The organism is Psychrobacter sp. 78a-MNA-CIBAN-0178, assembly GCF_040309625.1.
In the GTDB taxonomy this organism is placed as follows: domain Bacteria; phylum Pseudomonadota; class Gammaproteobacteria; order Pseudomonadales; family Moraxellaceae; genus Psychrobacter; species Psychrobacter okhotskensis.
Genome location: NZ_JBEOOZ010000008.1, coordinates 57,672 through 115,111 on the forward strand (window position 1 = coordinate 57,672; position 57,440 = coordinate 115,111).

General features: G+C 43.5%; 47 protein-coding genes (1 of these 47 only partly in view). 31 read left to right on the forward strand and 16 right to left on the reverse strand.

Annotated features, from left to right (window positions below):
• The 4 genes from AAEY80_RS06900 to AAEY80_RS06915 all read right to left on the reverse strand — a co-directional run.
• On the reverse strand, nt 1-942 hold the 5' portion of the coding sequence (locus AAEY80_RS06900) for a ribonuclease D (protein WP_101212110.1). The gene continues 381 nt to the left of window position 1, outside the view; the window shows 942 of its 1,323 coding nt (coding positions 1-942); its start codon is at nt 940-942; its stop codon lies beyond the left edge, outside the window.
• A 189-nt stretch (nt 943-1,131) separates the two neighbouring features.
• Nucleotides 1,132-1,725: a recombination mediator RecR gene (gene recR / locus AAEY80_RS06905; protein WP_025651277.1), complete on the reverse strand. Its 594-nt coding sequence runs from the start codon at nt 1,723-1,725 to the stop codon at nt 1,132-1,134.
• Nucleotides 1,726-1,877: 152 nt separating this feature from the next.
• The gene (locus AAEY80_RS06910) at nt 1,878-2,207 is read right to left on the reverse strand and encodes a YbaB/EbfC family nucleoid-associated protein (protein ID WP_025651278.1); all 330 of its coding nucleotides are present in this window, start codon (nt 2,205-2,207) and stop codon (nt 1,878-1,880) included.
• Nucleotides 2,208-2,315: 108 nt separating this feature from the next.
• The gene (locus AAEY80_RS06915) at nt 2,316-3,605 is read right to left on the reverse strand and encodes an O-succinylhomoserine sulfhydrylase (RefSeq protein WP_025651279.1); all 1,290 of its coding nucleotides are present in this window, start codon (nt 3,603-3,605) and stop codon (nt 2,316-2,318) included.
• Between the two features lie 421 nt (nt 3,606-4,026).
• Here AAEY80_RS06915 and AAEY80_RS06920 point away from each other — a divergent pair, with 421 nt between their 5' ends.
• The 3 genes from AAEY80_RS06920 to dusA all read left to right on the forward strand — a co-directional run bounded on the left by AAEY80_RS06920 (nt 4,027) and on the right by dusA (nt 8,270).
• A complete protein-coding gene (locus AAEY80_RS06920; RefSeq protein WP_201566585.1) occupies nt 4,027-5,679 on the forward strand; it encodes a phospholipase D family protein in 1,653 nt (550 codons plus the stop codon).
• A gap of 218 nt (nt 5,680-5,897) precedes the next feature.
• Entirely contained in the window at nt 5,898-7,199 is a 1,302-nt protein-coding gene (locus AAEY80_RS06925; protein ID WP_101212107.1) for an MFS transporter, read from the forward strand.
• A 99-nt stretch (nt 7,200-7,298) separates the two neighbouring features.
• Nucleotides 7,299-8,270, forward strand: a complete 972-nt coding sequence (gene dusA, locus AAEY80_RS06930; RefSeq protein ID WP_201566587.1) for a tRNA dihydrouridine(20/20a) synthase DusA — start codon at nt 7,299-7,301, stop codon at nt 8,268-8,270.
• 39 nt (nt 8,271-8,309) lie between these two features.
• On the opposite strand, the gene AAEY80_RS06935 is transcribed toward dusA, so the two are convergent.
• The 4 genes from AAEY80_RS06935 to AAEY80_RS06950 form a co-directional block, all read right to left on the reverse strand.
• The gene (locus tag AAEY80_RS06935) at nt 8,310-9,101 is read right to left on the reverse strand and encodes a CPBP family intramembrane glutamic endopeptidase (protein ID WP_201566590.1); all 792 of its coding nucleotides are present in this window, start codon (nt 9,099-9,101) and stop codon (nt 8,310-8,312) included.
• Nucleotides 9,102-9,204: 103 nt separating this feature from the next.
• Entirely contained in the window at nt 9,205-10,092 is an 888-nt protein-coding gene (locus AAEY80_RS06940) for an alpha/beta fold hydrolase (RefSeq protein ID WP_025651284.1), read from the reverse strand.
• Between the two features lie 440 nt (nt 10,093-10,532).
• On the reverse strand, nt 10,533-11,588 hold the full coding sequence (gene sppA / locus AAEY80_RS06945) for a signal peptide peptidase SppA (RefSeq protein ID WP_025651285.1): 1,056 nt from the start codon (nt 11,586-11,588) through the stop codon (nt 10,533-10,535).
• A gap of 199 nt (nt 11,589-11,787) precedes the next feature.
• The gene (locus AAEY80_RS06950; RefSeq protein ID WP_350588099.1) at nt 11,788-14,832 is read right to left on the reverse strand and encodes a ComEC/Rec2 family competence protein; all 3,045 of its coding nucleotides are present in this window, start codon (nt 14,830-14,832) and stop codon (nt 11,788-11,790) included.
• 472 nt (nt 14,833-15,304) lie between these two features.
• On the opposite strand from AAEY80_RS06950, the gene AAEY80_RS06955 reads away from it, so the two are divergent.
• Nucleotides 15,305-15,880 (forward strand): DUF2062 domain-containing protein, encoded by a 576-nt coding sequence (locus AAEY80_RS06955; protein WP_025651287.1) that lies wholly within the window; start codon nt 15,305-15,307, stop codon nt 15,878-15,880.
• A gap of 34 nt (nt 15,881-15,914) precedes the next feature.
• On the opposite strand, the gene AAEY80_RS06960 is transcribed toward AAEY80_RS06955, so the two are convergent.
• The 3 genes from AAEY80_RS06960 to AAEY80_RS06970 all read right to left on the reverse strand — a co-directional run bounded on the left by AAEY80_RS06960 (nt 15,915) and on the right by AAEY80_RS06970 (nt 18,557).
• The gene (locus AAEY80_RS06960; protein ID WP_025651288.1) at nt 15,915-16,223 is read right to left on the reverse strand and encodes a hypothetical protein; all 309 of its coding nucleotides are present in this window, start codon (nt 16,221-16,223) and stop codon (nt 15,915-15,917) included.
• 268 nt (nt 16,224-16,491) lie between these two features.
• A complete protein-coding gene (gene lolD, locus AAEY80_RS06965) occupies nt 16,492-17,172 on the reverse strand; it encodes a lipoprotein-releasing ABC transporter ATP-binding protein LolD (protein ID WP_025651289.1) in 681 nt (226 codons plus the stop codon).
• Nucleotides 17,173-17,321: 149 nt separating this feature from the next.
• Nucleotides 17,322-18,557 (reverse strand): lipoprotein-releasing ABC transporter permease subunit, encoded by a 1,236-nt coding sequence (locus AAEY80_RS06970; RefSeq protein ID WP_025651290.1) that lies wholly within the window; start codon nt 18,555-18,557, stop codon nt 17,322-17,324.
• Between the two features lie 448 nt (nt 18,558-19,005).
• Between AAEY80_RS06970 and AAEY80_RS06975 the strand changes: the two genes are divergently transcribed.
• A complete protein-coding gene (locus AAEY80_RS06975; protein ID WP_025651292.1) occupies nt 19,006-19,986 on the forward strand; it encodes a hypothetical protein in 981 nt (326 codons plus the stop codon).
• A gap of 209 nt (nt 19,987-20,195) precedes the next feature.
• On the opposite strand, the gene AAEY80_RS06980 is transcribed toward AAEY80_RS06975, so the two are convergent.
• The gene (locus tag AAEY80_RS06980; protein WP_025651293.1) at nt 20,196-20,585 is read right to left on the reverse strand and encodes an SCP2 sterol-binding domain-containing protein; all 390 of its coding nucleotides are present in this window, start codon (nt 20,583-20,585) and stop codon (nt 20,196-20,198) included.
• 869 nt (nt 20,586-21,454) lie between these two features.
• Between AAEY80_RS06980 and ccoN the strand changes: the two genes are divergently transcribed.
• From ccoN to AAEY80_RS07010, 6 genes are all read left to right on the forward strand, one after another.
• Nucleotides 21,455-22,933, forward strand: a complete 1,479-nt coding sequence (gene ccoN, locus AAEY80_RS06985) for a cytochrome-c oxidase, cbb3-type subunit I (protein WP_025651294.1) — start codon at nt 21,455-21,457, stop codon at nt 22,931-22,933.
• A 9-nt stretch (nt 22,934-22,942) separates the two neighbouring features.
• Nucleotides 22,943-23,581 carry a cytochrome-c oxidase, cbb3-type subunit II gene (ccoO, locus tag AAEY80_RS06990; RefSeq protein ID WP_025651295.1) on the forward strand — a complete coding sequence of 213 codons (639 nt, stop codon included), beginning with the start codon at nt 22,943-22,945 and terminating at the stop codon, nt 23,579-23,581.
• Nucleotides 23,581-23,763, forward strand: coding sequence for a CcoQ/FixQ family Cbb3-type cytochrome c oxidase assembly chaperone (locus tag AAEY80_RS06995; protein ID WP_010199605.1), 183 nt, complete (start codon nt 23,581-23,583; stop codon nt 23,761-23,763). Before ccoO ends, AAEY80_RS06995 begins: the two co-directional genes overlap by 1 nt.
• Complete coding sequence (gene ccoP, locus AAEY80_RS07000; protein ID WP_025651296.1) at nt 23,760-24,899, forward strand: cytochrome-c oxidase, cbb3-type subunit III; 1,140 nt, start codon at nt 23,760-23,762, stop codon at nt 24,897-24,899. Before AAEY80_RS06995 ends, ccoP begins: the two co-directional genes overlap by 4 nt.
• Nucleotides 24,900-25,406: 507 nt before the next feature.
• On the forward strand, nt 25,407-26,816 hold the full coding sequence (gene ccoG / locus AAEY80_RS07005) for a cytochrome c oxidase accessory protein CcoG (protein WP_350588100.1): 1,410 nt from the start codon (nt 25,407-25,409) through the stop codon (nt 26,814-26,816).
• A gap of 193 nt (nt 26,817-27,009) precedes the next feature.
• A complete protein-coding gene (locus tag AAEY80_RS07010; protein ID WP_350588101.1) occupies nt 27,010-27,591 on the forward strand; it encodes a FixH family protein in 582 nt (193 codons plus the stop codon).
• A gap of 125 nt (nt 27,592-27,716) precedes the next feature.
• Here the strand turns inward: AAEY80_RS07010 and ttcA are convergent, their stop codons facing one another.
• Nucleotides 27,717-28,820 carry a tRNA 2-thiocytidine(32) synthetase TtcA gene (ttcA, locus tag AAEY80_RS07015; protein WP_407074178.1) on the reverse strand — a complete coding sequence of 368 codons (1,104 nt, stop codon included), beginning with the start codon at nt 28,818-28,820 and terminating at the stop codon, nt 27,717-27,719.
• 487 nt (nt 28,821-29,307) lie between these two features.
• On the opposite strand from ttcA, the gene queC reads away from it, so the two are divergent.
• The 12 genes from queC to AAEY80_RS07075 all read left to right on the forward strand — a co-directional run bounded on the left by queC (nt 29,308) and on the right by AAEY80_RS07075 (nt 43,508).
• Nucleotides 29,308-30,024: a 7-cyano-7-deazaguanine synthase QueC gene (gene queC, locus AAEY80_RS07020; RefSeq protein WP_201566633.1), complete on the forward strand. Its 717-nt coding sequence runs from the start codon at nt 29,308-29,310 to the stop codon at nt 30,022-30,024.
• 513 nt (nt 30,025-30,537) lie between these two features.
• Nucleotides 30,538-30,867, forward strand: a complete 330-nt coding sequence (locus tag AAEY80_RS07025) for a hypothetical protein (protein ID WP_025651003.1) — start codon at nt 30,538-30,540, stop codon at nt 30,865-30,867.
• A gap of 158 nt (nt 30,868-31,025) precedes the next feature.
• Nucleotides 31,026-31,523: a peroxiredoxin gene (locus AAEY80_RS07030; protein WP_350588102.1), complete on the forward strand. Its 498-nt coding sequence runs from the start codon at nt 31,026-31,028 to the stop codon at nt 31,521-31,523.
• Between the two features lie 130 nt (nt 31,524-31,653).
• The gene (locus AAEY80_RS07035) at nt 31,654-33,150 is read left to right on the forward strand and encodes a dihydrolipoyl dehydrogenase (RefSeq protein WP_350588103.1); all 1,497 of its coding nucleotides are present in this window, start codon (nt 31,654-31,656) and stop codon (nt 33,148-33,150) included.
• Nucleotides 33,151-33,266: 116 nt separating this feature from the next.
• Entirely contained in the window at nt 33,267-34,454 is a 1,188-nt protein-coding gene (locus tag AAEY80_RS07040; RefSeq protein WP_025651000.1) for a mechanosensitive ion channel family protein, read from the forward strand.
• A gap of 253 nt (nt 34,455-34,707) precedes the next feature.
• Complete coding sequence (locus AAEY80_RS07045; RefSeq protein ID WP_025650999.1) at nt 34,708-35,235, forward strand: peroxiredoxin; 528 nt, start codon at nt 34,708-34,710, stop codon at nt 35,233-35,235.
• Nucleotides 35,236-35,919: 684 nt separating this feature from the next.
• Nucleotides 35,920-38,259: a bifunctional 23S rRNA (guanine(2069)-N(7))-methyltransferase RlmK/23S rRNA (guanine(2445)-N(2))-methyltransferase RlmL gene (gene rlmKL / locus AAEY80_RS07050; protein WP_201566599.1), complete on the forward strand. Its 2,340-nt coding sequence runs from the start codon at nt 35,920-35,922 to the stop codon at nt 38,257-38,259.
• 526 nt (nt 38,260-38,785) lie between these two features.
• A complete protein-coding gene (locus AAEY80_RS07055) occupies nt 38,786-39,361 on the forward strand; it encodes a TerD family protein (RefSeq protein ID WP_025650997.1) in 576 nt (191 codons plus the stop codon).
• Nucleotides 39,362-39,660: 299 nt separating this feature from the next.
• On the forward strand, nt 39,661-40,728 hold the full coding sequence (locus AAEY80_RS07060) for a DUF475 domain-containing protein (RefSeq protein WP_101210979.1): 1,068 nt from the start codon (nt 39,661-39,663) through the stop codon (nt 40,726-40,728).
• Between the two features lie 457 nt (nt 40,729-41,185).
• Entirely contained in the window at nt 41,186-41,761 is a 576-nt protein-coding gene (locus tag AAEY80_RS07065) for a TerD family protein (protein ID WP_025650995.1), read from the forward strand.
• 196 nt (nt 41,762-41,957) lie between these two features.
• Nucleotides 41,958-42,710, forward strand: a complete 753-nt coding sequence (locus AAEY80_RS07070; RefSeq protein ID WP_025650993.1) for a TIGR00266 family protein — start codon at nt 41,958-41,960, stop codon at nt 42,708-42,710.
• A gap of 189 nt (nt 42,711-42,899) precedes the next feature.
• Nucleotides 42,900-43,508 carry a TerD family protein gene (locus AAEY80_RS07075; protein ID WP_025650992.1) on the forward strand — a complete coding sequence of 203 codons (609 nt, stop codon included), beginning with the start codon at nt 42,900-42,902 and terminating at the stop codon, nt 43,506-43,508.
• Nucleotides 43,509-43,636: 128 nt separating this feature from the next.
• On the opposite strand, the gene AAEY80_RS07080 is transcribed toward AAEY80_RS07075, so the two are convergent.
• Nucleotides 43,637-44,911 (reverse strand): TerD family protein, encoded by a 1,275-nt coding sequence (locus AAEY80_RS07080; RefSeq protein WP_101210981.1) that lies wholly within the window; start codon nt 44,909-44,911, stop codon nt 43,637-43,639.
• A gap of 436 nt (nt 44,912-45,347) precedes the next feature.
• Between AAEY80_RS07080 and AAEY80_RS07085 the strand changes: the two genes are divergently transcribed.
• From AAEY80_RS07085 to AAEY80_RS07115, 7 genes are all read left to right on the forward strand, one after another.
• Nucleotides 45,348-46,499: an ATP-grasp domain-containing protein gene (locus tag AAEY80_RS07085; RefSeq protein WP_350588104.1), complete on the forward strand. Its 1,152-nt coding sequence runs from the start codon at nt 45,348-45,350 to the stop codon at nt 46,497-46,499.
• A gap of 63 nt (nt 46,500-46,562) precedes the next feature.
• Nucleotides 46,563-47,795 (forward strand): S1 family peptidase, encoded by a 1,233-nt coding sequence (locus AAEY80_RS07090; protein WP_350588105.1) that lies wholly within the window; start codon nt 46,563-46,565, stop codon nt 47,793-47,795.
• A gap of 81 nt (nt 47,796-47,876) precedes the next feature.
• A complete protein-coding gene (locus AAEY80_RS07095; protein ID WP_101210983.1) occupies nt 47,877-49,241 on the forward strand; it encodes an NYN domain-containing protein in 1,365 nt (454 codons plus the stop codon).
• Nucleotides 49,242-49,269: 28 nt separating this feature from the next.
• Nucleotides 49,270-50,535 (forward strand): phosphoribosyltransferase domain-containing protein, encoded by a 1,266-nt coding sequence (locus AAEY80_RS07100; protein ID WP_201577987.1) that lies wholly within the window; start codon nt 49,270-49,272, stop codon nt 50,533-50,535.
• 53 nt (nt 50,536-50,588) lie between these two features.
• Complete coding sequence (locus tag AAEY80_RS07105; RefSeq protein ID WP_201566609.1) at nt 50,589-51,407, forward strand: HAD hydrolase family protein; 819 nt, start codon at nt 50,589-50,591, stop codon at nt 51,405-51,407.
• 78 nt (nt 51,408-51,485) lie between these two features.
• Complete coding sequence (locus AAEY80_RS07110; protein WP_350588106.1) at nt 51,486-52,685, forward strand: cysteine protease StiP domain-containing protein; 1,200 nt, start codon at nt 51,486-51,488, stop codon at nt 52,683-52,685.
• Between the two features lie 84 nt (nt 52,686-52,769).
• Nucleotides 52,770-53,870: an HpcH/HpaI aldolase/citrate lyase family protein gene (locus AAEY80_RS07115; protein WP_025650984.1), complete on the forward strand. Its 1,101-nt coding sequence runs from the start codon at nt 52,770-52,772 to the stop codon at nt 53,868-53,870.
• 366 nt (nt 53,871-54,236) lie between these two features.
• Here the strand turns inward: AAEY80_RS07115 and AAEY80_RS07120 are convergent, their stop codons facing one another.
• Nucleotides 54,237-55,052, reverse strand: coding sequence for an alpha/beta fold hydrolase (locus AAEY80_RS07120; RefSeq protein WP_101211511.1), 816 nt, complete (start codon nt 55,050-55,052; stop codon nt 54,237-54,239).
• Nucleotides 55,053-55,404: 352 nt separating this feature from the next.
• On the opposite strand from AAEY80_RS07120, the gene AAEY80_RS07125 reads away from it, so the two are divergent.
• The gene (locus AAEY80_RS07125; protein WP_201566613.1) at nt 55,405-56,202 is read left to right on the forward strand and encodes an enoyl-CoA hydratase/isomerase family protein; all 798 of its coding nucleotides are present in this window, start codon (nt 55,405-55,407) and stop codon (nt 56,200-56,202) included.
• 124 nt (nt 56,203-56,326) lie between these two features.
• Here the strand turns inward: AAEY80_RS07125 and AAEY80_RS07130 are convergent, their stop codons facing one another.
• Nucleotides 56,327-56,770, reverse strand: coding sequence for a PACE efflux transporter (locus AAEY80_RS07130; protein WP_201566615.1), 444 nt, complete (start codon nt 56,768-56,770; stop codon nt 56,327-56,329).
• Nucleotides 56,771-57,440: the final 670 nt, after the last annotated feature.

Below are 57,440 nucleotides of genomic sequence, written 5' to 3' on the forward strand. Positions count from 1 at the left end.
CAACTCGCGCATGCTGGTTGGCTTTTCAGTGATAATCTCGCGTACGGCTTGTTTCTTAATCACAAAAGTGCGCGGCTGATTGGTCGAACGCGCCAGCTCTTCTCGCCAAGTCGCCACCGCTTTTAATATCGCCATTTGCTGCGAGTTATAGCGATAATCAGCCATCGTTAAGTACATCGCTTCGTCCTCAACATGCTGAGCGTCGTACAAATCGCTGGCATAAAGCTGACAATCCGCCCAGACATATTCAAACAGTCCTTGCTTTTTTAGCTCGTATTCGAGGCTCAAATAAAGCGCTGGCAAGAAGCGTACGTCATCAATCGCATATTGCTCTTGCTCATCTGAGAGCGGACGCTGTAGCCAGTCCGACTGACTTTGTTCTTTATCGATATGCATATCTAACTGATCATCGAGCGCTTGCTGATAGCCCATTTGCAACTGTCCCGTCAAATAAGACAACGCAATTTGCGTATCAAAAATATTGGTCAATGGCGGGCAACCAGACAACAGATAAAAAATCCCCAAATCTTCACCACAAGCATGCCAAATCGCTACGTCAACTTCGCTAAGCGCTTGCCAAAAATCAGCCAACTGCAATTGCGGCGCATCCAATAAATATACATGATTGCCGGTATTTAGCTGTACCAATGCCAAGCGTGGATAATAAGTATCGCGCTTGATAAACTCGGTATCTAACGCCACTCGCCCGCAAGTCGCCAATGCATCGATGACTTCAGCCAAACCATCTTGCTCACGCACCCACGTGATGGCAACTTCATCCGCAATATCCAATAATGCATCGATATTTGGTTCAGGCGGCACAGCTGTTGACGCTATATCAGTATTAATTGATTGCTTTGATGCATCGTCAGTAGCAGCAGTGTTGTCTGCACGGTTTGATTGGGTAGAAGCGGTTGAAGCTAATGAAGCATTGTTGGACACGGGCAGATACCTGCATAAATAGGAGAAAATAAAACGCCAAACTGCGTCTTAATAAAAGATAACAATAGTAGCAATTAAGCAATTAAGCAATTAAGCAATTAAGCAATTAAGCAATTATAACAAGTTCATAAAATAAAATGGGCAAGATTTGGGTTTTATAGAGAACTTATGAAATTGCTATAGAAAATACTATAAGAAGGAACGATTTTGCATCGCTTGTCCAAGGGTCATACTATCAAGGTACTCCAGCTCGCCACCCATCGGGACACCTTGTGCCAAACGCGTCACTTTATTGACATGACGGCCGACGGCTTCGCTGATAAAGTGGGCGGTGGTCTGCCCTTCGACAGTCGTACCCGTTGCCAAGATCAACTCTTCAACAGGCTCTTGCTTAACCCGCCAGACCAGTTGATCGATATTTAAATCATCAGCGCTAATACCATCAATCGGTGATAAATGACCGCCTAAAACAAAGTAGCGACCACGATAACCTGCCGTTTGCTCGATAGCCATCACATCTGCTGCGGTTTCGACCACGCATAATAGGCCATCATCACGCCTTGGGTCTTGGCATAGTGGACAAACGGCCTCGTCACTAAAACTGTGACAGCGCTCGCACTCAACGATATCACGCATCGCCTCATCAAGCGCTTGCGCCAGTGCCATGCCTTGTGGACGTTTTTTGGTGAGCAGATGCAGCGCCATACGTTGGGCACTTTTTTGACCCACACCCGGCAAAATGCGCAGTTGTTTGACCAGTTGATCAAATTTGGCTGTCAGCAAAGTAACTTCCTTTATTTAACTTAATTTATAAACCGTAGCTATAAAAATGGGGTCGTATCGTGTCGATAACAACCCCATTTTTGTCTTCAATATGCAGTATTTGGCACCTAAAAACTTAACCTTTACAAACTTAGTAGTTAAAAGGCAGTTGCTTAGAACATACCTTGCATACCTGGTGGCAGACCCATACCTGAGGTCGCGCCTGCCATCGTTTCTTCGTACAGCTCATCCGCTTGACGCACCGCGTCATTGATAGCCGCAGCGATTAAGTCTTCGATCATATCCGGCTCATCTTCAAGCAAGCTTGGATCGATGGTCAAACGCTTAACCACATGTCGACCCGTCATAGTGACTTTTACCAAACCACTGCCCGCTTCAGCTTGCACTTCTTTATTGGCCAGCTCTTTTTTAGCATTTTCAACGTTTGCTTCGACTTTCTTTTGCATCGTTTGTGCTTGTTGCATCAATGCTTGGATATTCATAGTTGCCTCTTTGTCTTTATAGTAATGAGTAATATAGTAATGAGTAATTTTTATTAACGTAGATCATAACGTAAATTTTATGCGTTAACGGTGATTATACCGTTATCTTTACAAACTGTCTAAACCACGCGCCAAATCTTTAATGATGTCTTCTACATCTTCCAAGCCGACCGACAGACGAATAAGGCCGTCTTTGACGCCTGCTTCTGCTCGTGCTTCAGGCGTCAGGCGAAAATGGGTAGTGGTCGCCGGATGGGTAATCGTGGTTTTGGCGTCGCCCAAATTATTGGTGATAGAGACCATTTGCGTGGAATCTATCACATGCCATGCAGCGGCTTTTGAATCCTGACTATTTGAATCAGTGCTAGCAGATGGTTTGACTTCAAAACCCATAATAGCACCATAGCCGCCTTTCATATGATGTTGACGCGTCGCCAGTTCATGCGCAGGATGATCGCTCAAACCTGAAAAGTGCACCGTGCTGACATTGGGATGATTGACCAAAAAATCCGCCACTTGATTGGCATTGTTGCAGTGCGCTTGCATACGCAATTTCAGCGTCTCAAGCCCCTTAGTAAAGACCCACGCGTTGAACGGGCTCATGCTGATACCGCCTGAGCGCACCACGGTAAAGGCCTCTTGCATCAGCGCATCGCTACCGACCAAGGCACCGCCCAATACACGACCTTGCCCGTCTAAATACTTGGTCGCAGAATGTATCACCACATCGGCACCCAAGTCGAGTGGACGCTGCAGCGCTGGCGTGGCAAAGCAATTATCCACCACCAATAAGATATCGTTGGCCTTGCATAGCTTGCTTAAATAGTCGATATCACAAATCTGCGCCAATGGATTACTAGGACTCTCACAATAAATAACCTTGGTATTTGGCTGTACAGCCTTAGCCCACGCGTCATTATCGAAGCAATCGACATAGCTGACTTCCACACCGAACTTTGCCATATAATTATTAAATAGACCAATGGATGAGCCAAACAATTGATTGGCAGCAAGCAGATGATCGCCTGCTTTTAAATACGCCAAGCACATGGTCAAAATCGCCCCCATGCCTGAGGCTGTCGCCACCGCACGCTCACCATTTTCAAGCGCTGCCAAACGACGTTCAAAGGTACGCACGCTTGGATTGGTGTGGCGTGAGTAAACGTTGCCCGTCTTGTCACCATTAAAATGCGCTGCCGCGTCCGCCGCCGACTCATAAACATAGGAGCTGGTGGTAAAGATAGCCTCTGAATGCTCGCCTTCATCGGTGCGATGTTGCCCTGCACGCACAGCGATGGTCTGCATGCCATAATCAAGGTCTAAATTGAGCGCGTCACTGCGCCAGTTAGGATCTAATTTATTTAAATGGTTATCATCATGCGCTTGCGACTGACTCATAAATCTTCCGTTACTCTTGTTGGTAGTAAAATAATTCTTAGTAAAATGGTTGAGCATAAAATGACGGCTTATTCTCTAATTATCGACACCATTCATCAGCGTTATCATATCATGTCAACTTATTCCAAACATCTGGTTTCAGAGCACTACTAAATATTATTTTTGAATACGCTTTCGCAGAATACTAAAACCCGAAATTAGAGTTAAATGCGAGCTTAGTCAAGCGCTTAAGCCAAAAAATAACGTATTTATAATAGGCAGATAAGACAACAACTGCTAAGCTTAGCGACTATTTAAGCTTGGCCTAGGACGTTATTTTTATAAGCGTCATCATCAGTGCTATTATTTTATAAAAATGAACATATTCATTAAAATTTTAGCAGCATTCCAATAAAGCAAGGTTCATTAGGGTTAATCAGTTATGTCGATGCTAAGTATAGAACCAAGCAATTTATCGCTCAGTCTAACACTCGGATTAACCTTAGGTCTTAGTGGCTGCCAGAGTTTGCCTGAGAAGCCACATTTGCCTGAGAGCCAAGCGTTATCAGCGCGTGTTAATGCTTTATATCAGCAAGACAGCAAACCTAAAAACAATGACAGTGCTAACAATAAGAATAGTGGCGGTGAAAATACGGATCTGGTCGCGGCCATTAGTGAACAGAACAACGTTCACCCTGATTTGTCCGGCTATCATCCGATTGTGACTGGCGCCAATGCTTTTGCTTCGCGCAGTATCCTGACCGGTATGGCCACGCGCAATATCGATGTGCAATATTATATTTGGCATGATGATCAGGCCGGTCAGCTACTTTTAAAAGACTTATGGGAAGCAGCTGAGCGCGGCGTTATCGTGCGCTTATTGCTCGATGATTTTAATAATAACGCCAAGTTTGATCAGCGTTTATTACGTTTTGCCAGCCACCCAAACATCGCGGTGCGCATTATCAATCCGTTAATGCATCGTAAATTTCAGACCTTAAATTTTGTCACGGGCTTACCGCGTATCAATCGGCGTATGCACAATAAGAGCATGACCTTTGATAAGCAAATTACCATTATTGGCGGTCGAAATATCGGTGATGAATACTTAAGTAACAATCAAAACAGCCAATTTGCGGATTTAGATGTATTACTGATCGGCAAAGTAGTGGCCGATATCGATAATAGCTTTGCTAGCTACTGGTCCTCGCCCATCTCATTTGACATCGAAACGCTGGTAACCGCTGATAAAGGGACAAGTAAAGATTTCTTAGCGTCGTTAGACAAGCTCGATCAAGATGAAAAAAATAATACTCGCAGTAGTTTGGCTGTTTATAAGACCGCCATCGAAGACTCCTCTATCGATACTGATTTAATCAATAAGCAGGTGCCCTTTCGCTGGACGGATATGCAGTTTTTGAGTGATGATGTCGGCAAACTGACCAAAACCGTTCCTGCCAATACCAATTTGGTACATCAGCTGCGTACCTTGCTGGGCACGCCCACCAAGCGCTTGACTATTATTTCATCCTACTTCGTACCAACCAAAGATGGCGTTAAGACGCTGGTACAATTGGCCGAAGCAGGTATTGAAATCAAAATTTTGACCAATTCATTTGATGCAACCGATGTGACGGCGGTGCATTCTGGCTACAGTCAATGGCGTCCCAATTTGCTGCGCTCAGGGGTGAAAATCTACGAGCTTAAGTCCACCGCTGCGGAAGAAAAACGCGAAAACAAACTGTGGAAAGCTCGCAGCCAATCCTCAACCAGCTTACATGCCAAAACCTTTGCTGTGGATGATTATCAGGTGTTTATTGGCTCATACAATGTCGATCCGCGCTCTGCCAATATCAATACCGAAATGGGCGTCATTATTAATGATGAAGAACTGGCAAGCCAGCTACACGGTGCACTCAGCGATGATTTGTTAAATCAGGCGTATGAAGTCAAGTTGCTGGAGAGCGGTGCTTTACAGTGGCATACCATGGAAAATGGTAAAAAAGTGATTTACGATACAGAGCCGCGCGTTGATATGGGTGACCACGTTTGGCTGACCATCATGTCATGGCTGCCAATCGATTGGCTGCTATAGATTATAGGTTCCTTTTAACCAAATTTATAGCGTACTGAATGTCTGTCACTTATTTTAAGAGTCAGTGGCTCATTAGCCTTCGTATTCAAAAAGCCTTATTTTTATTATGCCGGCAAATCATTATCTATCTATATTGATTTGCCGGTTTTTATTATGGTCGGTTATCTAGATGATGACCGTCTTAACAATCAGTTTACTGTGTGGATGCGTGATCTATTATGCCGTCTCGTTCTCAATATGCTTTGATGTCTGCTAAAGACAAAAATATCGTGATGCTTATCAGCTTTAGCAGCGCGGTGACATTTTTTGACTTTTTGATTTATCTGTACATCGCAGATATCGTCTCGCTTGCTTTTTTTCCGGCTAGTACCAGTCCTACCGTCGCCAAGCTACAAGGGCTTGGCCTCTTTACGGTCGGTTATTTGGCACGGCCACTTGGCGGCATTATTTTTGGTCGTTATGGGGATATCAAAGGTCGAAAGCCCATATTACTTATAAGCTTGCTCGTCACTGCTGCCAGTTTATTAGCGATGGCATGTCTGCCGACGTATGCGCAGTGGGGCTTGGTTGCGCCCGCTTTATTTATTTTACTCAGGCTGGTACAGGGGATGGCTTATGGCCTATATGTACCTTTAGCATGGGTTTTTGTGGCGGAACATGTGCCGCGGCAGTATCTTTCTGTAGGTTGTAGCTATGTAACTGCCAGTTTCTTCGTCGGTGTATTATTTTCTAATGCCTTTTTTAGTTGGCTTACCGGAGCAATGACCCCTGAGCAGTTGACGGATTATGGCTGGCGGCTGCCATTTTTTATCGCCTCAATACTGAGCTTTTTGCCGTTACTTGCGTGGCGATTGATTGGTGAATCACCGTTTTTTATCGCGATGGAAAAATCGAAACCCAAGAGCTATTTTGCCAAGCCGCTTACCCTGCTCTTTAAAAATCACAAACATTCAGTATTTGTCGGCATGATGCTGACGTTGATTATTTCTAGCATTACGACTGTCGTCATTCTTTTATTACCAGAGTTAATCGAATTACGCTTTACTTTAGATACTGATTTGTTTGGATTTTCGCACAGTTTGGGTATTGTTTTTATGATTTTTGGCTGCATATTTTATGGCTTAGTGTCTAATCATGAGAATTTTGGCAAAATTTTGGTTGTTGGTTCTGCCTTGTTAATCGCTCAAATGCTTGCTTTCTTTTATCACTTGCAAGCAGGCGGCGACTATATCTTGATTATGTATGCGCTACTGGGCTTCTGTGCTGGCATTGTCGGTATGGTACCGGCTATTCTTGTGCAACTGTTTCCAACCAATGTGCGCCTTACCGGAATGGCTTTTTGTTATAATATCACCTATGGCATCGTGGGCGTACTTATACCTTTTGGGCTGGGCTATGCCACGTTATTTATCAGTTTTTCACCCGCTCTCTATATCGCCTTTATCGGCTTTATTGGCATTATCATGGGACTGTATTTTTACAACTTACCCCAGTTCAAAAGAATTGATCAGGTGGTCTAGCAAGGGCGTATTGAATATTCGCCCATTGTGCTTACGACACCTGTTGTCTCTATGCAAAACACTCACACTCAAAGAATAAAATATTAAGGCTTATTATCCATGGTTGATATGACCAATAAACGACTCTCAGTTGCCCCCATGATCGATTGGACGACGACGGATTATCGTTATTTTGCGCGACTTTTTAATCCGCACGTCTACTTATATACTGAAATGATCAGTACAGGGGCGCTGATACATGGTAATCGAGCACGGCATTTACGCTTTGACGCGCTCGAGCAGCCTATCGTGCTGCAACTTGGCGGTGCAGATATTGATGAGATGACCCAGTGTGCCGAGTTCGCGCAACAGCATGGTTATGATGAGGTTAATATCAATGTTGGTTGCCCATCGGATCGCGTCCAACATAATAAAATTGGCGCTTGTCTCATGGCCGAGCCAAATATTGTCGCTGACTTGGTCAAACACATGCAAACGGCGGTCGATATCCCAGTAACCGTCAAGCATCGTATTGGTATAGATGATTTTGATAGCTATGAGTTTATGGCAGATTTTGTGCAGACGGTCGCTGCTGCTGGTTGTACGCGCTTTATCGTCCACGCTCGCACCGCATGGCTACAAGGTCTTAGCCCCAAGCAAAATCGCGAAATTCCACCATTACGTTACGATGATGTCTACCGCCTCAAACAAGACTTCCCAGACCTTGATGTCGAGATAAACGGTGGTATCGAGACCGTCGCAGATATTCAAGCGCACTTGCAGCATATAGACGGTGTGATGATTGGCCGCGCCTTTTATCATAACCCTTATCTGCTAGCAGAAGCCAATAGCTTATGGGGTGAGCCTGCACCTAAGCGCTCAGATATATTGGCGCAGCTTTATCCTTATCTAGAAGAGCAACTGGCCAAAGGTGAAGCGCTGCCAACGATGACTCGGCATTATTTAGGATTATTTCAAGGGCTGACGGGAGCTCGCAAATGGCGACAGGCATTGAGTGGCAAACCTAAACTGACGATAGATGACGTTAAACAAGCAGCCGCTGAAGTCTTGGCATTAAACCCTGATGCATAGCTCTTTTTGATTAAGCAAATTCTCTTAAGAAAATTTTGATTAAGCGGTTTGCGCTAAATACTGCCCCATCGCTGCGCCATTATTGACAATGTGAAGCAGCATGGGCAGTAGCAGCGAGCCAGATTTGATACGGGCATAGCAAAATATCAATGCCAGCACCACGATAGTGCTGATTTCATAAACGCCATACTGCAAGTGAATCACCGCAAATATTACACTGGTGACGATACTAGCAATGATCGCCCCGCGCAGCTCTTGACTTGGTGAGGCGACGAATTGCTCAGTAATGGCCGACCATAGGATGCCGCGAAAGACCAGCTCTTCGTATAATGGCGCGACTATCACCATCGCAAATACTAGCAGCCACACTGAGCTGACGGACTGATATAACGGATCGACAAACACCAGTGGCGATTTATCAAGCCAGTAAGTCAGCGCCTGACTGCCAATCATAAATATCAATAATATACCTAGCATCCCAACGCCAACCGCGACTGAAAATGGATTAAGCGCAAGATAGCGCTGCCAATTACCGCCTTTTAACCGAATCAACATAACGATGAGGGCGACCAGCAATACACCGCCAATCATAATGGACACACTCACGACCGTGCCATTACTGCTGCCATAGAAAAACACATCAGCCACGTTTGCGCTTTTAATAGCCGGCAGCAGCAGCTTGCCTGCGACATAGACTCCTAGCAGTTGACTGATAAAGAATGCGACGATCATACCTATGGTCAGTAAAAACACTTCCAAGCGTGAAAATAACGGCGAACGCTTAGGCGAGTTTATCAGCCGTTGCTTGGCAGCACTAAAATGATTTGGCATAAAATGGTGACTCAGTGATATAGAGTATCAATGCTGACGACAACTTTATATTAGGACTAGGACACGCCCTAATCTGAGCAGTCAAATAAGTAGCGCGCATGATTTATTTTGGTAGTTGTTGCTTGATTAAGTCCAATACTTGCCGTGACACAGACTCTGGATACTCAAGCGGGAACATATGACCACCCGTATGGGTCGTATAAGGAATACCAAGTCGTGATTTTATTTGCTGCGGGAAACGGCGCTTTAAAAACAAGCTTTCTTCCCCAATAATGAGGGTAACTGGCGGCTTTGGGGCGCGGTTTGGCGTTAGCCAATACCATGAGGGATTGGTTCGAAAGACATCTACCTCAACGGACTTTGGAATCGCTAAGGTCACTTTGCCATCCGCACGCTCATGTAAACCGTGCTCAATGTAACCCTGAAAGCTACGCTCATCAAAGTTTTTAAAAAAACCTTTGTGACGCATTTTATCGTAGGCATCTTCGCGGCTATCCCAAACATCGCGGCGGTGCTTAGATACCCCAGCTGGAGATAGCTTATCCATCAAGCGGTTGTTCATCAATGGTAGCCTATCAGCCGTCTTTGCCAAATGCCAAAAAAAGCTGACTTTACCATAAATCCAAGGGGGATCCATTAATACTGCTTGAGCAAAGTGCTGAGGCTCACGGTACAATGCCTGCATGGTACACATAGCGCCCAGCGAATGTCCAACGGCCACGACTTGCGCGACACCATGCTTCTCACAAGTACTTTTCACACTATCGATAATTTGCTGAGTCAGACTGCGCCAGTGATCATCAACTGGATAGTCAGGATTAGTACCTAACATCGCAATATATTCGATCGTAAAAAACTCACTAAGACCTGCAAAAAATGCTTCATAAACCGCGCTTGGCATACCATTGGCATGGGCAAAATGTATCACGGGCTTCCTTGTTTTTTTAGAGACGGGTAGCGCTGCAAAAGTTTGCAAATTGATGTCACTCATAACAAGCTCTCATTGATTTTTATCATTATGGGATATTAAGGCGTGTATTTTATGGTCATTTTCAAAATGAACACATTCTCAAAATAAAGATACGCCCTAAATAGTAGTTACTTTAATAGTAAGAATGCCTTTAATAGTCGCTGTGCCATTAATAGTCATCAAAGATTATAGCATTCAAAAAATGAGCATGGCGAAAGAAAACCAGACCAATTACTGACGTAAATAAAGCACTGCTTGGTTAAAGCAATTTTGATCAACCAAAGGTATTGTTGGCCTCGGTATTTTTTGGACTTGGTATTTTGTGGACTTAATGTTTTTCGAATACGCTATTCCGTTGGAATGCCCATTATCCATAAATTTGTACTGACCAATAATTAAGGCTGAGCATAATAATACGCTCAGCCTTAATTATTGGTCACAGTAAACCTAACACCATAGGCTTAGCGCATTTCTGCATTACCATCGGTTTGTGGCAAAACATCAAGCTTGACGCTTGAGCCGATACCCGCGCCCAACTTAACTGCAAAGCGATCCATAAATAAACTGAACGGATCGGTTGGGGTATAATTGACGACATTATCGAGCTTTAACTGCTTTTCTAAGCTAGAAATACTGCCTTTTTTATCAGCGAGACCTAAGGCAATCGATTGCTCACCAGTCCAGAACAATCCTGAGAACAGTTTATTCTCTTCTGGGTTTTTTAGACGAGCGCCGCGTCCTTCTTTTACCGCATTGATAAAGTGCTTATGAGTATTGGCCAGCACTTTTTCGACATGCTTTTCTTCATAATCGGTAAGCGGGCGCGATAAGCTTAAGATGTCTTTATATTCACCAGCAGTGATAGTGCGATCTTCAACACCGACTTTATCCATCAAGCCTTCGACATTGTAGCTTGGCATAATCACGCCAATAGAACCAACCAAACTTGATGGGTTCACATAAATCTCGTCTGCCGCTGAGGCAATATAATAAGCACCAGAAGCGCCGATATCACCGATCACCGCATAGAGTTTTTTATCTGGATACTCTTGGCGTAGATCCCTCATTGTCTGCCAAATCTCATCAGACTGTACAGGTGAGCCACCAGGTGAGTTGATATCTAGCGCCACTGCTTTTGAGTTATTATTTTCAAAAGCACGCGTCAATGCTTCGTTGACATCATAAGCATTGGCGACATCACCACTACTGATAGTGCCTTGCAACTCAACCACGGCCAAATGTGGCTTGCTGGTATCCATACCGTCAAGAGCTGATGGCGCTTTACTGCTACAGCCACGGCCAAGGGTCAAAAATATCAATAGGATATAACCAAAGGTCAAGAGTTTGAAAAAGATACCCCAGCGGCGCGCACGGCGTTGCTCTACCACACTAGCGAGCAAGGTATTTTCAATCAAGCGCCATTCTTGTCCGCTCGGCTGGCTTGACTGCGGCATCGGCGCTGGCTGATTTGCCGAATTGTCAGGACGTTTGTTAGGGTCTGGTGGCCAGTTGGGCATATAACTTCCTAAGTCAGAAACAATCTAAAACGATAAAAGAGATGATATAGAAAATGAGGTCAGTAAGAAATCAAATTTTCTCACTGTCTCGGTCATCTATATTAATAGGTTACTAAGTATGGTGCCATTTTGGTTGTGGTTCAATAGTGTAACCGTGAAATATCACCCTATTATAACGCTGCTAGGATGAGGACAATTTTTATGGAGTGGTCTCAAAAGCTAATGCTGCTTCTAAGGCGTTATCATCATAGGTTATTGCTTCACTTATTTGCTGACGGCTGATGACCTCAGTCGTTATTTGCGAGGTACTGTGTCCAAGCCAAGTAACATGACTGTCGGTTCTATTATCCTCAAACGACTCAGCTTGGCAGATCAATGCCCACAGTTGCCAAAGACGCTTATGAGTATCCGCATTAACAATAATACGTGATGGCAGTGACTGATCTTGCGCAGTAAGGTGTTGATTGTCTGTTTGCGTACTTTTTGATATAGAAGGTATTGCCTTTATCATTTGCGCGCTAGCAAGCGGTGAATTTAGGGGATCGGCTGCATTATACTGCCGTATATTAATAGGTAACTTGCTATCAATGACAAGCGTGCACTCCCACACACTGGCATCGTCTATCTCACTCCAGCCCGTGATAGCCTCTAATGATAAAGCGCCGTTGGCGAGCTGCCATGAGTCACCTTGCTCACAGCCTTTCGGGCTGATATACGTTTTGTTAGTGATCTGAGCTGAATCATCAGCTTGGCTTGCTTTTCTATAAAACTTCTCTCGATCGAACCATCGATTACTGCGCCCTGCCTGCCAATACTGGCTAATCGGTAGGCGTTGACTTATTTGAGCAACCGTCATCGGCAACAGCTCAGAGGCATTAGGTTTAAATGTATTGCTTGCCTCATGAGTCGTGAGCGTATCCGTCAGTCCTGTACTGGCTGTCTGCACTATGAGCCCTTCTAAACGTTTAATCGACAAGGTGCGCAACTGCTGTTCTAGTGTTGCGGACAGCTTCTCTGCCGTCAAATTACTTGGCATGGTACGCGTAGCATTAGGCCTATGGTCTGCCAAAAATAACCAACTCACGCTATCCTTTGCTGACTGCGCCTTATTATACTTGCCTCCAATGCCCCCAACCTCATTCATTATAGGATATTGCAGCACAGCAGCGCTTATATAGCGATCTCCAGTGGGCAAGACATATAAAGTTGGTGACGTAGATAATGACTGCTGGTTGGCATATACCGTCATCATTAATAGCGTTAAAGGCGGTAGTGCCAGCCAACGACTGATAAACCCACGCGGTAATAACCAAGGCAATATTGCCAGCAATACCATCAGTAATATCGCCATATTTACTGGCGTATACAACCACGCCTCTGACAGCGCTGGTAATGAAGTCAGCCACCTAATCAAATCATGTAAGCTAGCGACAATGGTACTGACCAGCGCCCAAATACTATCGGCAAGTGCAGGCCATAATAAATAACAAAGCCCTGCTAATAGATTGAGCGGTACGATAACCCAGCCAAATAAACCAATCGCAAATAAATTAATGACCAATCCCCATAGCGAGGCTTTGCCAAACAACAGCAAGGTAATGGGCAGCAGGGCGATAAATAGCCAGCATTGCAGTTTAAAGACACGCTTGCCTGTGAGCCATGCCTTTCTAAGTAAAATACGGCTATATTTACTATCACCATGAGAGAAAGGTATATCTGATTGCGATAATGCTGAGTTGTTTTGCGCCTGTGAGCCACTATCGTACTTTAGCAAGAGCGCCACAGCGATAAAAGACAGCCAATAACCAGCCTGCCACAGCACATAAGGATCAAGCCATGCCATCAAGACTGCTAGCGCTAACAATACTCGCATCGTACTAATCGGTAGTAAGGTTAATCGTACCAGACCTATCGCCAGTAACATCCATGCGGTTCGCGCTGCCGGCACATCAAAGCCAGTAAATAGCGCATAAATAAAAGCGGCACTGATCATCACCCACCAGCGCACTTGCCAGCGTGGTATGCGACGATATAGGGCTGGATACAGACGATTGAACGATAATACAACTGCTCCTGCCAGCATAATCGCTAAAAACAACACATGAGTGCCAGAGATAGCCAGCAAATGTGAAATACCAGCCAACTGATACAGATCCTTGGTATCACGATTGATCAAGCTGCGATCACCTGTGAGCAAACTTAAAGTGACCGCTTTTGCTTGCTGCGCAGCGGTAGTTTGTCCCACCCAATCTTGATAAAAATGCTGCCGCAATTGCCAACGCCCTTGGTCAATCCGAGTACGAAAACGCTTAAGATAGGAATGAGAATTAGCGTCCAGTGCAGACGACTCATCGAGCGCAAAAGGCAAGGTGCTAGTCGCCACTATATTGGCTACCCCATCGATATGACGACCTCGTAACCAGCGATAACTGTCAAAACCAGAAGGGTTATTAATCGCTTGCTCAGAGGTAGCAAGCGCTGCGAGTGTTAGCGTCATAAATAACTGATCACCCGGCTGCAGCTGGTTTACGTCAATCATCTGCGAGCTTTTAGAGCCGCTTTTTGGATAAGCATTGAGTAGCACGCGGTATTTGATGTCGTTAGCAATGTTTTCAGCTTTTTCGTTCAAATCAGCGCCAGCTAAACTATTATTGCTTAGGCTATTATCAATATTTGTAACATAATCGGCCGCAATGCTATCTAATTCCTGAGCCGTTAGCTCAGAGATCAATGGCGACATATGACTAATGGTAGCGATTTGTCGATAGCCGCTATTGGTGACGTCATCATAAACGCTATCGCTAATACCCTCGATAGTAACCAACGCTTGCACACGTATAGGCTCAATAATTTTTGTTGCTTCTGCCCGCTGGTAACCCATCAAAGCTTGTAATGCACTACCAATCACTAACCCTATTGCCAGTATCATTATCAGCGAATAATTGATCATTCGAATGGGGAGTTTAGAGGGAGAAGAACCGTATGGAGAGGTATTTTGAGGAACAGAAGGCTGAGAGAAGTCGCCTTGAGAAGAAAGCTTATGGACGTCCACTGAGCTTATAGACAGAGCTTGACGCTGGTTAATAGCTATCAAAATAATAGCGACGATGACTAATAGTAGCGGTAACAACGTAGTGGCGCCGCTCATAGCTATTAACGAGTTAAATGGTATCGCCATACTATCTGCGACTGCCAAAACCCCCATCATAGCGATAATCACTAAACTGCCAAGTAACCAGTACACCAGCGCTCCTTGCTTGATGAGCTGAACGTTTAAATACGACCAATTTTGCTTGAGTGTTGCCAGTCAAAAACGGGCGGGAATCTATAGCTTCACGCTAGCAATAAAGACTGTCGTTAGAGCGTGTACTCATGTTGGAAATAGTGATAAAAATGAGATAAATGGTAACAAAATAAGAAAAGTAGCGCGGATAATATCAGGATATTGTCCAGCTATTTAACGCCATTTGGCAAGATTTGGCCATTTTTTAACCCTTTAGTCGCTACCATTCAGATCGAGGCCACGCCCTCGTCCAGCAATAGCATTTATTTTTTTATTACCCTATACTCACGGGACATATTGCAATACTGATTATTCAATACCATTACTTTGTTTTTCTGATACTATTCCTACCCGTATTTTATTCCTAATATCTCTTTATATCAGCCCATCAATGTGATTGAACCAGCGGTTGATAACGATTAAAGGCGATGCTGTGTCCCAAAAACGTCTTAAAAACTTGCTGCCCACACCAGAGAAAATTCTAGAAAGCCGCATTTTAAAATTATTTGCACCGCATTTGGCTGATCCGCGCTTATGGCATTTTAACCGGCACAGCTTAAATAAAGCGGTCTATATCGGCGTGCTCAGTGCATTTTTTCCGCTACCCGGACAGATGTTATTAGCATTAATTGGCTCGCTAATTTTTCGTGCCAATGTCCCTATGGCGCTTGGTTTAACTTGGATTACCAACCCTGTCACTAGCCTACCTATCTTTTACGCTGGTTACTACATCGGTGCCAAAATTCTTGACGTGCCGATGATCAGTTTACGGCTTATTGGCAGAATGATTGCTGACTTTAGCTTATGGGCACTATCTGATGGTGCCAACCCCTTTATCACATATCAAGGCACTGTATCGTTAACCGCATTCTGTGTGGGTATCACTATCCTTGCCGTCATTACTAGCATCGTTTGTGGCTTGGCATTTAAGGCAATTTGGCGTTATAAAACCGTCACCAGCTGGCAAAAACGCCAACACAAACCTATCGACAAGACACCTAAACGCTGATGGATGCTTTCAATACAGCGCTTAGGCATTTTGATCAATCGTCTTCTTTCTCTTTCTCTATTGCCGCAATGACATTGTCTGTAAATCTGCTATCCATCTCAAATATATCGATCACTTGTTCATCTTTGAGCAGCGTATAGCGTTTGCCAGTGGCGCTGTCTTGTGCTTTTAGATCGTAATCAACGCCCGCAAGCGTAATAGCATCAAAAACTGGGGTAAGCAGTTCAATCTGCGCCTGCCTATCAATGGTGTCAAATAGGGTTGGATCCATATAGGGTTTTAATGGTTCATTGCCCTCTTCCGCACTGCCGAAAGCAGCGATTGGATCTTCATCTTCGTTCATTGTATTTATCCTTGTAACGTGAGACAGGACTACTGTCGTCAATGTTATATAAATCGACTACATTAGGGCGTGTCCTCATTTTAAAAATGGTCATGAAAATAAGATAAATTGCCGTCAAACGAGGAAAATAGCGCAAATAATATCGAGATATTAATCAGCTATTTGACAATATTTGGCAAAATTTAGCCATTTTTAGTCCATTTAGATACAAGCGTTTGAATTGAGGACACGCTCTAGGCAAATGGTACGGTTAAACAGTTTCGACGCATTAATACTGTTCCCAATGACCATTACGTAGCAACATTTGGCGATCTGCCAGCGCCGCCAAGTTACGGTCATGGGTCACCATCAATAGTGCTGTTTGCATGGTACTTTGCAGCTCTGATAACAAGCCAAAAACACTTTGTGCATTGTCATAATCCAAGTTGCCTGTTGGCTCATCTGCCAATATGAGCGAGGGTTTGGTGACGAGGGCACGGGCAATGGCCACGCGTTGACGCTCACCGCCTGACAGCTCGCCTGGCCTGTGCGCCAAACGATGCTCCAGACCAACGCTTTTTAGGATGGCAATCGCTTGGTCTCTTGCCTCAGTCGTCGATACTTTAGGGCGCAGCAGCAGTGGCATCGCGACGTTTTCAATCGCTGTAAACTCTGCTAACAGATGATGAAATTGATAAATAAACCCTAGGTGCTTGTTACGCATCGCCCCGCGTTCAGTCTCATTCATGCTGTTTAACAACTGACCATGCAGCCAGACTTCACCACTGGTTGGCGTATCCAATCCGCCCAGCAAGTGTAGCAAGGTGCTTTTTCCTGAGCCACTGGTGCCAACGATAGCGATGCGCTCGCCAGCATTGACGGTCAAATCCAAGCCTGTCAATACTTGGGTACTAACCGCGCCTTCATCATATATCTTATTGATATTGGTCGCCTTTAAAATGGCAGACATAGCACTTCCTTTATTTTATTGATACCGATATTCATGATTTTTTAATTTGGCTAACACTTATCACCTGCAGCATAGTTGCTTAAAACGAGGCTATTCTCACTTTAATGGCTTCTCATTTTAATGATAACTACGCCTCGCTTGAGTATCAATTACTCATAACGCAACGTTTGCGCAGGTTGAATTTTAGCCGCTCGGCGCGCTGGATAAATAGTGGCCAAAAAGCTCAATACAAATGACGCACCAGTGATCAATATCACATCCGTTAAGCGCAGCTGTGATGGTAGATAATTAACGAAGTAAGCATCGAAGAGATTGAGACCGAAGGCTTGATTAATGAAGCCTAAGATATCGCTCACTGTCAACGCAAATATCACACCCAAAATCGTACCTGCAATCGTACCAATAAAGCCGATGACCACGCCTTGTACCATAAAGACCTGTGTAATCAGACGAGGAGATGCCCCAAAAGTCTTTAGAATCGCAATATCAGCTTTTTTATCGGTGACCAGCATGACCAGACTTGAGACAATATTAAATGCTGCCACTAGGATGATTAAGAACAGTAGCAACCCGACCATGGCTTTTTCCATTTGGATCGCCCCAAATAGATTGCCGTGCGTTTGCGTCCAGTCATTCGGATAGAGGCGATCAGGAGCAATCGCAGCCGCTTTTTGGGCAGCAATGGGCGCGGTAAAGATATCGTTTAGCTTCATACGGATACCTTGAGCGCCATCGGGGAGGCGGAGCAACTTACCGGCATCACTCATCGGGATAAAGGCCATGAGGCTGTCCACTTCTGGGCTGATACTGAAAATACCCGTCAAGGTAAAACGCTTAAAGCGCGGTATCACACCAGCCGGTGATGGCGATGCTTCTGGCAACACCAAAGTCACCTTATCACCGATGCTCAAGCCCAACGATTGCACCATCTCTTCACCCAGCACAATACTGAAATCACCCGCTTGTAGAGTATCGATACTGCCTTCAGTCATGTGATCGTTAATGATCGAGACGTTTTTTTCGTACTGAGGATCGACACCAGTGACCATGATACCTGCCACTTGACCATTCGAGGTCAGCATGCCTTGCAGCTGAATAAAGGGCGCGACGGCAGCGACTTCTGGATCTTCTTTAATACGATCAGCCAATTGCTCCCAATCACCAATCACCTCGGTTGAGATAACGGTTGCTTGCGGCACCATGCCCAAAATACGGGTCTTTAACTCACGGTCAAAACCATTCATCACCGACAAAACCGTAATCAATACGGCAACCCCAAGGGTCAAACCTATCATCGAGATCAGCGATATAAAGGAGATAAAGCCATTACTACGCTCTGCTCGGGTGTATCGTAAGCCGATAAATAACGCTAAAGGACGAAACATATTCAAACTCTTTATCTTATCTACGTGCGACTTTTATATGCGCCAAAACGAGCAGCGACAAACGCCCTATAGAGTGCGCCTGCCATACCAACATATAAATTGAACACAAAAATAGGGTTTAAAACAGGCCAAATTTGGCCATCAAAAGGGAGCTAGTTTGACACAATTTGGCGGATATGTGCCAGTCATTAGCAAAAACTGCGCGTATTTTTTGCCAAAAAACCGGGTTTTGTTATTATTTTTTATGAGGGGCTTGCTATTACTTGCGTCTATACCTATATATTGTATGCTAAGGACAATTGTCAATAACCCCTCCTTGTTGTTTGCTGACCCTATACTGCCGACATTGCTAGCTATCTTAGACCAATGATTATAAATATTGGATGCTAGATGAGCAATGTCAGCGTTAGGTCCAAACCTCATCGCTGACTTAAGTTTGAGTATTTTCATGACCATTAATTATCAATATAAAAACATCCAATCTCCTACCAAAATCACCTTATCTGACGAGCAAGCTGCCGGTCATGCCGATCATTGGCGTATTTTAACCGATGATATGAGTCATGATGTGCCAGAGTGGCTGCAAAAGATGATCGAAAAGGCGGCCATGCCGAAAGGTCTCAACCCCAACGTCAGCGCCAAAGACAGTTGCTTGTTGCTATCTGAAGACCAACCTTGCCACATCAACCAAGTGCTGGCGATGAAAGACGGTAAGCCCGAATGCTTTATCAACGCCTATCCATGTGTCGACAGTCCTTATGGGCTACATTGCAAAATCGAGCGTATCATTGCCAACGACAACTCACACGACGCAGTACTGCGTTTGCGCACGGCTGACGGCAGTATTATTTATGCCTTTGACCAGCTTTATACCGCCAACCGTCATTTGTATCAACGCGATACGTCTTACTTCGTGAATTTTAGTGCTTGGGCACATGAAATCAAGCTAAGCGAGCAGCACGAAGTTATTATGGTAGAAGATCAAGAAGCCATTCGCTACCATCGTGCCTTTAACGATATCGTCGCCGCCAATGATGGTCAAATACCGGATGATCTACAAGAGCAAATCAAAGAGTGGAAGCCTGAGACCAAAGAACAAATGGCGCCAGTCGAGATTAACCTAGGTCATATGTGTGCTTATTTGTTCGGTGATACTCTGGGACAAGAAGACGAGGCATGGTGCCAAGGTCAAGTACTTGGCAAGCAAGAAACCCTCTTTAATGGCAAGCCCATTATCTTGTTTGATGTGGTAATACTACGTGAACAAGACGCCGATCCATTCGTGGTGCGTATTGGTGCGCTCAATACGACAGAGACTGCTTCTATTAACGTACATGACTATGTACAAGCGAATGTCTGGCTACAGGCAGCGATGTATAAAGAAAACCAAAAGTCACAAGATGCGACGGCGGCATCAAAAGCCAGCTAAACATTCAAGAAACTTAAGTCGTTTAATTAATTTAAATAGTCTAAGTAAGCAGCATCGCTAGGCATTCATTGCGACAATTACTTCTTCTTACTCATATTATCATTCGTAAAAAAGCTCCTAATATAAAATTAGGAGCTTTTTTGTGCTTTGCTTAGACAATATCGATAAAAAAAATCAATTGAAAAAGTGAAAGATATAGACTTAAGCCGTTAAGCCATCGTCGTCATAGATTTGACACGTTTGTACAATTCTTTTTGCTCAGCACTTGGACGTGCCGTTTGTACCGCCATCAATTGTGACATATCGCCTTCAACGCGAATTTTACCACTCATAAATGCGCCCATGATTTCGTTGGTATCAAAGTCGGTAATGATTGATTGCAAGATACTACGGTCAAGCAATAATGTGGTGGTCGCATTATCATTTAAGCCGCGATGCAATAGGCCATCAGCAAAGTTGGCTTCGATATCTCCATCGGTGTCAGACACTTTTAGGTTGATAACCATATTAGCCAGCGCGGGTGGCAAATTTAGCTCACCAGCTTCGCTACCTAACTTCTCAACGTCATCAAACCATGCATCTGTCAAAAAAACTGCCATATTATTGTCCTTAATGAATAGGGTGCTAGGCTAACCGTATCAATTACTGCTTACTGCCGCCCAATCGTATTCAAATGATTAAAATCGTTATTGTGTCATCGTTATTATAACAATGCGTAGGAAACTACTGTCGATACTTTTCAATCTCATTATAAGGGGCGATTTACCGATAAGTAAAACCTATTTATAAGGCTAATGTTGCCATTGTTACAAAAACTTCTCTATATTTTGTACTTATACCCTATGATTCATAGGATTCTGCCCTCTAGAATAGTCTTAAAATTGGGTATAAAATAGGCTGATAGCGTAGCAATAATAAGTTGCCTACGCAGATTTTTACCAAAGAGTTTGTATTTTGCCGCATAGTTCTGATGATATTTAATTAGGATTGCGTTACAATACCCTTAAACAGAGTCGGGAGTTTTAACTAAACATTACGTTAACCTGTTTTTTTGTCAGCCACCGCTAGCATACATCAATGGTCCATGCTGTTTTACGACCAGATGGATATCAGTGTCTATCTTCGTTATTGCTGTTGTTTTCAGTAATAATTAAGATAAATCCTTAATATCACTAGATGTTTGATGCTTCTATACGGTGTCACTCCTTATTTACCTTAACGAGTTATTAACAATCCTACTATCAACTGGCTGTAAGCGCTGCATGTTCCTAGCGCTACCCTCTTCCTCTTTGCATCAACTGATACTGAGTGGAAGCTTAGCTTGATAGTTAATAACCTTAAGATAATAATTGAGTCAAGAGACAGCATGTACCGCGATGACTATCTGCCTGCACCAGTATGGTTGCTGCAGATAATGCGGAGAGTTAGTTAATTCTGTTGATAATTCGGGCTGTAAAGGAATCATCCAATGAGTTTACAAAACACAGCAGTCGCCCCAGTTGACCGTGAGTATGAAATTACCATCGTAAGATTTTTTACGATAATGGCCGTGGTATGGGGCATCGTCGGCATGAGCCTTGGCGTGTTCATTGCTTCACAGTTGGCATGGCCAGCGCTTAACTTTGACATCCCATGGCTGACATTTAGTCGTTTAAGACCGCTACATACCAATGCAGTGATTTTTGCTTTCGGTGGCTCTGCCCTGTTCGCAACGTCTTACTATATTGTTCAGCGCACCTGTAAGACAAGGCTATTTGCCCCTTATTTGGCTTGGTTTACCTTTTGGGGTTGGCAAGCGGTTATCGTCTCTGCCGTTATCACCCTTCCTCTAGGCTTGACCTCGACTAAGGAATACGCTGAGCTTGAGTGGCCAATCGATATTTTGATTGCTCTGGTATGGATATCTTATGCCATTGTTTTCTTCGGGACACTCATCAAACGCAAAACCTCACATATTTATGTGGCCAACTGGTTCTTTGCCGCTTTTATTATTACGATTGCATTACTACATATCGTAAACAGCATGGCGATTCCGGTTAGCGCGTTCAAATCTTATTCGCTATTTGGCGGTGCAACTGATGCGATGGTGCAATGGTGGTACGGACATAACGCGGTAGGTTTTTACTTGACGGCAGCCTTCCTTGGGATGATGTATTACTTCGTTCCAGTACAGATTGGTCGTCCTATTTATTCGTATCGTTTGTCTATCGTTCACTTTTGGGCATTGATTGCATCTTATATGTGGGCTGGTGGTCACCATTTGCATTATTCAGCGCTTCCTGATTGGACGCAGTCATTAGCAATGGTATTCTCAATCATCTTATTTGCACCCTCTTGGGGTGGTATGATTAACGGTGTATTGACGCTATCTGGTAGTTGGGATAAGTTACGTACCGATCCAATCATTCGCTTTATGATCGTAGCATTGTCATTCTACGCAATGTCGACGTTCGAAGGCCCAATGATGTCTATTAAAACCGTTAATGCGCTATCGCATAATACGGATTGGACAGTCGGTCACGTACACTCAGGCGCGCTTGGTTGGGTAGGTATGATTACCATTGGTTCGCTATATGTACTATTACCACGTATTTATAACAAACCAAAAATGTACTCTATCAGCTTAATCACCACCCATTTCTGGCTAGCGACTGCAGGTACTATCTTTTACATCGTATCAATGTGGATCTCAGGTATTGGTCAAGGCATGATGTGGTTGGCTACTAATCCAGATGGTACTTTGGTATACAGCTTCGTTGATACAGTTGAGTTCTCGCATTTCCCATATATCGGGCGTGCTTTTGGTGGATTCTTGTATGTGTCAGGTATGTTTGTGATGGCTTATAACTGCTATAAAACACTCAAGATGCCAGAAGGTAAGCCTGTAGATGTCGCTGATCCAACGGATCATGAACCTAGTGTCGATACCTCGACAGCTAACGTATAAGGAGCGATCATGGCTGGTACACCGCATGAAATTATTGAAAAAAATACAGGCCTGTTGGTCATCGGTATCGTTATTGCGATTAGTTTTGCAACACTCGTTGAAATCGTACCGCTGATTTATGATAACAAGGGTCCAGAAGACGGTGGTGTGAACGCGCCGCTACCTGCTATGGAGCCATGGACTGCGCTTGAATTCGAAGGTCGTGATATTTATATTCGTGAAGGTTGTCACGTTTGTCACACGCAGATGGTTCGCCCACTACGTGCTGAGGTTGAACGTTATGGACCTTATTCACGCGCTGCTGAATCTACGTGGGATCACCCATTCTTATGGGGCTCAAAACGTACTGGACCAGATCTAGCACGTGTTGGTGGACGCTATTCAGAAGACTGGCAAAAGCAGCATCTTATTGCGCCACGTTCATTAGTTCCTGAGTCTGTGATGCCTGGTTTCCCGTGGCTTGCGACCAATGAGGTGAATGGTACAAACGTTCAAACTAAGATGCGTCTATTCCGTGATCGCTTTGGTGTACCTTACACTGAAGAAGATATCGAAGGTGCTCCTGATGCGGTGCTTGGTGCCACTGAGCTTGATGCTTTGGTCGCCTATCTCCAACAGTTGGGTACTGCAATGGAAGGACAGCGCTAATGGGTATTGGTGAATTACAAACAATTGCGACCGTTTCTGCCTTTGTTGCCTTTGTAGGCGTTGCATGGTGGGCGTATTCGCCAAAAAACAAAAAACGCTTCGAAGAAGATGCACAACTTGCGCTTGATGACGAGGATATAAAGTCTCTGTCTGAAGAGCAGCGCAATAAGGATAAACGATGACATTTTTTTGGAGTTCTTGGATCACTGTATTTAGTTTTGCTTGTTGGCTATTTATTCTTGGCGTCCTTTTGATGGTTCTAAAGTACAAGCCAGAAGTAGAAGAAGACGGTACAACAGGCCATGAATACGATGGCATCCGAGAATACGACAAACCCCTGCCCAAGTGGTGGTTAGTGATATTTTTTGGCTCAATCGTCTGGGGCATCGCTTACTGGGTGTTTTTCCCAGCCATGTTCCCTAAGCATTGGGACGGTATTACCACAGTAGAAGTCGATGGCGAAACGGTACCTTGGACCTCGCACAATGAGCTAAACAGTGAACTTGAACAGAACAACAAAGTATTTACGGATAACTTTGAAAAAAGTATTTTGGTTAAAGCAAACGCTGCCGGAGCTGCTCAAACGCTAGGTACACTCAATGATTTGCAAGCAACAATGCGCCGTAGTGAAACACCACCTGCAGATTTGCAAACGCAGATCGATGGAAAAATTGCAGAGCTTGCGCCTTATGTTGAAAAGCTCTCTGAAAACCCAAATGCGTTGAAAGTTGGTAGCCGTTTGTTCTTACAGAACTGCTCGGTATGCCATGGTTCTAATGCGAAAGGTGCAACGGGTTATCCGAACTTGACTGATAACGACTGGCTGTACGGTGGTGAAGCACAAAACATCTTGACGACGCTACACAATGGCCGCGTTGGTGGTATGCCAGCATGGCGCGATCAGATCGGTGAAGATGGCGTGCGTGCAGCGTCAGAGTATGTACTATCACTATCTGCTAACAACGGTAGCAAAGATAACGGCAAGCTCGATCAAACTTTGGTCGCTCAAGGCAGTGCAATCTTTCAGCAAAATTGTGCCTTGTGCCATGATAAAGATGGTAAAGGAATGATCTCAGCAGGTGCACCTAACTTGACTGATAATATCTGGCTGTATGGCGGCGATCGCGAAACGGTACGAAATACACTACGTTATGGTCGTGCTGGTGTTATGCCGCAGTGGGAAACCAAGCTAGGTAATGAGCGTATCATGCTACTTGCTGCTTATATTTACTCTTTATCAGACAAGCCCGCTAAAGCCGCTCAAGCGCTACCAGTTACTGCTACTGCGCCGAACGAAGCAGCAGCTACTGTTAACTAAGATTGATTTAGTCATTCTTGATACGATAAATGGATAAGATAGAAAAAAGGGAGGACTGTTATTGCAGTTCTCCCTTTTGTTTGGCTGTTGTGCTAAAGGTGTTGAGTTAATGACCTCATTATCCTTGTCATGATATTCGCTTTATTTGGCCAATGACTTGCACTTGCACCTCTATGCCGACCAGTTTATTTTATATCACTACATGACATTTATTATTCTTATATAATGATTGTGTTTTAACATTATCACCCCATTTATAGTAGGGAGAATGTTAAAATAGCAAAACTTAAACACCACTTATCTGTCGCTATTTTTAGTATGAGTGGTTCAATCGTAATTGGCTATTTACAATCGCTCATTTGGTAGCAGGGTTCGCTGTTTTTTACAGTGATTATCCTACTCAGCTACTTACTGACATTGATAACATCGCACATTCCAACATCTTTTTATTATAGGTGTTTGTTCATCATGCCAGCAGACTGATTCTTTTTTTAAAGAGGCACGTTTATGTCAGCACAACAATCTAATAAAATCCCCGTACAGCAGGTCGATCTTGATGCGACCAAGCAACGCGTGCACCCGAGGTTTGTCACAGGTTTTTATCAAAATATCCGCGTCGTTAGTATGTATGCCTTTTTGGCGCTGTTTTTGTTACTGCCGTGGCTGCGCTATAATGATAGACAAGCAATATGGTTTGATGTGCCCTCGCAGCATTACTATATTTTTGGCATGACGTTTTTGACCCAAGATTTTTATTTTATTGCAGCATTTGCCATTATTGCCGCGTTTACGCTGTTTATGGTGACGGTATATGCAGGACGCGTTTGGTGTGGTTACGCCTGTCCTCAAACGATATGGACCCATCTATACCAATATGTTGAAAAATGGGTAATTGGCGATCGCAATAAGCGTATGAAGTTTGATAAATCGCCGATGAGTGCGAGCAAAGTCTTCAAACGCACTGTCGTCTATTCAATTTGGTTTTTGCTTTCTGTGATTACAGCAGCGACCTTTGTTAGTTATGTAGCTGGGACAGATTCTCTATATCATAGCTGGCAGTCAATAGGAATGATTCCTTTCCCTGACTGGCCAACGTGGGTATGGGTCTCAATGTTTATCTTTACCTTTGCTACTTATGCCAATGCAGGCTATATGCGTGAGCAGATGTGTGTACAGATTTGTCCCTATGGCCGCTTTCAAAGTGTGATGTTTGATAAAGACACATTAATCGTATCTTATGATTATGAACGCGGTGAGCCGCGCGGTGCCCGTAAAAAAGGCACAAACCCAGAGCACTTAGGCGACTGCATTGAATGCACCATGTGTGTGCAGGTCTGCCCTACTGGTATCGATATTCGTGATGGCCTGCAAGTCGGCTGTATTCAGTGTGCGGCTTGTATCGATGCCTGTAACGAAGTGATGGACAAGGTCGGCTATCCGCGTGGCCTGATTCGTTATACGACCGAACGTCAGCTAGCAGAAAAAGAGCCAAGCCGCGTACTGCGCCCACGACTATTTGCTTATTTGACATTATTAGCCGTACTATGTGGCGGTGTGATATATGCGTTAACCGATCGCGTGCCGCTAGAGATTGATATACGTCGTGATCGTAACCAGTTATCATCTATCAATACCCAAGGCATGATCGAAAACAGCTATATCGTCAAGCTAACCAACAAAACCCAAGAGCCTCACAGTTATAAAATAACGCTCGCCCCGCAAGAGGGTCTGAGTTTAGAGCTGCGCTTCAACGATGTACCCTTAGAAGCAGGCGAAAGCTTCGATATGCCTGTCAGTATTTATGGTGATCCTGATGTGATTGAATTTGGTCAAACGCCAGTGACGTTAAATGTGACCAGTGAAGACGGTAAGTACAATGTCAGTAAGCAAAACGTCTTTACGACTCAAGGTCAGTAATTCATCACTGAACTGATTATTTAGTTTCCTTTATGTCATTCGGTAGTCAGCGACTTTGAGAGTCAAAGACTATCGAATAAATGTTTTACCATTAAACTGGTAGCGCTTAGCCGCCAAATTATCCGTTGATACCATTTGTAGATGTCTAATGAACAGCTATCTATTGATTGCGTATCTGATGCATAGGTATTTTATGTCTACTCCAGCACCGAACTTTAAACATCAAGATACTCAGCCATGGTACAAGAATTACATGGTCGTTATCTTTGTGATTGGCATGCCTGCTGCGGTCGTGATCGCTTGTATTTGGTTTGTTTATTACTCTTACCAGATCCGTGATAGCGTGGTACGTGACGACTGGTATATGGATGGCAAAACGCTCTATCATGATGTCTCTCGTGACAAGCTCACGTATGATTTAGACTTGCATGGACAAATGCAATTTGCCGATAATGGCAATATTGTGTTTTATTTAAATTATCCTGAACAGAGCCTGCAGTCAGGTAAGTTGCTTAATGGCACACCAATTACTTATCCAGATACCTTGGATTTATCGATTTCGCATGCCACCGACATTAAAAAAGATCGTGATGTGGTGCTACAGCATCAAGAAGGCAATAAATACACTGCCAAAGCAGATATTGATCCGGTAAAAGCCAAGTATTATTTGCAAGTGAGTAATGAAGGCAAAGACGATTGGCGTATGCAAGATGTGGCGAAATTACCACGTTCAGAGGTTAGTTTTGACCCGCTACCAGTTTTTGCTAAAAGTTAATGCTGTTAATAGCATCCAGACATAAAAAAACCAGCCACTCGTCAGAGATCGGCTGGTTTTTTTGAGCTATTTAGTATTCTACTAATTAATAGGTACTATTTAATCTCGTACTAACTTATAAACTACTAAATCACTGGGTTAATCGTTGGAATTTTCTGCGCTTTGCGCTCGTTTTGCGCGGCTTTATCCGTCTCTGTAGAATAAGGCTTGTCACTAGCGAACTTAGGATTGAACGTTTGCGTCCTTGGCGATACAGGTAAACCAATCTCAGCCAAACTATCTGTCTGCCCGGCTTGAATATTGTCGCCTTCAAATAAACGCTCATCGTTATCACGGTCGAGACTTAAGTGTTCAAAATCGAATAACTCACGGTCTGCTAATTGTGAAGGAGCAACGTTTTGCATGGCCTTAAAGATAGAGGCCAAACGCTGCGGATGAGCATTATCCCATTCGCGTAGCATGTCATTAATAATAGCGCGCTGTAGATTGGTCTGGCTACCACATAAGTTGCACGGGATAATCGGAAACGCTTTGAGGCGTGCGTATTCAATGATGTCTTTTTCTTCAACGTATGCCAAAGGGCGAATGAGCATGTTTTGCTTGTCGTCGCTGAGCAATTTTGGCGGCATCGATTTTAGCGCGCCGCCATGAAATAAGTTCAAAAAGAAAGTCGTGAGCATGTCGTCACGGTGATGACCAAGGGCAATTTTGGTCGCGCCAATCTGCTTGGCAAAACCGTATAACGAGCCACGACGCAAACGCGAACATGCTGAGCAATAAGTCTTGCCTTCTGGCACCACGCTTTTGACGATACTATAAGTATCTTTTTCTAAAATATAATGAGCAATGCCCTGCTCGTTCAGATACGCTGGCAAAATATCCTCAGGATAACCGGGCTGCTTTTGATCAAGGTTGACCGCGACGATATCAAAGTTGATCGGCGCAATACGTTTTAGCAGCAATAAAATATCAAGCAATGTATAACTGTCCTTACCACCTGACACGCAAACCATCACCACATCGCCATCTTCAATCATATTGAAGTCACGAATCGCCCAAGATACTTGGCGGCGCAGCTTTTTTTGTAGTTTGCGAAATATCGCTGTTTCTGTCAGTGCTTGTTCGTCAGCCAATTGCTCAGCACTGCCATAGTCAACACCAGCATGCTCACTATCAGCTGCCACGTCCATAGCATCATTGAGCTCGTCGTTCACCTCATCGTATTCCATACTATGTCTATCAGTCTCTAAAGAATGATTATCGAAGTCAGCATTGGTAGACAACTCGTTAAATTGAGGAGGGAATGTTGGTGTAAACAAGGTCGCTGCGGTCATAAATTACTCAATATCTTTGCAAGGATGATGTGACTATAATGATGTGACTATAAAGCAAGCTATAAAACAGAAGGCGTCTCAATATTAATAGTGACACACGAGTGAGACGCTAAAAGCCGCAGCGATTATAACAAAAATCACTAAGGTATTGAAAAGATGAGGCTAAATTATTAGCATAAATGCTATCGTTGTGGGCAAACAATCATAGAATGTAGTGAAAATCGATGCGAGGAACAAAATCTTATCGCCTTTATGGTTCTGTAATAGCCGTATTTTTGCTAAAATAGCCGTTTTTCGCCAATCAATAATAGACAACACTATGACTAACGCTACCACACCAGCCAACGCCCAAAATCAAACAGCCGATGAGCGCTTAACAACACTGCATAAAAGCCAAAATGCTGTTGTGCTACTGTCTGGTGGTCTCGATTCAGTGACTTGCTTATATTGGGCCAAGGCGCGTTATGCGTCGGTTACTGCGGTCAGCTTCAACTATGGTCAGCGTCACAATAGTGAGCTTGTCGCCGCAAAAAGTATCGCAGAAACAGCCGCGGTCAATCATCGTGTTATCGATATTGATATCGCTCAGTTGGGCGGCTCATCATTGACCGATCACAGCATGATCGTTCCTGACGGAGATGCAGAGAAGTTCCCTAATAAGAAACGCGATGAGATTGATAACGATGCCATTCCAAACACTTATGTGCCTGCACGCAATACCATATTCTTATCTTATGCCCTAGCCGTCGCTGAAGTCATCGATGCCAACCATATCGTCATTGGCGTCAGCTCAGTCGACTATTCTGGCTATCCAGATTGTCGCCCTGAATACATCGCCGCTTTTGAGCACATGGCGAATCTAGCGACTAAAGCGGGTGTGACTGGTCATCATCTAACCATTCAGACGCCATTGCAGCAGTTATCCAAAGCGAAGACCATTGAGCTTGGGCTGTCATTGGGTGTCGATTATGGCCAGACGATTTCTTGCTACCAAGCCGATGCCAACGGTCTTGCCTGCGGCGTTTGCGACAGCTGCACCTTACGTCGTCAAGGGTTTGCCAAAGCAGGTGTCGCTGATCCCACCCATTATCAATCTTAGCGCTTGGATTGGTTATATGGGTTATATGGGTTATAGCAGGTCAATATAAAAAAGATACAGCGTGACTGATATAAATTTTTTGCCGCCTCTGTCTGCGTAGGCACAGCAAGCAAGAAAAATTTGTAACAGTCACGCACCTTCATGTTGTGTCTCTACTCTATTTAGTATCGACTATATACAACCAAAGCATTTGTAAATTGGTACGGTGATAACCTCGCATGATTTACTATTGTCATATCTGTGCTCAGTTGCTTTGTACTGACTTAAAATTGCCTCGACTATAGCAGCGGACGCTATGACTAAACATTAGCGAAACATTCGCTTGCATTAACACAGCACGCCGCCGTTGTATTTTAATTGTGATACTTGCTATGGTATGAACGATTATATTTGTCATTAAATAGACAAATGGTAGAGAAAAAGTGCTATTTATCTCCATTTTTTATCTACCGTCATTTTATTTTGCTCTGCGTAAAAATCTACAAAATTGCCGCCACCTTTGAGAGGATATTTATGAAGTTATTGCCCGTATTACCCCTAGCCCTCGCTGCGCTGTTTGCCATGCCACAAGCCAATGCTATCGATATTAAGCAAAACAATATCAATACTTGCGTGAGCGGTGCCGTCAAGTATAAAGTCGCTGACAAGAGCAACGCGACCAAGCTATGCAATTGCACTATTGATGTCCGTAGCAACATGACAATCGGTCAAATGTGGGAAATTGAGAGCTATGCCCAAGACAAAAAAGACCCGTCAGGCCTACCCTATGTAAAGAAAATGCAAAAAGACTTGCAGCAATGCACTGTTGGCCTAGACTTAAAGCAACCACAAAAACCTGCATAAGCAATAAATGGGTTAATACAAAAAAGACTGGCAATGACCAGTCTTTTTTGTTGCGAATGAATAAGTGAAGTGTAAAACTGAGTATTTATTTCTGCTAATCTGCCTATAATAAGACCACCATAATCTAAAAAAACCATAAAACAACTAAGGATTTTACCATGGCTAAGCCAACCACAGAGACTATTGCCCTGCCCGACTTTCCAGTGACGATGGTACGTGAGCTAGATGGTCATTTTATTCATGACGATATTAGCTTAAAAGACTTGGTTGCGCATACTAACAAAGGACTGATTCTTTATTTTTATCCAAAAGACAATACTCCAGGTTGCACCACACAAGCGACAGAGTTCACAGCGCACATTAATGATTTTGATGGCTTAGGCTATGATATCGTTGGGGTGTCCCGCGATAGTGCCGAATCTCATGAAAAATTTATCGCAAAATATGATTTACAGATTCCACTGATCAGTGATAACGACGAAGAGCTATGCCAGTACTTTGACGTCATTAAAGAAAAGAACATGTACGGTAAGATTACGTTAGGTCTGGTACGCTCGGCCTTCGTATTTGACAAAGACGGCAATCTTACTCATGCGCAGCGTAATCTACGTGCTAAAGACTATACCGAGCGCTTACTGACGATGTTAGCGCCATAACTTTTATTATGGTTATTGGCACTAACATCGTCATAGAATAGCGCTTATTGAGACGCTAAGCACAAACGATTAAAAGCCAACATCTTATCAGTCACTCACATCATATAAAATATAACTATTTGAGAATAATATGAATAACCAGTCAGACAGCACTGCCGCTAGTACATACCATCAAGTCACGCGCAAGGTATCGGTTGCCGTCATTGGCGCAGGGACAGCAGGACAGAATGCCTTTCGCCAAGCCAGTAAAACCAAAGATGATATCGTCATTATTAATGATGGCTTTTGGACGACCACCTGTATTGCGGTCGGTTGTATGCCCAGCAAACTGCTCATTGCCGCAGCCGACCGCGCTCATGATGCCAATCACTCTGCGGAATTTGGGATTCATGGCAGCGCTCAGATAAATGGCAAACAAGTCATGGAACGCGTCCGCACTGAACGCAGTCATTTTGAAAGCTATATTGAAAAACAAGTCGATAGCTGGCCTGACCACAAAAAAATAGCGGGTCGCGCTCATATCAATGAGCAAGGTCTCATTGAGGTCAATGACGAGGTGATTGAAGCAGATAAAATCATCGTGGCTACTGGCAGCTCTCCTTTTATTCCAGAAGGTTGGAATGATAAGTTGGGCGACACTTTACTGACGTCTGATACGGTTTTTGAGCTACCAGATTTACCAAAATCTATGGCGGTGGTTGGCGCTGGTGCTATTGGTTTAGAGCTTGCACAAGCATTTAATCGCTTGGGTGTAGAGGTGACACTATTTAACCGTGTTAAAAAAGTAGCCGGACTGAAAGACTCAGACATTAGCAATAAAGCCATCGACTGTTTAAGCCGTGAGCTGACGATGCATTTGGGCAGTAAAATCAAAGATATTGGCACGCAGGCGGCTGAAGGTAGTCAAGGAGCACTCGCCTTTATTGATTATGAAGACAGCGCAGGTGAGACACAGCAGTGGCAAGGTGAATATGTACTGGTCGCGACGGGTCGCCGTAATAATATTGAGCAGCTAGGCGTTGAAAACCTAGGGGTTGAGCTTGATGACAAAAATCGCCCAAAGAATCTGAGTAAAAAGACCGGTCAAATTGGTGATTTAAATGTCTTTATCGTTGGCGATGCCAATGCCCATATTCCACTGCTGCATGTGGCCAGTGATGAAGGATTTAGTGCGGGCAATATGGTCTGCGACAATGTAAAAAATGCTCATATTCGCCCACCAGCCGTACCCTTCTCTATCGTATTTTGTTCGCCACAAATCATCAACGTCGGTAAGTCTCTCCCCGAAATAGAGGAAGATGAAGAGCTCGAACACGTGATTGGCAGCGTGAGCTTCGACAATCAAGGACGCAGCCGAGTCATGGGCGTCAACTGTGGCCTGCTACATATCTATGGCTGCAAAAAAACAGACAGAATCCTAGGTGCGAGCATGGTCGGTCCCGATGCCGAATATATCGGTCATATATTGGCGGTTGCTATCACCAATGACTTAAGTATCAAACAATTACTGGACACGCCTTTTTATCATCCGACTATCCTAGAAGGTTTGCGTACCGCGCTACGCGATGTCCAACACAAAATGAAGATACCTTTTCAGTCTCAGGACACTCAAGAAAGCACTTCTTAATGCCCAAAACAGTAGCGCTTTTAAACATTATGCTTAGTACCAATCTTCGCTCATGTCGTGTTGTATTGATTGTCACGACTTGAGGTCATCTAAAAACACTTTGCATGGACGACACAATGGCAATCGCTAGTATTACCGAGTTTTTTCAAGAGATCATTCGTGACTTACATACTAGCCTTTACCTTGCTCTCGGCGGCTCAATCGATGAGGAGTCATTCGATTGGACGTCGCAAGCGGTAGAGCTGACCAGCACGGGTATTAAAATCCTGATACTGCTTGCGGTATTAGGGTTTTTTTATTGGTTGGCTATTTATATTGTCAAAAAAAGCAAATCCCGAATCCGTCTGAATGAACGCCGGTCAAAAATAGTACGCTCAGTTTTGCGTTATATTTGGATCGTTGCCAGCTTGATTGCCATTATGAGTCAGATTAGCTTTGAACCAGAGACGATCAAAGCCACGGCTAAGGCCAGTACTTGGGCGGGCATCTATTACGTGCTGTGGACGTCTTCTGGACAAATCATTCACAAGATCCTACAGCATTACGGACTCAATGCCTCTATTGAGCAGCTGCTTAAAAATATTTTGTCGGTATTATTGTTGGTATTGGGGCTTGCCAGTGTCATGGCGCAGTTTGGCTTTGATATTGTGTCTTTAGTGGCAGGTTTGGGTATCGCTGGTTTAGCAGTTGGCTTTGCTGCCCAATCGACGCTCGCCAACTTTATTGCTGGTATTACGATCTTGCTTGAGCAGTCCTTTCAAGTAGGCGACTGGGTCAATATCAACGATAATGAAGGTCGTGTGGTGGTGATTGCCCTACGTACTACTCACGTTTTGACTCGAGACAACATCACTGTCATTATTCCAAACTCCAACGTCGCCTCCTCTGAGGTAACCAACCTAACCTCCAAAAACTTTATCCGCTTTGATGTTCGTGTGCGTATTGCGTTTGAAGATGACATTGATAACGCCCGCAAAGAGATTTTGCAGGTACTTGCCGGCAATGATATGGTGCTTAATCGTCCTGAAACCTCAGCAACCGTCGATGAAATTGGCGAATATGGGGTATTTTTTATCGTGCGTTTTTGGGTAAAACCAGCCGCTGTTGCGCGTATGCCCAAGATTAAAGAAGGTCTAAGAGAAGATATCAAGCGTGCCTTTGATGCGGCCAATATATCCACCCCTTATCCGCATATGCGCCTGCTCATGCCAAAAGACGTGGATTATCCTATCGCGACCAAACCTTTTGCTACCACTACCCAATTGGTTACAGAAGCAGTATCGTTAAAAAAGAATGATAAATAACGTTTATTAGGGATGTCCCTAATGTAGAACAGTAAGTGCAAAAGCCTTAAACGACAGAGACTACTTCAAACATAGCTCTCTAGGATAGGGCCAAAGCAGCTAACGTAGCTTGTAAGGTCTAAAAAAATCTCATATAGTTTGATACCTTATATAGCAAATATCAGCTTAAAGATTTGCTTATGGATTGCTATAACTATTATCATATATATGCAGAATTTTGAAAAAAACACAATAACCTAAATAGGAGTAAATAATGATTACCCATGTACCTGATGTGACTTTCAAAACCCGTGTTCGTGATGAATCTATCGAAGGAGACAACCCATTTAAATGGCAAGACTTAACCACAGATGAGCTATTTGCCAATAAAAAAGTGGTCGTGTTCTCACTACCAGGTGCCTTTACGCCAACCTGTTCGACCAGCCATCTACCTCGTTATGAAGCGCTTTACGATGAGTTTAAGGCGTTAGGCGTAGATGAAATCGTTTGCATTTCTGTCAATGACGCCTTTGTCATGTATCAATGGGGCCTAAAGCAAAACCGTGAAAATGTTTTCTTGCTTCCTGATGGTAATGGTGAGTTCACTCGTAAAATGGGCATGCTTGTTGATAAGAGTAATCTTGGCTTTGGTATGCGCTCATGGCGTTATTCGATGCTTGTCGACAACAAAGCCATCAAAAAAGTGTTTAAGGAACCTAATTTTGGTGACAACTGCCCAATAGACCCATTTGAAGTATCAGATGCAGACACCATGTTAGATTATTTAAAAAGTAATGCTTAATCACAACACTTAAGTACATTGGCTCTTGAATAGTATTATCAGGCGTCTATAAAGGCTCAAATACTAAGGCTCGAATACTGTCGAACTGCGTAGTCCTTGAACATAAGGGCTACGCAGTTTTTTTATGGTTCTTTACAAGAACCTCTATCGCTGAGCGGTGTTATTTTCCTCATTTGACTGCAATTTATCTCATATTTATTACCATTTTCAAAATGAGAACATGCTTCAGATTAAAAACCAATAATGAGCCATTTTTTTTAGTCTGACGCTATAGCCAAAATATCCTAAAAACACGACGGTATTGCTGATATCAATTTTTTGTAGCCTCTGTCGGCGCAGGCACAGCAAGCAAGAAAAATGGATATCAGCAGTGCATGATGTATCTGTATGACTTTTCACTCACTATAGATATAGTCAGAGCACTTTTAAACCGCTACGGTGTTATCCGCCCTAGATGTACTCGATGTACTATCTGCGGTCAGTCGCCTTATAGCGATTCTAAAACTCCTTGACTATAGTACTGATTTTAATAACGCCTTAACGCCAAAATTTTAAACACCATCTTTTAATCAAAGCCACTTAAACCATCCATAGCGTAATTATGGTAAAATTGACGGTTAAACATCTTATCTTATGATGTGCCTTATTTATCAATATTTATCAATTTAGCCCACAGGTATCCGTATGACCGAAACAACCGCGCCAGCCCTTGCCGCCGCATCTTCACCAGCGTTGTCAGAAGCACTTTCACCAGCGCTCTCAGCAGAGTTGTCACTTGAGCTGATTATCACTTGTGCTGATGGGCTTGAGGCACCGCTACAGACTGAGCTGACGAGTTTTGGTATTGCAAGTGACATCAAAAGTACCGGCCGTCTGACCGTTACGGGTACATTGCGTGATCTCTATACGATTTGTCTGTGGTCGCGAGTGGCATCGCGGGTATTGATGCTGATTAAACGCAGAAATATTAATGCCGAGTATGATGTGGCAGAGCAGCTTTATGGCTTAGCGAAGTCGGTCAATTGGACGGAGCAGTTTAAACTTGAGCAAACCTTTGCCATTCGTCTGTCTGTCGACAAACGCGTCGCTGTCAGCCAGCAGTTTGCCATGCTACGTATCAAAGATGCGATTGCTGATACCTTTAATGAAGTTTATGACAGCCGCCCTAACGTCGATAGCAAGCACCCAGATTTTGCTATTTTCGCGACCGTTAATGACAAGCAAGCCGAATTGTATTTAGATTTATCAGGTACTAGCTTGCATCGCCGTGGTTATCGCGTGGCAATGACTGAAGCGCCCCTCAAAGAAAACTTGGCAGCAGCTTTGCTCTATAGTGCAGGTTGGCATAAGAAGAACGACGCTGGCGATGCACCTTTTTATAATGCGTTAATCGATCCAATGTGTGGCTCAGGCACCTTTATTATTGAAGCACTACTCATGCATTGTGATTACGCAGTGGGTATTGATAAAGCCGCCAATCAATTTGGCTTTTATCAATGGCAGCATCATGATGATGCGTTATGGCAACAGATGATTGATGATGCCCAAACACGCTTCCGCGAAGCCTTAGCAATTGCTAACGAGCAGCCAGATACCCTACCACTAATCTTGGGTTATGATGCGGATAGTGGCGCGATTCTCGCCACAGAAAAAAACCTGATTGCCGCTGGCCTACAAGACTTGCTACCGCTACTCGACATCGAAACACGCGCACTTGACCGTCTAAGCAGTGTGCTAAAGCCGTTGGTCGATGATGGTCGATTGAGCAATCCTCTAATTATCACCAACCCACCTTATGGTGAGCGTTTGGGTGATGAAGAGATGATTAAGCCATTGTATCAAGCGATTGGGCTTATTCTGCAAGACAGCTTTGCCGGTAGCGGCATTGATCCGATGCTTGGTATATTGGCCTCTCATGTCGAGCAAGTCGATATCTTGCCGATTAAAGAGCCAAAAACCTTACGCTGTCATAATGGTGCCATTACCGTTTATTTCCGCTATGGCACGTTGATTGCTGGGCAAACAGGCAATCTTGTGAGCCGTTTTGAAAAGCGTGAGATTGAAGTAGAAGACGGTCAAGATTTTATTAACCGCCTACAAAAAAATCTTGCCAAGCTAAAAAAACTGGCTAAAAAAGACAATGTCAGTAATATCCGTGTCTATGACGCTGACCTGCCAGATTTTAAAGTGGCTATCGACTTATATGGTGACTACGCGCACGTGCAAGAATATGCACCGCCGAAAACCATACCACCCGAGACCGCCAAAAAACGCTTTAATCTAGCTTTGATGGGTATTCGTGAAGTGTTCGATATTAACCGCGAACAAATCTTTATCAAAACTCGGGCACGCCAATCTGGTAATGATCAATATAGCAAACAGAACACCACAGAAAGGCGCGGCAAGTTTCATGTCGCTCGCGAAGATGGTGCATATTTCTACGTCAACTTTACCGATTATCTCGATACCGGTTTGTTTATTGACCATCGTAATATGCGCGCACGGATTAAAGACAACAGTCGTAATAAATCAGTACTGAATTTATTTGCTTATACCTGTACGGCAAGTGTGCATGCGGCATTGGCGGGTGCCAAAAAAGTCACCAGCGTTGACTTGTCACAGAACTATCTCGATTGGGGTAAGCAAAACTTTGTGCTCAACGGTTTGGACGTCAGCCGCAATAAATATCAATTCGTTGCTGCCGATATCTTTGAGTGGATTAAGGAAAATACCGAGCAATTCGATATTATCTTTATCGATCCACCGACCTTTTCAAACTCGAAAAAGTTCCAAGGTACTTTTGATGTGCAGCGAGATCATGCTGCTATTATTAATCGCGCGATGAATCGCTTAACCGCTGATGGCGTCTTATATTTCTCAAACAACTTTACCCGTTTTGAGCTCGATGAGCAATTAATCGAGCGCTATGACATCGTTGATATCACACAAAAAACCATTGGCTTCGATTTTAATATCAAAAAGCCGATTCATCAAAGTTTTGAGATTCGTCATCGTCAAGGGTAAATGAAAGCCTTGCAACCCTTCTAACGCTCAGTAAAATGACCAAATTTTATTTAAAAACAATAATGACTCAATCTACTTTGATTGGGTCATTTTTTGTTGTTATGATAGAGCGTGATTAAGCGTTGGTCTCGGGATAATTCTGACTCTAGTAACGCTTTTACTTCTATAAAATTAGGGTTTGTTGAACATTCAAATATTAGGACTGCTGATCGCTAAAATCGTCCCAAACCTTTTATCAAATCAGGCGTAAACCGACGATAATGTCGAGACCTTAGCTAGGTTTACAACAACGTTTGGGGTGATTTCAGTATCAGCCTTTCAGGGCAGGGCTATTTTTTGCCAATACATGGCGAAATTATCTAACCTAGAATGACTAGGCGTCAAAAATTTCACTGCGTATTGTCTAAAAAATAGCCACTGCCAGTACCACATTTGAATGTTCAACAAACCCTAATATCAAACTTTCAAAAAAAACGTTTAATTTACTCTAATAACTTTAATTTACTCTAATAACAAGGACAGCCCCATGGCTTTATCACTTAATAAAGGCGGTAACTTATCGCTAACGAAAACTGACCCAAATTTAACCAAGTTGCTTATTGGTCTTGGTTGGGATGAGCGCGCAACCTCTGGTGCTGAGTTTGATCTTGATGCCAGTGTATTTTTGCTTAGCACCGCAGGCAAAGTGCGCGGCGATCATGACTTTATCTTTTACAACCAACTCAAATCTGACAATGGCGCGGTTGAGCATACTGGTGATAACCGTACGGGCGAAGGCGACGGTGATGATGAAGTCGTCAAAGTAAACCTCACCCAAGTACCTGCTGATGTCGACAAAATCGTCGTCACTGTCACTATCCATGATGCAGCGGCTCGCAGTCAAAACTTTGGTCAAGTAGCCAACGCTTTTATTCGCGTCGTTAATGAAGAAACCGGCACCGAAGTGGTACGTTTTGATTTGGCAGAAGATTACTCTGTTGAGACCGCGATGGTATTTGGTGAAGTCTATCGCCATAACGGTGAGTGGAAATTCCGCGCCGTTGGTCAAGGCTACTCTGGTGGCTTGCAAGCCATGTGTCAGCAATACGGCGTTGATATCTAAAGCCGTATTTAGGTTGGTATCGTCATCATGGTTGGGATGATTAGCAAGACTAAAACCAGCGTTTAAAGCAGCTTTATTAGCCAGTTATACAAAATAATTTTATGGGCGAATTATCGAGTAACTTTACAACGTACTTTTAGTTGCAAAATAGCCACAATTATTGATAGCCAAACGACCAATAATGCTTTATGTTTCGTTTAAAATTATGCACTAAGAAGTGGTTAGCAATAGCCACTTTTTTTGTGGTTTGAGTCTATAATAGACCGACCTTAGCTTTACGCAACCAGACAGGATGTGTCATGAGACATTTTTATTTAGACTTTATCTTCACGGCCATTGCCTTAGCGGTCGCGGCGTGGTGGGGATATTCACATGGTGGTATGGGCGGCTTGATAACCACCCTATCTATTACTGCTATTTTGGCCGTCATGGAGATTTCATTATCATTTGATAATGCGGTGGTCAACGCCTCAGTCCTCAAAGGCTGGGATGAGTTTTGGAAAAAGATATTTTTAACGGTTGGTATTTTAGTTGCTGTATTTGGTATGCGCTTGGTATTCCCTATCGTTATCGTTGCGGTTACTGCTGACTTGGGTATTATGCAAGTGGTCGACCTAGCGTTAAACGATCCTAAAGAATATTCAGCCAGATTATTGGCGCATCATGCTGAAATCTCAGCATTTGGTGGTATCTTCTTATTACTGGTGTTCTTGAACTTTATCTTTGACGATAAAGAAGTACATTGGTTTGATTGGCTTGAGAGCCGTTTGGCAAAACTGGGTAAAGTCGATGCCATGAGTGTGTTTGTGGCGCTTATCGTGTTGATGATTGCGGTATCATTTGCTAACCCTGAGCAGTCAGCAGCGGTATTGATTGCAGGCGTATGGGGTATCTTGGTATACCTTGGCGTACAAGTGGTTTCGGGTATGCTTGAAGGTGACCTTGAAGCAGATTTAGAAAATGAAGAAAATGGCTCGGGCGCTGCGGCGACCAGCGCGATTATGAAAGGCGGTATTATCGGCTTCTTATATCTAGAAGTTCTTGATGCTTCATTCAGTTTCGATGGCGTGATTGGCGCATTTGCGATTACCAATGACGTTATCGTTATTATGCTGGGTCTAGCAATCGGTGCGATGTTTGTGCGTTCGATGACGATATTCTTAGTCGATAAAGGCACGCTTGATGAGTTTGTTTACCTTGAGCATGGCGCGCATTATGCTATCGGTGCTTTAGCGATTATCATGCTATTGTCAGTGAAATTCCATGTGCCAGAAATTATCACTGGTCTGATTGGTATTGCCTTTATTGGTTGGGCGTTCGTGGCCTCACTCAATTATCGCAAGCAAGAAGCAAAATCGATTAGCTGATAAACTGCAAGTTTGAAGCGTAGTAAGCATCATATTGTTTTAATGACAGGTTATACCAAAAAGTTGGTATAACCTGTTTTCGTTTATGAGCATTCTTTATTTACGGCATGCAACTTTTACAAAGTATTTTAGCTGCTTATCGCCCTGCTCTTTGGTTAATTACTGGCGATTGGTAAAATACTTTGCGATAACAATATCTTAACCACTGTTGCTCAGTTTGTTAAAAAGTATCAGAGTTACAGCACTGATATGTCCCTTAGTAACCATCTAGTAAGCGCACAAAATAGACCTTGCTTAGTGAGCACTCGCTTAGTATAGTAAAACGTAATGATATGCAGGACGTGGCATACAGGTATATTCATTTAACTTTTATACCAACACTACCACAACTGCATAATTTTTAATTCATTTGTTCGAAAACCCAATCCACTTAATTATTAATCTAAAGGATATCTATATGGCTATTAGCTTAACGAAAGGCGGCAACGTAAACTTATCAAAAGAAGCGCCTGGTTTAACCAATATTACGGTCGGTCTTGGCTGGGATCCACGCGCCACTGACGGTCAAGAGTTTGACTTAGACGCGATTGGCTTTTTGGTCAATGAAGCCGGCAAAGTACGTAACGATCAAGATTTTATCTTTTTTAACAATCTAAAGTCAGACAATGGCGCGGTCGAGCATACTGGCGATAACCGCACTGGTGAAGGTGATGGCGATGATGAAAAAATCAAAATCAACCTTGCTAGCATCCCAGCTGACGTCAGCAAAGTCGCTATTTGCGCCATCATTTATGAAGGTCAAAGCCGTAACCAAAACTTCGGTCAAGTAGGCGAAGCTTATATCCGTGTCGTAAACGACAATGGCGATACTGAAATTGCTCGTTATGACCTATCAGAAGACGGTAGCACTGAAACAGCAATGATCTTTGGCGAATTGTATCGTCATAGCGGCGATTGGAAATTCCGCGCCGTTGGTCAAGGCTTCAGCGGTGGTCTTGGACCATTAGCTGCCTCTTATGGCGTAAACGTCTAATTTAAATCGTTTAGATCGTTAACAGCGGCAGTCAGCTAGCTGATTGCCCGCTATATAAGCTATCAAGTGTGCCTTTTTAAAGCATTTGATGGCTTTAAATTTAATAGCTCCTCTAAAATTGAAAAACAACGTATCAAAAGAATATCTATCGAATTTCAAAGTATATGTCAAAGCATTAGAATAAGGATTTGCACCCATGGCCGCAACATTTAGCTTAATCGGTACCATTGAGCCTTTTTTACATTGCAACCTCAAAAAGGGTGACTCGATCTATTGTGAAGCCAATGCCATGGTCATGATGGAATCTAACCTTGAGCTAAAAGGTAAGCTGCAAGGTGGCCTCATGCAGTCATTGATGCGCCGCTTTGCTAATGACGAATCACTGTTTCAGCAGCAGATTGAGGCGACGGGCGGTGAAGGCGATTGTTTGCTAGCACCGACGCTCGATGGTGATATGCAAATTATCGATTGCGGCGCTCAGCAATATACCTTGAGCGATGGCGCTTTCGTCGCTGCACAAACGGGTGTCGATATCAGAGCCAATATCCAGCGTAACCTCGGTGGCGCGGTGTTTGGTGATACTGGTGGCTTTATGGTTATGCAGACGCAAGGTCAAGGTCAGGTCGTGGTATCTGGCTTTGGCTCGTTGTTTGAGATTGATGTCACCCCAGACAAAGACGTCATCATCGATAATGGTCATGTGGTCTGCTGGGACTCAAATCTTGAGTACAAGCTGTCGGTCTCAACCAGCAAGAAGAAAGGTATCATGAGCAGCATCATTAACTCGGTCACCAGTGGCGAAGGTATGGTGTTGAACTTCTCTGGCACTGGTAAAGTCATTATCTGTTCGCGCAATCGTGACAGCTATCAAGGCTGGCTACAAAGCATCTTGGGCAGTAGCTCCGGAGGTCGTGGTGGCGGTGGTGGCTTTTTAGATAATATTTTATAGCTCGATTTTTAACCAAAATGAACAACTGAAAATATCACTGAACGTTGCAGTATTCCACTCACAATTATTATCATATCATTTACGAAAATTCGAGTAGCAAGTAAAACAAGTGCAAGTACTACGCTTTGTAGACTAAGCAAGTTTGACACCACTAACCGTATTTTTTGAGAGTGATATAAGGATTTTATCATGGCAGTTAGTTTACAAAAGGGACAAAAGATATCCCTAAGCAAAGAAGCCGGTGGCGATCTGACTCAAGTAAAATTGGGTTTAGGTTGGGACGTAGCACAAGGACCGCAAGAGAAAAAAGGGGGCTTCTTAGGCAAGTTGTTTGGAGGTGGCAGCGGCGGCGATTCTATCGATTTAGACGCTTCGTGCATCATGTTTGATGCCAATAAACAAGCAGTCGATGCCATTTGGTTCAACCAGCTTAAATCAAAAGATGGCAGTATCGTCCACACTGGCGATAACCGTACTGGCGACGGTGATGGCGATGACGAAGTTATCAACGTCGATCTTTCAAGAATCCCTGCTGATGTCGTCTCGCTGGTATTTACCGTCAATAGCTTCACTGGTCAAACGTTTGAAACAGTAGAAAACGCTTTTTGCCGTATCGTGAACGCCAATAATAACCAAGAGGTCGCACGCTATAACCTATCAGCGCAAGGCAGTCATACAGCGATGGTGATGGCAAAAGTCTATCGTCATAACAATGAATGGAAAATGCATGCCATTGGCGAAACCGCTTCAGGTCGTACTTTCCATGACTTGATGCCTGCTATTACGCCACATGCTTAAAGGCCTATAAAGTCTAAACAGTTTTTACTTGTAACGCTTTAAAACGTTAACACTTAAAAGCAATCAGCCCGTCTATTATTAATAATAGACGGGCTGATTTTTTGTATTAATGGATGCTATTCAAGCACTTACTTACTACCACGTTTCCAGCTAAAGCCCCAATTAAAGGCTTTATCCATTTCTTGATGGCCTTTAAAGTATTGATTGATACGTTCAACATTGATACTGCCTTGTTGGTTGACCAAACGCGCAATGGCACACATTGGCAAGTTGCCTGTGCCTTCTGTTAAACGCGTCTCAATCGGCGACTGATCGGGCACATGAATGGTCACTACCCCATCCGTTTTTGCCCAATTCGGCGCACCTTCGTAGATGAAAGCAAAGATAAATACTTCCTCAATTTGCGACCACTGCTGACCATTGATATCGAGCCACTCCCCGCCACTCACTTGTCCTGTCCTATCATCAGCACGCAGACAGACGTAAGGTGCTGACTGCAAACTACCAAAGCGATTGCCCAAGGCTTGAATCAAAGTTTTTTCGCCGTTTTTTAGATGAATCATTGCCCCGACGTCAAGGTCAATACCGCCCGCTTTATGCTGTTTGAACAGGTCACCCAACAAACCTTTTTTCGGTGCTTGCTTATCCATATCTGGACGTTGGTTCCAGTTTAGGTTGACCGAGATTTTGCCAAAGTCATCACGCTTCTTAAGATTGATACTGGATTGGTTTTTGGTTAAGGTAATTTTGCTCAAGTTGATCGAAGGGCTGGCTGGAATCGGTGGCGGCGCGCTTGCTTGAGTGGCACTGCCCGCCTTTTGCGTATTGATTGGACGTTGAGTATTGATAGGTTGAGCCTGATTGCTATTTTGAGATGGGGGCTGCGCTGGTGCTTCATCGGCAATCTCTACACCGAAATGTTCGGACAAAGGCTTTAAGCCACCTTCAAAACCTTGGGCAATAAAGCGAAACTTCCAGCTGCCCTGCCGACGATAGCATTCTGCTAAAATAATGGCTTTTTCATTACGCCCAGCACTACTAAGCTGACAAGTCATCAGCACTTGGCTGCCTTGCAATACTTGGATATCTACATCGCCAACTTGCGCCAATGTCTGCGTACTAGAAAATGCCAAGGCAATTTTATCAATATTCGCCGGTTGCGCTGCTAAATTAATGTCGAAAAACCCATCACTGTCGTGACCTCGGAAGCTGACATTGCCGTCATCACTACGCGTCTGCCCATAAAATATCATATCGCCATCACCGCGCACTTTACCATCAGTAGTCAGACGATAAGCGGCACAATCGATGGCGTTTTGACTTAAAATTCGGATGCTGATACTGTCAGTCGGTAGTGGCGCATTGGCACCAGCAATCAGCTTTTGTGGTTCGGTTTGGCTCATCTTATATCCTTTAAATTTATTATATTAGCGTTTTTTATGTTCACTATCGTTATATAGTAGCATGGATAATGCCAGACTTTTAATCAGCACACTAAGGCGTGCTCTCAACTCAATCGATGGTCATCTAAATGGATTAAAAATGGCTAAATCTTGCCAAACAATATCAAATAGTTGACTAATATCTCGATATCATCTGCGCTGTTTTCCTTGTCTGACTACAACTTATCTCATTTTTATCGCCATTTTTTAAATGCAGACACGCCCTAGAGCGTAGCATTTCTATATAATAGACTTTGCTATCAACGACGGCGCAGCGTGGCTTTTTTGGCAACAGATAAGTATTGACCATCTTGATATGAAACGTGCGACAATCACACCCAGTTATCCAATACCTATAACCCTTATCTATAACATTGATAATAATGCTGAGAGAATTATGAGTAACCTTGCTAACGATAGCCTTGCCAATGACAACCTTATAACGCCAGCTGCTTGGTTGGCCGAAGGTCAGTCTAGCCAACGCGATATGTTAGCCAGCTTGCAAGCCCTAAAAGCACAAACGCACTCGCCCTTTAATATCATCGCCTCACACCGCCATGACAGACCCGAGATTTTTGAATTTGCCGACAGCGTATATATTGAGCCGTCTGCAACGGCGCTCGACAGCGATGAGCAAGTCATATTTGAACCCGTCACACCGCGTTGGCAGTTTGTACTGGAGCAAGCCAAGCAACACAATGTAAAAGTATTATTGACTGGTCGTAATGGTATCGATTATGAAGCACAGCGTGAAGCATTTGATGCTGTTGGTATTCGCTTATTAACAGGAGCAACCAGCGTCGCAGCCCTAGAGTGTATCGATGACAAATTTGCCTTTATGCAGCAATGTCATCGCCACGATATTCCAGTGGCAGACGCGTGGCGCTTTGACAATACTGCTGAGCTTGAGGCCCTACTTAGCGAGCATGGTCATCAGCCTTTATGTGTCAAACCGGTCACGGGTATTTTTGCACAAGGCTTTTGGCGGCTTGATTTGGCCAAAGACAATGGCGAGCAGTACGATAGCTTTGAGCATTTATACTTTACCGAAGAGAAAAAAATTAATACAGCGCAATTTGTCAATGCTTACACAAACAGCCAAATGATATGTGAGCGCCCTATTCCTATGCTGCTGATGCCTTATCTATCAGGACAAGAATACTCTATCGATGTGGTCTGTGAATATGGTGAAGTACTGGCAGCCGTTACTCGTCATAAAACGGGAAAAATCCAGCATGTCGGTTACGAGCAGGACGTCATGGAGGTGGTGATACCATTAATCAAAGCCTTTGGCTGCGATGGTATCGTCAGTGTTCAAACTAAAGCAGATGATGATGGTCAGCACCGTGTGCTTGAAATTAACAGTCGCCCTTCTGGTGGCATCGGTTATACGGCGCATAGCGGGATCGATCTCACACAACTGGGGTTTGCCTATTGGCTGGGCTTAACGGACAAGCCACAGTTAGCAAACATTGCTCAAAAAATTAAACCTTGTCAGGTGCGCTCGCTGATGGTAAGTGTAAAAATTGAAGAAGACATCGTTGAATAAGTAAAATATCTTAAGATAATAAAAATATACTGAGCCATTATAAAGTCAATGAGGGGGCGGGTGATGACAGCACAGACCACATTAGTATTAGGCGCAAACACGGTGATCACTCAAGAGCGCTGTATTGTTGCTTTTACGACCTCAAATTCGCTTAGGTTTGGGCAGCAGCTTGGACTATTATGGCTACCTTTAAATGAGCAGCGCAAGGCAGTCTGTAGCCCCGCCTATTTGCATGAGCCTAAAGACTGGGCAAAGCTAGACGATGATGACAGTCCCAGCGAATGGCAGCTGGATTTACTCACGTTATTTGACACGCAAGGGGTGAGCTTCTTACAACTAATCGCTTATACTTATCAGGAGCCGACACTTAATTTGCCCGCTGTCGAATTAAAAAATATAAGCCTAACTTTAAACAATGGTGCTATTCACTATGACTTCATAGCAAGCGAGCGCCATGTCAAAGCCGCTATTGTTTTTGAGATTTACAAGCGTAATGGGCAGTTTAAATGTCGCGCTCTTGGTGAAAGCTCGACCCAAGGACTGACAAGCCTTGAGCAACGAGTGCAAGTCAGTCTTGATATTCGTCCGCCAGATACTCATGCACTCATTCAAGCGGCGCAGCAGCAGCAGCGTGGTTACCCAGATAGCGACTCTCGCCCGCCCCGCCAAGTCCAAGCTGGTGAAACATGGACAGGCACGGCTTTTGCTATTGACCCTTATCATCTATTGACTTGCTATCATGTCATTGAGTCGGCGGCGATGATTGGTGTGCGCCAGCAGGGCCAGCCTGACCGTGAGGCGCAAGTGGTACTTAGTGATATCGGTAGCGATTCTGCCATTATCAGAGTAAACGATCCTTTGGCTTGCCACCTACCATTAGCGCAGCAGTGTTCGGATATCTTGGGCGAGACCATTACCACTTTGGGCTTTCCGCTATCAGGACTCAGTAGCCAGCTACAAGTCACACAAGGCTGTATCTCAGGATTAACAGGCTTAAGTGATGATATTCGTTATATGCAATTTACCGCACCGATTCAGCCCGGCTCTAGTGGCAGTCCTTTATTACTACCGACTGGCGAGGTTATCGGCATGGTGACGTCTAGCCTCGTCCACGAGCATGCACAAAACATGAATTATGCGGTGAAGTTCCAGTTATTATCGGCCCTACTCGCGAGCGCTGGCATTAGTTTGGCTAGCTCGTCTACCACATCTAGCTCTACAACTGCTGCACTGACTACCCCGCAGCTTAGTAAACAAAGTCGCGGAGCGCTTTGGCTGGTCGGCTGTCAGGGTTAAAATATCTAAGCAACGCAAGTTAATATAAAATCAAGTTAATATAAAAATAGCCACTTTAACAAAGTGTGTTAAGGAAAATAGATGACCGCTAAACTCAAAAGTATAGCCGTACTTATTGATGCCGATAACGCCTCAGCAAAAAATATTGGTCATATTCTGCAAGAGATAGAGAATATTGGACATGTCACTTGTAAAAAAATCTATGGCGACTGGGGCAATGCGCATATCCAGAGTTGGCAAGAAGCATTGCTTAAATACGCCATCGACCCTATGCAACATTTCGCTTATGTGAAAGGCAAAAACGCCACTGATATCGGCATGGTTATAGAAGCAATGGACTTGCTATACAGTGATAATTACGATGGGTTTTGTTTGATCTCAAGTGATAGTGATTTTACTTCATTAGCGCTACGTATCCGCAAAAACCATGTAAAAGTATTTGGCTTTGGAAAGCGTAATACGGTTAGCGCGTTTTCACAGGCTTGTGATAAATTCTTTTATGTAGAGGATTTATTAACTGCTAAAAACGACTCCATTACAGTCAGTCCTACACCGAATAAGAATGATACCCCATCTTCAAACATTGCATCAGAACGTTGGACGACTAAGCAATTACATACCCAAAATCATCTTATTGGCGTAATAAATAAACTAATCAATGAAAATCCTAATGCTAAAGATGGTTGGTCAAACCTATCTTATATTGCTAGCCAAATTCATAAAAACCATGAAAATATCAAACTAGATAAATATGGCTATAAAAAATTCTCTGATCTTATTACGACACTACGTCTATACGATGTGCGCCGTGAAAATAAGGTTATGTTAATTAAATTAAAAAGTAAAAAAATTACACAATCTCCTGTGATGACTAACAGTAAATCAGCGTTAGACTTACAAACTAATAATACCATTCATGAAAAACAAATTTCTAAATCAGCATCCAACCTCTTTGCCGCTGCGCCCATTATTGTCAAAATAACAACGGCACCTACTATCAATGCTGTATTGTTTAGAGTAGATGCCACTGCAAAAGTACGGGGCGATGAAGACATGATATTTTACGGACAGACCCATAGTGAAGATGGTGCAGTCGAACTGGATCAACAACTTGAATCTGAGAAGTCCATATCTGAATTTAGTTGTGATCTAAACCTTCAGCCTGCCAATATTGAACAACTTAACTTTGCTTTATCAAGTGAGCTTGAGAACTTAGCGACTGATCCTCCACAAACACCTATTCAGCTGAGCATCCTTGACAAGCAACAGAATGCATTATTATTTTCAGGTGAATTTGACATAAAAGATAAGTCAGGCAAAAGTTTGATTCTATTTACATTAAACCGAGCAGGCAAACAATGGCAATTTATGCCAAGGCATCAAAATATAGATGGCGACCTACGTTATCTTTGTGAAAAATATGGGATAGAAATAAGCGATGACTGATCTTAAAAATAACACAATACTTAATACCATGATATCTAATACTATGTATAAACGCAGCATCACCCTACCACGCGGCACTCTTGATTTAACTTATCAAACCAATTCAGCCACTGCAAAAGATGGAACAAAAACAAGCAATCACTATCAATTAGAAGACTTGCTTGGCTTTGCGCAGCGCATCAATCCTAAACGCGCATTTTTGTTTGTCTCAAAAGTCTTAGGTCGCCATATTCCAGTCGCCCCTAACACCATGCGACATGCTTTTACTGATTTGGCAAGCCTAGTGCCGAGCGATTTGCCCGAGGCACTTTTGGTCATCGGTATGGCAGAGACTGCCGTTGGGTTATCTGCTGGGGTGCATCAAGCGCTACAAACGCGTTATCCCAATGCCTTACTACTGAACTCTACCCGTCACGCACAACATAACGACGATAATTCTGAAACCTTGCTAACAACTTTTAGCGAAGATCACAGTCACGCTAGCCAGCATCTGATTTATCAAAGTGCAGATAAAGCTATCCAAGCACAGCTACTAGCGAGCAAAACATTGATTATGGTTGATGACGAAGCATCAACGGGCAATACTTGCGTCAATGTAGTTACCGCCCTTCGTAACGCAGGGCTTGATCAATTAGAGCAAGTACATCTGACCACTTTGGTTGATTGGTCTCTAAATCAGAACCAAGCTCAAGCTGACGTAGACGACAATATATCTGCACGTTTGCCTAACATTGACTTTCATCGTCATCACCTATTATCTGGTGCGTGGCAATGGGCGGATGCGCCCAACCCTGAGCCGATTACTATGCCGTCGGTCGATACGACTGAGGCTGGCAGTCAACCACTAGGCAATACTGGTAATTGGGGACGCTTCCCAACGCTAGATAGCACAGATGGATTTAATAATTATTTAGCGAAGTTTCAATCCGCATTTACGCGTTTCAGTAACCAAGCACCGTTTGATAAAAAGCAATTACCTGAGCGAATTTTGGTATTAGGCAGTAATGAGTTTGTTTGGTTGCCATTTTTATTGGCGGAATGGCTTGAGGCGAAGACTCAAAACGCTACCGTTAACTTTAGTGCGTTAACACGTTCACCGATTGCCCTTGGTGGCGCGATTACCACTATGCTAAGTTTTAGCGATAACTATGGGCTTGGTATGACCAACTTTGCTTATAATGTTGAGCCTAGCGATTGGGATGTGATTGTCTTGTGTGTAGAGACATCAGCGGATAGCGTTGATGACATGTGGAAAGGTTTGGATAATGTATTGGTGGTGAGTCCTACACTTTGAACTATCTTCTAAATCATACTCTGATTTTCAAATCTATTATTACGGACACTTTTATGACCACCCCTTTCTTTAAGACTAGCCCCAACATTATCAAACCTTACGCCTTAATGGATTTAGACGATACCCTATTTCAAACACAGCGTAAGATCGACGCTTGGGATTTACCTACCGCTGAATCTGAAAGCTTAGTCTGCGCCACGGTAAACAAACAAGCCGAACCATTAAGCTTTATGAGCCAACGGCAAGCATCGTTCTTTAATTGGTTGCTTGCTAGTACCGAATTGATAGTGGTCACTGCACGCGACCGTAGCGAAATCAAACGTGTAAAGCTGCCTTTTGACAGTTGGCAAGTTTTGACTCACGGTGCAATTATTTTGACAGCTAATGGCGAGCTGTTAAGCGCATGGCAACAGCGTATGTATGAACAGTTGAGTCCTTTGCAAGACAAACTTAACCAACTGAGCCAATTATTCGCGGGTCACAGTAGAAACGATAACAGTCAGCTAGTATTTACACCGCATATTGATAGTTTTAATAATGGTTCTGTTAATGAAGAGCTAACCATTTATCTGGCTATTAAGCATGCGCAAAAAGACCATCAAGCGTTAGTCGAATTAGCCAAAAAGCTACCTACATTAATACGTGATTTTGATCAGGATTTTTATGTCCATGTAAACGCTAACAACCTCGCGATACTGCCACATGCGGTACATAAGCATCATGCGGTACAGTTTTTATTAGACCATTATTTAGATAGTCAGCGCCCAAGTTTTGGCTTCGGTGACAGTCTGGCAGATTTGCCGTTTCTGCAACTGCTAGACTGGTACGGTATGCCCAATCATGGTCAACTGCACGACAATCTTAGTTCTTAGTAATTCTCAGCTCTTAACAACTCTCAAATATCAATAATTACAATAACGACAGCAGCTTATACGAGTAAAAAACCTCCTATGACCACTCCCAATATTCAAAAACTCGATAAATACGGCTCAGGCAGTTACCTTGCCAGCGATGTAACAGTGCTACTCGATATCGTTGATAAAGACGCGGTTGCAGACGTGCCGGTTAGCCAAAAAGAAGCACTGATCCAAAGTGGTCAGCGCCACTATTCAGACATGCTGACTTTAGAGCAAGCGCCGTCAGCCATGCATGAGCAATTATACGCGCAGGCATTAGAGCAAGGCACAACGAGAACCGCGACTGATATCGCTAATTTAGCGCATACGTTACACCATACTTTCGAGCAAACGGTTAGTGCTGAGCACCCATTAGTATTGGTCAGCTTAGTACGAGCAGGTTTGCCAGTTGGCGTATTATTACAGCGTGCCTTATCAGATAAGAAAGGGTCAGATAATGAAAGGTCAGATACCGATAGCGACTATAACTTGCCAAGTGTGCATTACGGTATTAGTATCATTCGTGACCGCGGTCTTGATCCAGTCGCTTTACAGATGATATTGGACGCTTACCCAGACAGCCCCATCGTATTCGTTGATGGCTGGACAGGTAAAGGTGCCATCTATCAAGAGCTTGCTCATAGCTTAGAAGTCTTTAGTGACCCTAGCCATCCCAATTTTGCCAATATTTTTCATCAAGGAAAAGACGTAATCCCGCTACTGACACTTGCTGATCCAGCGGGCGTAGCATGGCTAGCTGCTAGTGAAGAAGACTGGTTGATCCCATCAGGTTTATTAAATAGCACGGTGTCGGGACTGATTTCACGTAGTCTTTATACTGAGCCGCAATCAGGTCTACATCGCAGTGTTTTTTATGATAATTTAGTAGAGGCAGATCATAGCTTGACGTTTATCGATCACATCGATACTGCACGACGTGCATTAACGATACCTTTGCAACGTTTGCCAACATTTAAGCAGCCGCGCTATCAGACTGCTGATTTAATAGATAAGCTGGCTGCAGATTACAATATCACCAATCGTAACCGCATTAAGCCGACGATTGCAGAGGCGACACGCGCCATATTACGCCGCGATCCCGAGCGCATTCTACTGGCCACTGCTGATCATCCCGATACCGTATTATTGCGCCATTTATGTACCGAACGAAATATCAATATCAAGGTATTAGGTGCTAAAATACTCCCCTATCAAGCCATCACGCTGATCAAGCAGCGTAGCAAAGACAGCTAAGCTATTATTGCTGATCAATTCATACGTTCTGTCTTTTATAACCCTTTACGACCATTCAATTTATCACTATTTACGATGCCGATTATGCCAGATATGCCAAATAACGAATCAAACATTTATAGCCATACCCAGTCTTATGCGCATCTCATCACTGAGCGTCATGCGATGGTTAGGCCCAATACCCATCATCCGTATCAGCTGGGTGCAAGCCTTTATATGCCTGCTACTCGCCAAGATATCTGGCAAGTCATCAAGCGCGATAAATTACCAACGATTAATAGCATTATCATCTGCTTAGAAGATGCCGTTAGCCACAATGATGTCGAGCTGGCGCTGACACGGCTGCAAACCCTGCTTCATACTTGGGCGATACACGTCGATAGTATCAATGATCCGTCAAGAGAATCTGGCTTTCAATCGAATCAGCAATCGAATCAGCAATCAGAGCAAAAAAACCAGCATCCCACGCGGCCCTTGGTCTTTATACGTCCGCGCAATCCAATGATGCTGCAACAACTGGCAGACTACGCTCATATCGATCTCATCGACGGCTTCGTCATGCCCAAAGTCGATATGTATAGCTTATCCAATTGGCGCATGGCCTGCCAGAATCTCAGCATCGATCATTTATTAATGCCGACGCTTGAGACCGCAGCATTATTTAACCCACATCACAATCAAGAACTGGCCATTGGTTTTAAAGAAGCTTTTAGCCAGCCAGTCTTTGCGCTGCGCATCGGCGGCAATGATCTGTTTGCCGCGCTGCGTCTGCGCCGTCCGAAGAACAGTATCGTCTATGATACCCCTATCGGCACGCTTGCTTATCAGCTGCTCGGCTGCTTTGTGCCGCACGGCTTTTATCTCACCGCACCGGTCTTTGAGTATTTAGATCAGCCAACGCTGTTTATGCAAGAGCTGACTCGCGACGTCAGTTTGGGCTTAGTCGGCAAAACGGTTATTCATCCTAGCCAAATCGCTTTAGTTCAGCAAGCCTACTGCGTGCCAATGAGCACATTAGATGAGGCGCAAGCCATATTACATAGCGAAGCCAAAGCGGTATTTAAATATAATAATACGATGCTAGAGCCTGCCACACATCGCGCATGGGCGACCGAAATCGTCAATCGTGCCGATGCCTTTGGCACTATCGATGACGGCAATAGTGACTATACATCACGATTGTAAGCACCTCTTATACCAAAACCAAAGACGCCGTTATCATAGCAATGATAACGGCGTCTTTTTAGTATAGTCGATTCAATTTAAAAGTAGTACAAGGCAACCGAGTGTAGATGTATAGGTGATACTTCAAGCGAGGTCAACGCAGTAATATTTTTATAGTGGAATGACTATATAGGGGCATGCCCTAATTAGGGCGTGTCCTCATTTTAAAAATGGTGATAAAAATGAGATAAATTGCAGTCAAACAAGGAAAATAACGCAGATAATATCGGGATATTAACCAGCTATTTAACGATGTTTGGCAAAATTTAGCCATTTTTAGCCCGTTTAGATATGATCAATTGAATTGAGGACACGCTCTAGTCATACTTATGATACACAGCTCGTCAAAAATTGACTCAGCACTTTATTGACCTGTTCAGGCTCTTCTACCGTCGAAGTATGTCCAGAGCCTTTGATTATTGCAAGCTTAGAGCCATCGATGGCGAAGTGCATACGCTCAGCTTTGGCATAAGGAGTGGCGACATCCTCATCGCCCACGATGATTAGAGTAGGCGTCGTGATGCGATCGATTTGATCATAAATAGCGTCGCGTTCGATGACTCCCATCGTGGCTTTGACGACCCCACCTTTGCGATTACCATTGAGCATTGCCAACCATTCTTTTTGATCCGCTTTACGCGATTTATCTTCTAAAAAAGTACTACCAAACATAATAGGCATGACTTTTTTACTCACCCTTTTCATCCCCAACCAGCGAATAGCCGTCATGAGCTTTTTGTAGCCGGGAATATTGTCAGGGTCTTCCGCATCAGCCGAAGTGTCTATTAGGGTCAAGGATTTTAGCAGCTCTGGTCTTCTAATAGCGATGCGTTGTCCAACGAAGCCGCCCATCGATAGTCCGACATAATGGCAGCTGTCTATATCGAGCGCTGCTAGGAGAGCAATAGCATCATCTGCCAAGGTGTCCATGTCGTAGCCGTCTTTAGTAATTTGCGACTGGCCTTGTCCGCGAAAGTCAAAAGCGATGCAGCGATAGCGGTCCTGAAAGTGCTCGACTTGTTTGTCATAGATTCTCGTATTCCAAAGTAGCCCATGAGCAAAGACCATGACAGGTTTCTGCGTATCGTTTGGTGCGCTGTCTTCGTAATTGATATTAGCATTATTGACTTCAATAGTTGGCATAACAACTTCCTTGTATAATCGATTAAAAAATTAAGCATATGACTGCTTTTTCTTTTTAGCCCTGCCTTTCTAACGCTTTACTTCTTCCACTGATCTTTTAGCATAATTCACCAGCCACTCAGTTGACAGTCTTATTTCTGAATGAGCCGTTTTTATCGGTGCATCCTAAGAAATTAACATAGCGAGACAGATTAAACCACACTGGCGATTTGTCCTAAGCGCCCACAAAACTTGCTTTTATAATCATAGCAAGCTGCTATAGTAATCAATAGTGAATGATTTGTTACAAAACCTGCTCAGCCTTTATTTTGAATCGCCTATTACCTAACTAATTTAACTAAGGAAAGCCAAGATGTCACCGTCTCTCGTCGAGTACAAAAGCGAAAACCACATTGCCACCATTACTATGAACGATCCAAAAACGCTGAATGCCTTTAGCACGCCATTAAAAAACGCCATTATGGATGCGCTTGATAAAGCAGATAGCGATGCAGACGTACGTGCGATTGTCTTGCAAGGCAGCGGTCATAATTTCTCTAGTGGCGGTCATATCGGTGAAATGCTAGAGAACGGTATGGAGTCTGAGGCATTGGTCGCAAAGCTTGATTTTATGCTACGTGAAGTCGCGGAAGTGAGCTTAAAGCTACGTAATATCCATAAGCCAATTATTGCTAAATTGGAAGGTGCAGTCGCTGGTGCAGGCATGAATCTAGCACTGACTTGTGATTTCCGTATCGCCGCTGACAATGCAAAATTCGTCCAAGCCTTTGTTAATATTGGTCTGATTCCCGATGCTGGTGGTATTTATTTACTCAATCAATTGATTGGTGCTGCCAAAACCACTGAGCTCGTTATGCTTGGTGATAAGCTCAAAGCGGACGATGTCGCACGTCTAAATCTAGTAAATAACGTCGTTAGTGCGGACGAGCTAGATGCCACTGTACAGGCATTAGCGACGCGCCTAAGCAACTTACCGGGTAAAGCGCTTGCTTCAATGAAGCATATGATTAATGTCCATGCCTTTTCTGGTCTTAATGAAGCGCTTGATATGGAAGTTGAACAACAAAACATGATGGCCGTTACCGATGACTTTAAAGAAGGTATCACCGCTTTTATGGAAAAACGTAAGCCTGTTTATCAAGGTAAATAATAACCTGATCACACTCTGTTTTGCACTATCATCAAAAAGGCTGCCTAATGGCAGCCTTTTTTTAGGTCATACGATATCAAGAAAATTCCGTATTAAACATATCTTTAAGTGACACTTTTAACTCTTAAGAATTAGAGGCTATCTTATAGTGATGCGGTAAGGTAAATATCTTGTCAAAACCCAAGGTAAAAATAAAGGTATAAACCAAAAAAAATAGCAGTAATGCCGCCTCCATCATAAAAGCTTTGATCAAGCCAACCTCATACCAAATCATATAAAGCGGCAGGCAAATCAACACCAAGCCACCTTCAAATCCTATCGCATGAATACTGCGGATAAATAACGTGCGCTTTGTCACCTGCTTGCGCCGTTCCCACGCTTCAAAAGCTGTATTGTAGAGAAAGTTCCAAATCACCGCTGCCAATGACACCATCACAGCGACCGGTAAAGACTCTGCCGCATCACCACCGCTGAGTTTCATCAATACAAGAGTAGAAGCAATAATAGCGATAAGCTCAAAAACAGTCACATAGAGAATACGACGTTTGAGTGGGGATAAAGTAATCAACCAAGACTCCAAAGCACTTGAGTGTAAACAAAAAAGTGCCTATCAAAGTATCGGTCCGTCCCGAGAGAAAAAAGATATATTGAGTGCAGAGCCACGGTTTCCGCCTGCACTTATATTATACAGAAGATAGGTTAAAAAATCAGTTAGTACTTATGTCAAACACATCCGAGTCATTTCGGAATTGCTAAGTTGCCAATTTCTAATTAATAAGATACCTTCACCTGCTTTTTCTAATAGATTAGTTTTGAATAAGATAGTAATTTTTTGGGTGTTTACCTAAGATTTGTGTCAGCTTACTTTGAGCATAGAAGTTAAACCCCATAAAGAGTATTTCAGCTCTATCGTTCATAAAGCTAGCAATAAATTTAGTTAAGTATTTAACTGCGTTAGTGATTTTTTTAGTCTTTAAAGTCTTTTAGAGTCACATGATGTAACAACATTCTATTAAAAATATTAAATCTATATGAACTTTTGCTATTTCTGCCATCTATAGCAGAGATGAACCTTCTAGCAAAAATCTGAAAAAGACTATATAAAAATAAGCATAATAAAATTAAAATAAATAAATTAAAGGCTATTAGTACTGTCTCATTGAGTCCATCCCAGATTCTGTGTAACTGCCATTTAGATTAAATGCCTGCTTATACGATCATCAAACATAATCATAAAA

What these genes read in the sequence shown, in the direction of transcription:
- lolD (WP_025651289.1), bottom strand. Translation starts at nt 17,172, where the DNA reads ATGTCTGCCATTTTAAAGGCGACCAATATCAATAAGATATATGATGAA.
- AAEY80_RS06995 (WP_010199605.1), top strand. Translation starts at nt 23,581, where the DNA reads ATGGGTATTGGTGAATTACAAACAATTGCGACCGTTTCTGCCTTTGTT.
- AAEY80_RS07075 (WP_025650992.1), top strand. Translation starts at nt 42,900, where the DNA reads ATGGCAGTTAGTTTACAAAAGGGACAAAAGATATCCCTAAGCAAAGAA.
- AAEY80_RS06960 (WP_025651288.1), bottom strand. Translation starts at nt 16,223, where the DNA reads ATGAACGAAGATGAAGATCCAATCGCTGCTTTCGGCAGTGCGGAAGAG.
- AAEY80_RS06935 (WP_201566590.1), bottom strand. Translation starts at nt 9,101, where the DNA reads ATGCCAAATCATTTTAGTGCTGCCAAGCAACGGCTGATAAACTCGCCT.
- sppA (WP_025651285.1), bottom strand. Translation starts at nt 11,588, where the DNA reads ATGCCCAACTGGCCACCAGACCCTAACAAACGTCCTGACAATTCGGCA.
- AAEY80_RS07035 (WP_350588103.1), top strand. Translation starts at nt 31,654, where the DNA reads ATGAATAACCAGTCAGACAGCACTGCCGCTAGTACATACCATCAAGTC.
- AAEY80_RS06915 (WP_025651279.1), bottom strand. Translation starts at nt 3,605, where the DNA reads ATGAGTCAGTCGCAAGCGCATGATGATAACCATTTAAATAAATTAGAT.
- AAEY80_RS06925 (WP_101212107.1), top strand. Translation starts at nt 5,898, where the DNA reads ATGCCGTCTCGTTCTCAATATGCTTTGATGTCTGCTAAAGACAAAAAT.
- AAEY80_RS07100 (WP_201577987.1), top strand. Translation starts at nt 49,270, where the DNA reads ATGATATCTAATACTATGTATAAACGCAGCATCACCCTACCACGCGGC.
- AAEY80_RS07095 (WP_101210983.1), top strand. Translation starts at nt 47,877, where the DNA reads ATGACCGCTAAACTCAAAAGTATAGCCGTACTTATTGATGCCGATAAC.
- dusA (WP_201566587.1), top strand. Translation starts at nt 7,299, where the DNA reads ATGGTTGATATGACCAATAAACGACTCTCAGTTGCCCCCATGATCGAT.
- AAEY80_RS07070 (WP_025650993.1), top strand. Translation starts at nt 41,958, where the DNA reads ATGGCCGCAACATTTAGCTTAATCGGTACCATTGAGCCTTTTTTACAT.
- AAEY80_RS06970 (WP_025651290.1), bottom strand. Translation starts at nt 18,557, where the DNA reads ATGTTTCGTCCTTTAGCGTTATTTATCGGCTTACGATACACCCGAGCA.
- AAEY80_RS07055 (WP_025650997.1), top strand. Translation starts at nt 38,786, where the DNA reads ATGGCTTTATCACTTAATAAAGGCGGTAACTTATCGCTAACGAAAACT.
- AAEY80_RS07030 (WP_350588102.1), top strand. Translation starts at nt 31,026, where the DNA reads ATGGCTAAGCCAACCACAGAGACTATTGCCCTGCCCGACTTTCCAGTG.
- AAEY80_RS06975 (WP_025651292.1), top strand. Translation starts at nt 19,006, where the DNA reads ATGACCATTAATTATCAATATAAAAACATCCAATCTCCTACCAAAATC.
- AAEY80_RS07060 (WP_101210979.1), top strand. Translation starts at nt 39,661, where the DNA reads ATGAGACATTTTTATTTAGACTTTATCTTCACGGCCATTGCCTTAGCG.
- AAEY80_RS07065 (WP_025650995.1), top strand. Translation starts at nt 41,186, where the DNA reads ATGGCTATTAGCTTAACGAAAGGCGGCAACGTAAACTTATCAAAAGAA.
- AAEY80_RS06910 (WP_025651278.1), bottom strand. Translation starts at nt 2,207, where the DNA reads ATGAATATCCAAGCATTGATGCAACAAGCACAAACGATGCAAAAGAAA.
- AAEY80_RS07115 (WP_025650984.1), top strand. Translation starts at nt 52,770, where the DNA reads ATGCCAGATATGCCAAATAACGAATCAAACATTTATAGCCATACCCAG.
- AAEY80_RS07110 (WP_350588106.1), top strand. Translation starts at nt 51,486, where the DNA reads ATGACCACTCCCAATATTCAAAAACTCGATAAATACGGCTCAGGCAGT.
- AAEY80_RS07080 (WP_101210981.1), bottom strand. Translation starts at nt 44,911, where the DNA reads ATGAGCCAAACCGAACCACAAAAGCTGATTGCTGGTGCCAATGCGCCA.
- AAEY80_RS06940 (WP_025651284.1), bottom strand. Translation starts at nt 10,092, where the DNA reads ATGAGTGACATCAATTTGCAAACTTTTGCAGCGCTACCCGTCTCTAAA.
- AAEY80_RS07090 (WP_350588105.1), top strand. Translation starts at nt 46,563, where the DNA reads ATGACAGCACAGACCACATTAGTATTAGGCGCAAACACGGTGATCACT.
- AAEY80_RS07045 (WP_025650999.1), top strand. Translation starts at nt 34,708, where the DNA reads ATGATTACCCATGTACCTGATGTGACTTTCAAAACCCGTGTTCGTGAT.
- AAEY80_RS06980 (WP_025651293.1), bottom strand. Translation starts at nt 20,585, where the DNA reads ATGGCAGTTTTTTTGACAGATGCATGGTTTGATGACGTTGAGAAGTTA.
- AAEY80_RS07085 (WP_350588104.1), top strand. Translation starts at nt 45,348, where the DNA reads ATGAGTAACCTTGCTAACGATAGCCTTGCCAATGACAACCTTATAACG.
- AAEY80_RS07125 (WP_201566613.1), top strand. Translation starts at nt 55,405, where the DNA reads ATGTCACCGTCTCTCGTCGAGTACAAAAGCGAAAACCACATTGCCACC.
- ccoP (WP_025651296.1), top strand. Translation starts at nt 23,760, where the DNA reads ATGACATTTTTTTGGAGTTCTTGGATCACTGTATTTAGTTTTGCTTGT.
- ccoN (WP_025651294.1), top strand. Translation starts at nt 21,455, where the DNA reads ATGAGTTTACAAAACACAGCAGTCGCCCCAGTTGACCGTGAGTATGAA.
- AAEY80_RS07010 (WP_350588101.1), top strand. Translation starts at nt 27,010, where the DNA reads ATGTCTACTCCAGCACCGAACTTTAAACATCAAGATACTCAGCCATGG.
- AAEY80_RS07040 (WP_025651000.1), top strand. Translation starts at nt 33,267, where the DNA reads ATGGCAATCGCTAGTATTACCGAGTTTTTTCAAGAGATCATTCGTGAC.
- AAEY80_RS07120 (WP_101211511.1), bottom strand. Translation starts at nt 55,052, where the DNA reads ATGCCAACTATTGAAGTCAATAATGCTAATATCAATTACGAAGACAGC.
- rlmKL (WP_201566599.1), top strand. Translation starts at nt 35,920, where the DNA reads ATGACCGAAACAACCGCGCCAGCCCTTGCCGCCGCATCTTCACCAGCG.
- AAEY80_RS06920 (WP_201566585.1), top strand. Translation starts at nt 4,027, where the DNA reads ATGTCGATGCTAAGTATAGAACCAAGCAATTTATCGCTCAGTCTAACA.
- ccoG (WP_350588100.1), top strand. Translation starts at nt 25,407, where the DNA reads ATGTCAGCACAACAATCTAATAAAATCCCCGTACAGCAGGTCGATCTT.
- ccoO (WP_025651295.1), top strand. Translation starts at nt 22,943, where the DNA reads ATGGCTGGTACACCGCATGAAATTATTGAAAAAAATACAGGCCTGTTG.
- AAEY80_RS07105 (WP_201566609.1), top strand. Translation starts at nt 50,589, where the DNA reads ATGACCACCCCTTTCTTTAAGACTAGCCCCAACATTATCAAACCTTAC.
- ttcA (WP_407074178.1), bottom strand. Translation starts at nt 28,820, where the DNA reads ATGGAATACGATGAGGTGAACGACGAGCTCAATGATGCTATGGACGTG.
- AAEY80_RS07025 (WP_025651003.1), top strand. Translation starts at nt 30,538, where the DNA reads ATGAAGTTATTGCCCGTATTACCCCTAGCCCTCGCTGCGCTGTTTGCC.